The 57,671-nt window shown below is 43.7% G+C and carries 52 protein-coding genes, 4 tRNA genes and 1 riboswitch (1 of these 57 running past the window's edge); of the genes, 44 read left to right on the plus strand and 12 right to left on the minus strand.

The window, feature by feature from the left end; all coding sequences use genetic code 11:
• Window positions 1–18 precede the first annotated feature (18 nt).
• From QNI08_RS20380 to rocF, 5 genes are all read left to right on the plus strand, one after another.
• A tRNA-Tyr gene (locus tag QNI08_RS20380) sits at window positions 19–102 on the plus strand.
• Window positions 103–205: 103 nt separating this feature from the next.
• Window positions 206–280 (plus strand) — tRNA-Gln (locus QNI08_RS20385).
• Between the two features lie 3 nt (window positions 281–283).
• Window positions 284–355, plus strand: a tRNA-Gly gene (locus QNI08_RS20390).
• A 21-nt stretch (window positions 356–376) separates the two neighbouring features.
• A tRNA-Ala gene (locus tag QNI08_RS20395) sits at window positions 377–452 on the plus strand.
• Between the two features lie 161 nt (window positions 453–613).
• Entirely contained in the window at window positions 614–1,516 is a 903-nt protein-coding gene (gene rocF, locus QNI08_RS20400) for an arginase (protein WP_285769191.1), read from the plus strand.
• 138 nt (window positions 1,517–1,654) lie between these two features.
• Here rocF and QNI08_RS20405 read toward each other — a convergent pair whose 3' ends face one another.
• Window positions 1,655–1,837 (minus strand): aspartyl-phosphate phosphatase Spo0E family protein, encoded by a 183-nt coding sequence (locus QNI08_RS20405; RefSeq protein WP_285769192.1) that lies wholly within the window; start codon window positions 1,835–1,837, stop codon window positions 1,655–1,657.
• A 172-nt stretch (window positions 1,838–2,009) separates the two neighbouring features.
• Between QNI08_RS20405 and sigW the strand changes: the two genes are divergently transcribed.
• From sigW to QNI08_RS20440, 7 genes are all read left to right on the plus strand, one after another.
• Window positions 2,010–2,573: an RNA polymerase sigma factor SigW gene (gene sigW, locus QNI08_RS20410; protein ID WP_285769193.1), complete on the plus strand. Its 564-nt coding sequence runs from the start codon at window positions 2,010–2,012 to the stop codon at window positions 2,571–2,573.
• A gap of 16 nt (window positions 2,574–2,589) precedes the next feature.
• On the plus strand, window positions 2,590–3,213 hold the full coding sequence (locus tag QNI08_RS20415) for an anti-sigma factor family protein (RefSeq protein ID WP_285769194.1): 624 nt from the start codon (window positions 2,590–2,592) through the stop codon (window positions 3,211–3,213).
• Between the two features lie 223 nt (window positions 3,214–3,436).
• Window positions 3,437–4,261 (plus strand): diadenylate cyclase CdaA, encoded by an 825-nt coding sequence (gene cdaA / locus QNI08_RS20420; protein ID WP_285769195.1) that lies wholly within the window; start codon window positions 3,437–3,439, stop codon window positions 4,259–4,261.
• On the plus strand, window positions 4,254–5,606 hold the full coding sequence (locus QNI08_RS20425; RefSeq protein ID WP_285769196.1) for a CdaR family protein: 1,353 nt from the start codon (window positions 4,254–4,256) through the stop codon (window positions 5,604–5,606). The genes cdaA and QNI08_RS20425 overlap by 8 nt, the downstream gene beginning before the upstream one ends.
• Window positions 5,607–5,659: 53 nt before the next feature.
• Window positions 5,660–7,009 (plus strand): phosphoglucosamine mutase, encoded by a 1,350-nt coding sequence (glmM, locus tag QNI08_RS20430; protein WP_285769197.1) that lies wholly within the window; start codon window positions 5,660–5,662, stop codon window positions 7,007–7,009.
• Window positions 7,010–7,475: 466 nt separating this feature from the next.
• Window positions 7,476–9,278, plus strand: coding sequence for a glutamine--fructose-6-phosphate transaminase (isomerizing) (glmS, locus tag QNI08_RS20435; RefSeq protein WP_285769198.1), 1,803 nt, complete (start codon window positions 7,476–7,478; stop codon window positions 9,276–9,278).
• Between the two features lie 833 nt (window positions 9,279–10,111).
• Window positions 10,112–10,246 (plus strand): hypothetical protein, encoded by a 135-nt coding sequence (locus QNI08_RS20440; protein WP_257390678.1) that lies wholly within the window; start codon window positions 10,112–10,114, stop codon window positions 10,244–10,246.
• Between the two features lie 82 nt (window positions 10,247–10,328).
• Here QNI08_RS20440 and QNI08_RS20445 read toward each other — a convergent pair whose 3' ends face one another.
• Window positions 10,329–11,054 (minus strand): hypothetical protein, encoded by a 726-nt coding sequence (locus QNI08_RS20445; protein WP_285769199.1) that lies wholly within the window; start codon window positions 11,052–11,054, stop codon window positions 10,329–10,331.
• Window positions 11,055–11,975: 921 nt separating this feature from the next.
• Here QNI08_RS20445 and QNI08_RS20450 point away from each other — a divergent pair.
• Entirely contained in the window at window positions 11,976–12,854 is an 879-nt protein-coding gene (locus QNI08_RS20450) for a CPBP family intramembrane glutamic endopeptidase (RefSeq protein ID WP_285769200.1), read from the plus strand.
• Between the two features lie 16 nt (window positions 12,855–12,870).
• On the plus strand, window positions 12,871–13,365 hold the full coding sequence (locus QNI08_RS20455) for a hypothetical protein (protein ID WP_285769201.1): 495 nt from the start codon (window positions 12,871–12,873) through the stop codon (window positions 13,363–13,365).
• A gap of 42 nt (window positions 13,366–13,407) precedes the next feature.
• On the opposite strand, the gene QNI08_RS20460 is transcribed toward QNI08_RS20455, so the two are convergent.
• Together QNI08_RS20460 and QNI08_RS20465 are read right to left on the minus strand one after the other, a co-directional pair.
• Complete coding sequence (locus tag QNI08_RS20460; RefSeq protein ID WP_285769202.1) at window positions 13,408–14,118, minus strand: Dph6-related ATP pyrophosphatase; 711 nt, start codon at window positions 14,116–14,118, stop codon at window positions 13,408–13,410.
• A gap of 82 nt (window positions 14,119–14,200) precedes the next feature.
• Window positions 14,201–14,743 (minus strand): pyridoxamine 5'-phosphate oxidase family protein, encoded by a 543-nt coding sequence (locus QNI08_RS20465; RefSeq protein ID WP_285769203.1) that lies wholly within the window; start codon window positions 14,741–14,743, stop codon window positions 14,201–14,203.
• A 102-nt stretch (window positions 14,744–14,845) separates the two neighbouring features.
• Between QNI08_RS20465 and pdxR the strand changes: the two genes are divergently transcribed.
• The gene (pdxR, locus tag QNI08_RS20470; protein WP_285769204.1) at window positions 14,846–16,243 is read left to right on the plus strand and encodes a MocR-like pyridoxine biosynthesis transcription factor PdxR; all 1,398 of its coding nucleotides are present in this window, start codon (window positions 14,846–14,848) and stop codon (window positions 16,241–16,243) included.
• Between the two features lie 73 nt (window positions 16,244–16,316).
• Here the strand turns inward: pdxR and QNI08_RS20475 are convergent, their stop codons facing one another.
• Genes QNI08_RS20475 through QNI08_RS20485 form a run of 3 tightly spaced genes read right to left on the minus strand, consistent with a single transcriptional unit; the run spans window position 16,317 to window position 19,783 of the window.
• A complete protein-coding gene (locus QNI08_RS20475) occupies window positions 16,317–17,339 on the minus strand; it encodes a sensor histidine kinase (RefSeq protein WP_285769205.1) in 1,023 nt (340 codons plus the stop codon).
• Window positions 17,336–18,010, minus strand: a complete 675-nt coding sequence (locus QNI08_RS20480) for a response regulator transcription factor (protein ID WP_285769206.1) — start codon at window positions 18,008–18,010, stop codon at window positions 17,336–17,338. The genes QNI08_RS20475 and QNI08_RS20480 overlap by 4 nt, the downstream gene beginning before the upstream one ends.
• A 27-nt stretch (window positions 18,011–18,037) precedes the next feature.
• The gene (locus tag QNI08_RS20485) at window positions 18,038–19,783 is read right to left on the minus strand and encodes an ABC transporter ATP-binding protein (RefSeq protein ID WP_285769207.1); all 1,746 of its coding nucleotides are present in this window, start codon (window positions 19,781–19,783) and stop codon (window positions 18,038–18,040) included.
• A 208-nt stretch (window positions 19,784–19,991) separates the two neighbouring features.
• A riboswitch (cobalamin riboswitch) is annotated at window positions 19,992–20,187 on the plus strand.
• Between the two features lie 218 nt (window positions 20,188–20,405).
• On the opposite strand from QNI08_RS20485, the gene mmgD reads away from it, so the two are divergent.
• From mmgD to QNI08_RS20570, 17 genes are all read left to right on the plus strand, one after another.
• Window positions 20,406–21,533 carry a citrate synthase gene (gene mmgD / locus QNI08_RS20490; RefSeq protein WP_285769208.1) on the plus strand — a complete coding sequence of 376 codons (1,128 nt, stop codon included), beginning with the start codon at window positions 20,406–20,408 and terminating at the stop codon, window positions 21,531–21,533.
• 90 nt (window positions 21,534–21,623) lie between these two features.
• Entirely contained in the window at window positions 21,624–23,060 is a 1,437-nt protein-coding gene (gene prpD, locus QNI08_RS20495; RefSeq protein ID WP_285769209.1) for a 2-methylcitrate dehydratase, read from the plus strand.
• Between the two features lie 13 nt (window positions 23,061–23,073).
• Entirely contained in the window at window positions 23,074–23,982 is a 909-nt protein-coding gene (gene prpB, locus QNI08_RS20500) for a methylisocitrate lyase (RefSeq protein ID WP_285769210.1), read from the plus strand.
• Window positions 23,983–24,248: 266 nt separating this feature from the next.
• A complete protein-coding gene (locus QNI08_RS20505; RefSeq protein ID WP_285769211.1) occupies window positions 24,249–25,418 on the plus strand; it encodes an ATP-grasp domain-containing protein in 1,170 nt (389 codons plus the stop codon).
• A gap of 13 nt (window positions 25,419–25,431) precedes the next feature.
• On the plus strand, window positions 25,432–27,126 hold the full coding sequence (locus QNI08_RS20510) for a methyl-accepting chemotaxis protein (protein WP_285769212.1): 1,695 nt from the start codon (window positions 25,432–25,434) through the stop codon (window positions 27,124–27,126).
• A 323-nt stretch (window positions 27,127–27,449) separates the two neighbouring features.
• Window positions 27,450–27,650: a cold-shock protein gene (locus QNI08_RS20515; protein WP_034304915.1), complete on the plus strand. Its 201-nt coding sequence runs from the start codon at window positions 27,450–27,452 to the stop codon at window positions 27,648–27,650.
• Between the two features lie 427 nt (window positions 27,651–28,077).
• A complete protein-coding gene (locus tag QNI08_RS20520; RefSeq protein WP_285769237.1) occupies window positions 28,078–28,446 on the plus strand; it encodes an ArsR/SmtB family transcription factor in 369 nt (122 codons plus the stop codon).
• On the plus strand, window positions 28,439–30,562 hold the full coding sequence (locus tag QNI08_RS20525) for a heavy metal translocating P-type ATPase (RefSeq protein ID WP_285769213.1): 2,124 nt from the start codon (window positions 28,439–28,441) through the stop codon (window positions 30,560–30,562). Before QNI08_RS20520 ends, QNI08_RS20525 begins: the two co-directional genes overlap by 8 nt.
• A gap of 199 nt (window positions 30,563–30,761) precedes the next feature.
• Window positions 30,762–31,325 (plus strand): RNA polymerase sigma factor, encoded by a 564-nt coding sequence (locus QNI08_RS20530; protein ID WP_285769214.1) that lies wholly within the window; start codon window positions 30,762–30,764, stop codon window positions 31,323–31,325.
• Complete coding sequence (locus QNI08_RS20535; RefSeq protein ID WP_285769215.1) at window positions 31,318–32,049, plus strand: anti-sigma factor; 732 nt, start codon at window positions 31,318–31,320, stop codon at window positions 32,047–32,049. The genes QNI08_RS20530 and QNI08_RS20535 overlap by 8 nt, the downstream gene beginning before the upstream one ends.
• Before the next feature lie 625 nt (window positions 32,050–32,674).
• The gene (gene hflX, locus QNI08_RS20540; protein WP_285769216.1) at window positions 32,675–33,943 is read left to right on the plus strand and encodes a GTPase HflX; all 1,269 of its coding nucleotides are present in this window, start codon (window positions 32,675–32,677) and stop codon (window positions 33,941–33,943) included.
• A gap of 636 nt (window positions 33,944–34,579) precedes the next feature.
• Window positions 34,580–35,938, plus strand: a complete 1,359-nt coding sequence (locus QNI08_RS20545) for an NAD(P)-dependent oxidoreductase (RefSeq protein WP_285769238.1) — start codon at window positions 34,580–34,582, stop codon at window positions 35,936–35,938.
• Window positions 35,939–35,964: 26 nt separating this feature from the next.
• On the plus strand, window positions 35,965–37,251 hold the full coding sequence (gene preA, locus QNI08_RS20550; protein ID WP_285769217.1) for an NAD-dependent dihydropyrimidine dehydrogenase subunit PreA: 1,287 nt from the start codon (window positions 35,965–35,967) through the stop codon (window positions 37,249–37,251).
• 14 nt (window positions 37,252–37,265) lie between these two features.
• Window positions 37,266–38,684 (plus strand): dihydropyrimidinase, encoded by a 1,419-nt coding sequence (gene hydA / locus QNI08_RS20555; RefSeq protein ID WP_285769218.1) that lies wholly within the window; start codon window positions 37,266–37,268, stop codon window positions 38,682–38,684.
• A gap of 40 nt (window positions 38,685–38,724) precedes the next feature.
• Window positions 38,725–40,209, plus strand: a complete 1,485-nt coding sequence (locus QNI08_RS20560; RefSeq protein ID WP_285769219.1) for an NCS1 family transporter — start codon at window positions 38,725–38,727, stop codon at window positions 40,207–40,209.
• 17 nt (window positions 40,210–40,226) lie between these two features.
• Window positions 40,227–40,442, plus strand: coding sequence for a hypothetical protein (locus tag QNI08_RS20565; protein ID WP_285769220.1), 216 nt, complete (start codon window positions 40,227–40,229; stop codon window positions 40,440–40,442).
• A gap of 218 nt (window positions 40,443–40,660) precedes the next feature.
• Window positions 40,661–42,304 carry a PucR family transcriptional regulator gene (locus tag QNI08_RS20570; protein WP_285769221.1) on the plus strand — a complete coding sequence of 548 codons (1,644 nt, stop codon included), beginning with the start codon at window positions 40,661–40,663 and terminating at the stop codon, window positions 42,302–42,304.
• Between the two features lie 133 nt (window positions 42,305–42,437).
• Here QNI08_RS20570 and yhfH (QNI08_RS20575) read toward each other — a convergent pair whose 3' ends face one another.
• The 4 genes from yhfH (QNI08_RS20575) to QNI08_RS20590 are packed head-to-tail and all read right to left on the minus strand — an operon-like array spanning window position 42,438 to window position 43,057.
• Window positions 42,438–42,578, minus strand: a complete 141-nt coding sequence (yhfH, locus tag QNI08_RS20575; protein ID WP_285769222.1) for a protein YhfH — start codon at window positions 42,576–42,578, stop codon at window positions 42,438–42,440.
• A gap of 28 nt (window positions 42,579–42,606) precedes the next feature.
• A complete protein-coding gene (gene yhfH, locus QNI08_RS20580; RefSeq protein WP_285769223.1) occupies window positions 42,607–42,744 on the minus strand; it encodes a protein YhfH in 138 nt (45 codons plus the stop codon).
• 27 nt (window positions 42,745–42,771) lie between these two features.
• Window positions 42,772–42,909, minus strand: a complete 138-nt coding sequence (gene yhfH, locus QNI08_RS20585; RefSeq protein ID WP_285769224.1) for a protein YhfH — start codon at window positions 42,907–42,909, stop codon at window positions 42,772–42,774.
• A gap of 22 nt (window positions 42,910–42,931) precedes the next feature.
• Window positions 42,932–43,057: a YhfH family protein gene (locus tag QNI08_RS20590; protein ID WP_285769239.1), complete on the minus strand. Its 126-nt coding sequence runs from the start codon at window positions 43,055–43,057 to the stop codon at window positions 42,932–42,934.
• A gap of 391 nt (window positions 43,058–43,448) precedes the next feature.
• Between QNI08_RS20590 and QNI08_RS20595 the strand changes: the two genes are divergently transcribed.
• The 10 genes from QNI08_RS20595 to QNI08_RS20640 all read left to right on the plus strand — a co-directional run bounded on the left by QNI08_RS20595 (window position 43,449) and on the right by QNI08_RS20640 (window position 54,561).
• Window positions 43,449–44,339, plus strand: a complete 891-nt coding sequence (locus tag QNI08_RS20595; protein WP_285769225.1) for a diacylglycerol/lipid kinase family protein — start codon at window positions 43,449–43,451, stop codon at window positions 44,337–44,339.
• Between the two features lie 342 nt (window positions 44,340–44,681).
• Entirely contained in the window at window positions 44,682–46,715 is a 2,034-nt protein-coding gene (locus QNI08_RS20600; RefSeq protein WP_285769226.1) for a Na+/H+ antiporter, read from the plus strand.
• A 111-nt stretch (window positions 46,716–46,826) separates the two neighbouring features.
• A complete protein-coding gene (locus tag QNI08_RS20605; protein WP_285769227.1) occupies window positions 46,827–47,345 on the plus strand; it encodes a GNAT family N-acetyltransferase in 519 nt (172 codons plus the stop codon).
• Window positions 47,346–47,513: 168 nt separating this feature from the next.
• Entirely contained in the window at window positions 47,514–48,899 is a 1,386-nt protein-coding gene (locus tag QNI08_RS20610) for a protoporphyrinogen oxidase (protein ID WP_285769228.1), read from the plus strand.
• Window positions 48,900–49,063: 164 nt separating this feature from the next.
• The gene (locus QNI08_RS20615) at window positions 49,064–49,606 is read left to right on the plus strand and encodes a helix-turn-helix domain-containing protein (protein ID WP_285769229.1); all 543 of its coding nucleotides are present in this window, start codon (window positions 49,064–49,066) and stop codon (window positions 49,604–49,606) included.
• A gap of 72 nt (window positions 49,607–49,678) precedes the next feature.
• Window positions 49,679–50,788, plus strand: a complete 1,110-nt coding sequence (locus tag QNI08_RS20620; RefSeq protein WP_285769230.1) for an ABC transporter ATP-binding protein — start codon at window positions 49,679–49,681, stop codon at window positions 50,786–50,788.
• Window positions 50,778–51,581, plus strand: a complete 804-nt coding sequence (locus QNI08_RS20625; RefSeq protein ID WP_100531221.1) for an ABC transporter permease — start codon at window positions 50,778–50,780, stop codon at window positions 51,579–51,581. Before QNI08_RS20620 ends, QNI08_RS20625 begins: the two co-directional genes overlap by 11 nt.
• A 1-nt stretch (window position 51,582) precedes the next feature.
• On the plus strand, window positions 51,583–52,386 hold the full coding sequence (locus QNI08_RS20630; protein ID WP_285769231.1) for an ABC transporter permease: 804 nt from the start codon (window positions 51,583–51,585) through the stop codon (window positions 52,384–52,386).
• Window positions 52,383–53,456, plus strand: a complete 1,074-nt coding sequence (locus QNI08_RS20635) for an ABC transporter substrate-binding protein (protein WP_285769232.1) — start codon at window positions 52,383–52,385, stop codon at window positions 53,454–53,456. The genes QNI08_RS20630 and QNI08_RS20635 overlap by 4 nt, the downstream gene beginning before the upstream one ends.
• Window positions 53,457–53,670: 214 nt before the next feature.
• A complete protein-coding gene (locus QNI08_RS20640; RefSeq protein WP_285769233.1) occupies window positions 53,671–54,561 on the plus strand; it encodes a peptidylprolyl isomerase in 891 nt (296 codons plus the stop codon).
• 259 nt (window positions 54,562–54,820) lie between these two features.
• Here the strand turns inward: QNI08_RS20640 and QNI08_RS20645 are convergent, their stop codons facing one another.
• On the minus strand, window positions 54,821–55,342 hold the full coding sequence (locus tag QNI08_RS20645; RefSeq protein WP_285769234.1) for a YtxH domain-containing protein: 522 nt from the start codon (window positions 55,340–55,342) through the stop codon (window positions 54,821–54,823).
• A gap of 168 nt (window positions 55,343–55,510) precedes the next feature.
• Between QNI08_RS20645 and QNI08_RS20650 the strand changes: the two genes are divergently transcribed.
• Both QNI08_RS20650 and QNI08_RS20655 read left to right on the plus strand, forming a co-directional pair.
• On the plus strand, window positions 55,511–55,972 hold the full coding sequence (locus QNI08_RS20650) for a MarR family winged helix-turn-helix transcriptional regulator (protein WP_285769235.1): 462 nt from the start codon (window positions 55,511–55,513) through the stop codon (window positions 55,970–55,972).
• Window positions 55,973–57,671, plus strand: the 5' portion of a protein-coding gene (locus tag QNI08_RS20655; RefSeq protein WP_285769236.1) for an MMPL family transporter. It continues 1,418 nt past the right edge of the window; the window shows 1,699 of its 3,117 coding nt (coding positions 1–1,699); its start codon is at window positions 55,973–55,975; the stop codon falls past the right edge of the window.

A 57,671-nucleotide genomic window follows, 5' to 3' on the forward strand; every position in this document is an offset into this window, starting at 1 on the left:
TCTACAACCATATATTGCGGAGGGGTAGCGAAGTGGCTAAACGCGGCGGACTGTAAATCCGCTCCTTAGGGTTCGGCAGTTCGAATCTGCCCCCCTCCACCATCTTATTCAAATCCTGTGGATTAGTTATATATTCTCTTTAATGGGGAAATATATGATTACCACCTTTTTACTTTGTTGAATATATTCAATACATAGTATATATTGGGCTATAGCCAAGCGGTAAGGCAACGGATTTTGATTCCGTCATGCGAAGGTTCGATCCCTTCTAGCCCAGCCATTTGCGGAAGTAGTTCAGTGGTAGAATACAACCTTGCCAAGGTTGGGGTCGCGGGTTCGAATCCCGTCTTCCGCTTTATTTATTCCAACCAATCTCGGGGCCTTAGCTCAGCTGGGAGAGCGCCTGCCTTGCACGCAGGAGGTCAGCGGTTCGATCCCGCTAGGCTCCACCATTATCTACATACACCAAAACTTACGTCTTAAGCTTATCCGGCTTAAGGCTTTTTTTGTTTTTTTTGCTTATATCAGCCCGGCGCCTGCATGTTTATACAGGGAAATGTCCGGTTGAACCACAAGGCATTCAAGATATAAAATAATGAAAAGGGGGAGTTGTATGTCTATTCGGAAAATTTCAGTCATTGGATTGCCCATGGACCTTGGTCAAGCAAGGCGCGGTGTGGATATGGGACCTAGTGCAATTCGTTGTGCAGGGATTATCGAGCGTCTTGAGCGATTAAATATTGAAGTGGAAGATTTAGGAGATATAACGGTGGGGCGTCCTGAGGATCCCAACGATCCTGGTACGAATTTAAAAAACCTTTCGCTTGTAGCAGCGAGCAATAGCGAGTTGGCTGCAAGGGTAGATGAAATAATTGAAAGCGACTCATTTCCACTCGTATTGGGCGGGGACCATTCAATCGCGATAGGGACGCTTGCAGGCGTTGCTAAGCACCATGAAAATGTCGGTGTCATTTGGTATGATGCCCATGGTGATTTAAATACCGAGGATACGTCTCCATCAGGGAATATTCATGGAATGCCGCTTGCTGTCAGCTTGGGTCTTGGGCATCCTGACCTAATCAATATCCATGGATCCGTCCCGAAGGTGAAACCGGAAAACATCGTCATCATTGGGGCGAGGTCTTTGGATGAAGGGGAAAGGGAGCTTATACGTAATAAAGGAATTAAAGTCTACACGATGCATGAAATCGACCGCATCGGAATGACGCGTGTCATGGAAGAGAGCATCGAGTATTTAAGAGAAAGAACCGACGGTGTCCACCTTTCACTCGATTTGGATGGGGTTGACCCTGCAGATGCACCAGGTGTAGGGACACCGGTGATTGGCGGCATCAGTTACCGGGAAAGCCATCTGGCAATGGAAATGCTCGCGGAAGCCAATATGATCACTTCTGCGGAATTCGTTGAGGTGAACCCGATCTTGGATGAGCGGAATAAAACGGCCATCGTTGCCGTGGCATTAATGGGTTCGCTATTTGGGGAAAAGCTATTATAAGGGAACAATATAAAAAAACAGTAACCGGCTTGTAATGGGTTACTGTTTTTTATATGCTAGAAGGCGTAAGCTTATTTTCCTTGGTGTATGTAACTGGAACTTTTCCAATCATAAATGGATGCGAGCAATTGTCTAATTTCAAAGGGCACGTCTGTCCTGAAAGCTGCTGCCCTTTGTTAAGTGGAGGTATTGATTGATTAATATATCGAGTTTGCTGCTCACTTCCACCACTTCATTATCCACCATCGAAGAACGGGAAGCCAAAATCATCATTTTTTGTCTGTATTGTTCAATATGGTCCAAAATTTGTTCAGCAGTCATATAGAAATCTACTCCCTTCAATTTTACAATTTCTTACTATATAACCCTGTTTTTTTTTTCTTAAACATTCAATGTAAAACTTTGTTAAAATAAATGTATTAAATTTTTGAAACCTTTTAGCTTACGATTCGTAATAATCGTATAGCCGCATGAGCGGGGGTAATACTGGAAAATGGATGCACTCATTAAAGAGAGAATCAATCAAGTAATAAAGGGAGACCATAATGCATTTGGAGAAATTGTCGAAATCTACAAGGACAAAGTTTTCCAGATTTGTTTCAGGATGCTTGGCAACAAGCAAGAAGCAGAAGATTTGGCACAAGAGGCATTTGTTAGGGCCTTTGTGAATATTCACAGCTTCAATATCGGCATGAAATTTTCTACATGGTTATATCGCATTGCGACGAACCTATGCATTGATCGCCTTCGCAAGAAAAAACCGGACTATTATCTCGATGCAGAAGTGGCCGGAACAGAGGGACTGAATATGTATTCCCAGCTTGCTTCGAATTTGGCAAAGCCCGAGGAAGAGGCCGAATCTTTAGAGCTTCAGGAAACCATCCAAGAAGAAATCATGAAATTGCCCGAGAAATATCGATCGGTCATCGTATTGAAGTATATTGAAGAGTTATCTTTAAAGGAAATCAGTGAAATACTGGATTTGCCAGTCGGCACTGTCAAGACAAGAATACATCGTGGTCGCGAAGCCTTGCGTAAACAACTACGCCATTTATAAAAAGAAGGTGAGAAAAATGAACTGCCATGAAGAAATCATTGAATATATGCATGATTATTTAGACGAGGACATCGAACCGGATCATAAAGAATTATTACGGGAGCACCTCCATGGATGTGCGGAATGCCAGGCTTACTTTAATGAAATGAAAAAGGCGGTAGCCCTGGTGCAAAGCACTTCCCATATCAAGGCGCCGGACGACTTCACAGCAAAGGTCATGGCTCAATTGCCGAAGGAAACGAAAACAACGGGTGCCAAGCGTTGGTTCAAAAGCCATCCCTTCATGACAGCGGCAGCCATGTTCATTGTTTTGATGACAGGGTCTGTTTTTTCCACTTATAATCAGGACGAACATTTTTCGGTCTCAAAGCAGCCCAATTTAGTGGTTGAAGGCGAAACGGTGATTGTGCCTGCCGGTGAAACAATCGAGGGAAACGTAGTGGTTCAAAATGGCAATATTCAAATAGATGGTGAAGTAGAAGGAGATGTCACCGTCATAAACGGGCATAAGTATATGTCCAAGGCAGGGAATGTGACCGGAAGCATCCATGTCATCGACCAAGCCTTCGAATGGATGTGGTATAAGGTCAAGGATACTGCGACCTCACTGATTCCTTCGCACCAGGGGAAGAACGAATAAGAGGTAAAGCTGAGTGGGGGCATCGCGTTTCATAGCCGATGTCTTGCTCAGCTTTTCCTTTTCATGGTGGTAAGGGGCAGGCTTATGCTTGCTTAGAATACGCCAGTAAGTAATTTTTCTCACACTAGTTTTAGAAGTATCATTTAAAAAATGGTATACTATTAAGGTTATTACATAACGATTTTAATTGCTATTTGGAGTAATGCTGACTGGAGGAAACAACATGTCTTTATCCAATTTGAATGTTTGGGACTATGTAGTAAATTTCATTGATATTCTCCTTGTTTGGTTTGTGATATATAAATTGTTAACTATTATTCGAGGCACGAAGGCAATTCAGCTGCTAAAAGGAATTTTTGTGATCGTCATTGTAAAAAGCTTAAGCAACCTGTTTGGTTTCAATACACTTGGATGGTTAATGGCACAAGTCATGAACTGGGGAGTATTGGCAATTCTCGTCATTTTTCAACCTGAACTGAGAAGGGCACTTGAACAACTGGGACGCGGCAAGCTCTTTTCAAGAGGCACCGTACCGGAAGAGAATCAGCAAGAGCGTTTAGTCGAAGAGATCCTGAAGGCGTCCACCTATATGGCGAAAAGGCGGATAGGCGCCTTGATTACAATAGAAAAGGGAACGGAGCTTGGGGATTATGTTGAAACGGGAATTCCTCTAAGATCCTATATTTCTTCGGAGCTGCTCATCAATATTTTCATCCCCAATACGCCGCTTCACGATGGCGCAGTCATCCTGCAGAATAATCAGGTGGCCGCTGCAGCGTGCTACCTACCCTTATCGGAAAGCCCGTTCATCTCCAAGGAACTCGGCACCCGGCATAGGGCTGCGATTGGCATGAGCGAAGTGACTGATAGTCTTACGATTGTCGTTTCAGAAGAAACAGGCGGGATATCGGTTACTAAAAACGGCGAGCTCTACCGGGATTTAAATCAAGAATCCTTCAGGGCCATGCTGACAAGTGAGCTCGTAGTGGAAAACATCAAAACCACTTCCTCAGGCATCTGGAATTGGAGGGGGAAAAAGAATGGATAAATTCACTAATAGTGCGTGGTTTATGAGAATCGTGGCGTTTGCCTTGGCAGCACTTTTGTTCATTTCCATTAACTTTGAGATGGAGTCGGATAAAAAATCCCTTGGACTATCCACTGCCCCTGAAATCAGTACGGAGACCATTGAGAATGTCCCCGTTGAAGTATACTATGACCGTGAAAATCTAGTGGTTAGCGGAGTGCCGGAAACGGTGGATGTCACTTTAAAGGGAGCAAAAAGCCTATTGATCAATGCAAAAAACCAGAGAGGCTTCAAGGTTTATGTAGATTTGTCAGATCCTGAAATCTCTATGGGGAATCGGACGGTCACATTCAAAATCAGTGATTTAAATGAAAAGCTGGTGGCGACCATCGATCCTGAATATGCAGAAGTCAATGTTCAAGAACGAGTGACGAAGGAATTCCCGATAGAGGCCGAGTATAATACATCCTTACTTGAAGATGGATATACCGCTGGGCAGCCGACAGTAAGCCCGAAAACGGTCAAAATAACGGGTGCTAAAAACGTCATTGAGCAAATTTCCTATGTTAAGGCAAACCTTGAAATAAACAAGGATTTGAACGAAACCGTAAACGGAAAAGCAACCGTTAAAGCGCTTGACCGGGACTTGAATAAGTTGGATGTGACGATCGAGCCTGCTTCGGTCGCTGTATCCCTTAAAGTGAGCATCCCTTCAAAAACGGTGTCCATCTCTCCAAAGCAAACAGGGAAGGCAAAGGACGGCATCCGGATTAAGAGCATAAGTGTCGACCCCACAGAGGTCACCTTATTTGGATCAGAGTCGAACCTGGAAAAAATAAGTGAATTGAAGCTTCCTGTAAATATCTCGAAAATCGATGGAGATACAGACCTGGAGCTTGATCTTACAAAACCGGAAAATGTACAAAAAATGTCCTTAGGGAAAGCCAAGGTCAAAATTCGCACGGAAAAAGTCGAAAAAGATCGGGAGACTGCAGATCCAGTCGACGAAGAGGTAGTACAAGAACCGGCAGAAGAACAAGAGCCGGTTGAAAAACCAGTCGAGAAGGATGAACCGGCTGCCATTGATTCCAAGACATTCAATAATGTAAAAATAGAGCCTGTAGGCATACAGGAGGGCCAAGATGCAAGATTGGAAACCGAAGTAACGAGCATCACGCTGCAAGGCGAGGCCGATGATTTGAAGGATATCAAGAAAGACGACATTAATCTTACAGTGGATTTAAGTAATTTAGATGAAGGTACGCATGATGTGGATGTGGCGGTAAATGTGCCTGCAGGATTGGATTGGGATCTGGGATCTAAAACGATCAGGGTCTCCATCACTTCAAAAGACGAAGAGACATGAACTTCCTTTAACATCACTTAATTCAGTAACGATCTAAAGAAGGAGCGATTAAGATGGGTAAATATTTTGGAACAGACGGAGTTAGGGGTATAGCGAATAGCGAATTAACACCGGAGTTGGCATTTAAATTAGGCCGTTTTGGTGGCTACGTCCTTACTAAAAATACAGAAAAACCCAAAGTGCTGATAGGGCGCGATACACGCATCTCGGGTGAAATGCTGGAAGGTGCACTTGTTGCTGGTCTCTTGTCGATCGGGGCAGAGGTGATGCGCCTTGGTGTCATTTCGACACCGGGAGTCGCCTATTTGACAAAGGCCTTGAGTGCCGAAGCGGGCGTCATGATTTCAGCTTCACATAATCCAGTCGCGGATAATGGCATTAAATTCTTTGGACCTGATGGCTTCAAGCTGTCCGATGATCAAGAAGCGGAAATCGAGGCACTGCTGGATATGGAAAAGGATGAACTTCCACGTCCTGTAGGCGGGGATCTAGGCCATTTAAACGATTATTTCGAAGGCGGACAAAAGTATTTGCAGTACTTGAAACAATCGGTCGACGAAGACTTTACAGGCGTTCATGTTGCGCTTGATTGTGCACATGGGGCGACGTCGTCCTTGGCCATGCATTTGTTCGCAGATCTTGATGCGGATATCTCCACAATGGGAGCATCGCCAAATGGCTTGAACATCAATGATAAGGTCGGCTCGACCCACCCTGAAGCACTTGCTGAATTCCTGAAGGAAAAAGGGGCGGATGTTGGTCTTGCTTTCGACGGGGACGGGGACCGTGTCATTGCCATCGATGAAAAAGGAAATATCGTGGATGGCGACCAAATCATGTATATCTGTGCGAAGTACCTGAAAGAAAATAATCGCCTGAAACAAGGAACTGTGGTTTCCACGATCATGAGTAACCTCGGTTTTTATAAAGGTCTTGAAGAGCATGATATCCAAAGTGCCCAAACGGCAGTGGGAGACCGCTATGTGGTTGAGGAAATGAGAAAAGGCGGCTATAACCTTGGCGGGGAACAATCCGGACACATCATATTCCTAGATTACAACACGACAGGTGATGGTTTATTGACGGGCTTACAGCTGGTTAACATCATGAGTGACACGAAAAAAAGCCTATCCGAGCTTGCTGGTGAAATGAAGAAGTATCCACAAACGCTTATCAATGTCAGGGTCACCGATAAACATGCTGTAACGGATAATGAGAAGGTACAGGCAGTCATTAAGGAAGTAGAAACGGAAATGAGCGGCAATGGCCGCATTTTGGTGAGACCATCCGGAACTGAACCGCTTGTCCGTGTGATGGCCGAGGCACCGACTGCCGAGGAATGCACGAATTATGTCGATCGCATCGTCTCCGTCGTAAGAGCGGAAATGGGATTGAACGAATAACCAATCTTATGCATAAAAGGAACGAAAATTCCTTTTATGCATATTTTTATAAAGAATGGTTTTTTTTATGAACCATGATAATAAAGAATTGACCTTTGTCCCTTGTTTAAGGTATGATTATCCTGATTTACAACTGCTTTTCTAAAAAATGGTTGTATCAAGAAGGAGGGTAGGCAAAGAGAAAATGGATTGACAAAAGCGCCTGAACTAAGTCTGTTCGAGAATGGCTTAGTTGACGAGGAGGAGGTTTATCGAATGTTCGGCGGATACCTCCCGGCTGAAGTGCACAGCCGCAGTAATTCCAATTTTAAAACAGTGGGGCAACTTACTGCACAAAGGATTGGAAATGCACAATGGGATGAATGCTTTTGGGCATTTCCTTAACAAAAATATATATCAGAGATGAGGGGGCAGGGATGCCCCCGAGCATTCCTGTTCCCTCGGATCGGTTGGAGGAACGGAAATTATGTGTGGAATTGTTGGATATATCGGACTTAATGATGCGAAGGAAATCCTATTAAAAGGCCTTGAAAAACTTGAATACCGCGGATATGACTCTTCAGGGATTGCCGTGAAGAATGAAGCGGGCGTAACGATTTTTAAGGAAAAGGGACGAATCGCCGACCTGCGTGGAGCCGTGGACGAAAATACGGTTGCACATACGGGAATTGGACATACGCGCTGGGCTACTCATGGTATTCCAAGCCGCGAAAATGCCCATCCTCACCAAAGCAATTCAGGTCGTTTAACATTAGTTCATAATGGGGTCATTGAAAACTATGCGATTCTAAAACGTGAATATTTGCAGGATGTTGCCTTTAAAAGTGAAACGGATACGGAAGTCATCGTTCAACTTATCGAGAAGTTCGTGAATGGTGGCATGGAAGTGGAAGAGGCGTTCCGTCAAACACTCACGTTATTAGAAGGATCATATGCCATTGCCCTTTTGGATGCCGAAAATGATGAAACCATTTTTGTCGCAAAAAATAAAAGCCCGCTGCTGATCGGAGTCGGAAAAGACTTTAACGTTGTCGCTTCAGATGCAATGGCCATGTTGCAAGTCACAGATCAATTCCTTGAACTGATGGATAAGGAAATGGTCATCGTGACGAATGAAAAGGTAACGATCAAGAATCTTTCCAACGAAGAAGTATTGCGTGCACCGTTCACTGCTGAACTGGATGCAAGTGATATTGAAAAGGGTACGTACCCGCACTACATGCTTAAGGAAGTCGACGAGCAGCCAGCTGTCATCCGTAAGATCATTCAAGCTTACCAAAATGAAGAAGGCAAACTTGCCATCGACTATAGCATTACTGAAGCTGTAAGCGAGGCGGACCGCATTTATATCATCGCTTGCGGAACTAGCTATCACGCAGGATTGATCGGGAAGCAATTCATCGAAAAAATGACTGGAATTCCGGTTGAAGTCCATGTGGCATCGGAATTCACTTATAATATGCCGTTATTATCGAAAAAACCGCTTTTCATCTTCATATCGCAAAGCGGGGAAACGGCTGACAGCCGCGCCGTATTGGTTTCGATCAAAGCGCTCGGCCATAAAGCCTTGACCATCACAAACGTGCCAGGCTCCACCTTATCACGTGAAGCGGATTTTACTCTCTTGCTGCATGCCGGCCCTGAAATTGCCGTTGCCTCAACAAAAGCCTATACAGCTCAAGTGGCCGTGTTGGCCATACTGGCAAATGTAACAGGTCATTTCCGTAACCTGGAATATGACTTCGACCTTGTAAAAGAGCTTGGAATCGTAGCGACAGCCATGGAGGCCCTATGTGACTCGAAAGAAGAGATGGAGGCCATCGCCCATGAATACCTGTCCGTTACAAGAAACTGCTTCTTCATCGGCCGTTCCCTTGACTACTATGTTGTCCTGGAAGGGGCGCTCAAGCTGAAGGAGATTTCCTACATCCAGGCGGAAGGCTTTGCCGGCGGCGAGCTTAAACACGGAACGATCGCCTTGATAGAAGAAGGCACGCCCGTCATCGCCCTTGCCACGCAAGCCGGCGTCAACTTAAGCATCCGCGGCAATGTCAAAGAAGTCGTGGCGAGAGGCGCCAACCCTTGCATCATTTCGATGAAGGGGCTTGAAGAAGAGGATGATCGCTTTGTCATCCCGGAAGTGCACGAACTATTAACACCCCTTATCTCTGTTATCCCGATGCAGCTCATCGCCTACTACGCTGCCCTGCACCGCGAATGCGACGTGGATAAACCACGTAACCTTGCGAAAAGTGTAACGGTTGAGTAGGATTGGAATGAGTGCAGCGTATGCTGTAGTTTTAAAATAAGTTTAACCCCTTTAGTTATCATTATCTAAAGGGGTGTTTTTATGTCTAAAAGAAAAAGAACATCTACCATTAAAAAGTGGATTAAGTAAGGCTGTGGGACAGGAATCGGTGCAGATTATCAACGGTGGCTAAAGATTAAAGACGTATCTTCATTAGGTTTGTGGAAATTGCGAAATATATTGGTCTTTAATAAAAAGATAGGAGGAGTCTTAACTAAAATGTGTCCATGAAAATATTTTAACTCCAATGCTTAATATTTCTTCATTACTTTAACAATCAAAATTCTAATAAATAATGCAATAAATAAAACCAAAATAATTAGAGCTATTGTTAAATTTGTCATTGTGCTTTACTCCAAGTTTGGGAAGTTACAGTATAAACATCTCCGATTTAGTAGTTATGGTAGCTTGACTATACATCGATGTATATGTTGGTAGTATCGAATTATATTTTTTCGTCATATCCATCTGTGTAGAACCTAAAGATGAAATTTTAGACATAGTCACATTACCTTGATGAACTCTACCCACGGAAGGATATTTACCTGACCAACCAACGATTCTATATGCTGAATGATAAGTAGTTAATTTCACTTTCTTTAAATCACCTGCACCTTTCTTTATTGTTAAATTCCCTCTAAATGTATATGACCCCATTCCTTGCACAATTTTTGGTGCATTGGGTATTTACAGGGAAATGTGAAAAGTACCTGTAGAATAAGTAGAAAAGGTTTGTGTGGCAAATAACGGAAATGTTAATCTATAAGAAATACGGACTTTTGGAGGAGATTTATTTGTTATTTATAGGTATTCCTATTTTAATTGTTTTGGTTATAGCTACGAGCATAATAGAGAAGAGTTTAAAATCTATTGAAAAACAAAATGCAGTAGTGATAGATCTATTAAAAGAGATAAAAGATAAAAAATGATTAAATATACTTGTAGATTCGCAGTCTGGAAGGCAACAGTTAATGTAACCTTCCAGACTGTCAGATCTAAAAAAGTGAACGTTTAATAGTAATTTAATCTGGCAAAAGTCTTATCTTTCTGGGCATATAAAGTTAAGCTTCTTGAGACTGTATAAAGTCCTAATTTGTGTGTGAACTGATTAGTATATTCAGCCTTTGCAGCAGCACTGCTGGTTTCTTTTGATTTAAGTATTTTGAATTTCTTTTCTGTAACACTGTAAAGCACTGCGTCCACAGCTTGTTTAGAAATAGAAGTAATACTATCATAACCGCCTTGAACACTACTAACTTTAGCATTGAAACGTATATTCCAAATTCCATCATTGTATCTAGCAGTTACATTGCAATTCCTATATCCTGATCCTGATGTGCATGAATTATTTTTAACAGTTCCAGTAGCGTAGTCATACGTGACTATTAGTGGTTCTACATCCTCTTCCTCTAAAGAAAGCTGGATTCTTGAACCATCTTCAAATTCAATGTATTTTTCTTCAAGATCTGTATCAATAGTTAACTCATCCTCGTGTTTGGCTACCTCTGTTTCTTTTTGAGCATCTAAAAGTTCGCCATTAACTACCACCTGTACAAGTTTTTTTGCTGTTTCATCATCAATTCCCAGTTTAATAAAGTTGTCTTTTTGTTGTTGTAGTTCTTCTTTTGTGAATTCAGCTTTTTCACTAGCATGAGAACTAAGAGTACTAAAGAAAAAAAATAAAGAGCTCAAGAATAAGGTTGCGATGATCTTTGATGCAATTTTTGAATTTGTCATATTTAGTAATCCTCCTTTTGGTAAATAAGCTACAGGACCAAGAGTATTGCTCTCAAAAGGTTCTTTTCTACCATATGAGGCTTTAGCTGGAGAACAAACTCCCAGACATAAATTAAATTGCGGATTAAGCTGTAATACAAACTAACTTTTTCATAAAAGCCCGCCCTCTGTATAGTAATCAACATTATAATATTAAATATTTTTATGAATAAAATTTCACTTATGGAATAGGATTGAACATAACTGGGACTATAACTATATAATTTCTATGATAAAATACAAATTTATGATATGAATTATCCGAAAAATAAAGATAGTCATGTATATGCCATTGAGATGTTTTAGGAAAGATTAATGTAAAAGCAGGAGAGAGTTATCTTGAGGGAATCGATATAAGAAAAAATATTAAGGCTTCGAAAACTAATAGAATATAGAGATCCCTTACTTACCTAAGTGCAGTGAACAAATGGGTAGTTCTACAGATCACAGAACAAGGGTGTTTGTTGCCAATTCATGAGGACTACTTTCATAAGTAAATCTCAAAAATGAAACAAGGAGTTCCTAAATTGGAACTCCTTGTTAGTTTGGTTCTTGATAAAATGGAGATATAATCGTTTCTCAATTAGGATTCTCAGAGGCGGTGATGCGTATATGTTTAAATCAACTATAATAATCAGTTTTCTTTTAGTCTCTCTTGTCACTGTCATTTTTCTAATTAAAGGTCAATGGCAAAATGCAATAACTACTTGGGCGTTTTATGGTGGGATTTTATCTGTAGCAGTGTATTTTTCCTTTTTCACAAAAAAGAAAAACAGTTGAACCCTAAATTGTGTGGCCATCCTGAAGTTAGATGTATTGACGTTCAGAAGATATTGAAACTCTAGTTTTAAAGGGGATTAGTCTTTTTACAAAGGGGTAAAAATGAATACTGATATTAAGCAAATTCATCGATTTATATTATATATAACGATTCTAATTATGATTATTTTTCCTTTTTCACAACTTATATTACAAGAACTTTCTTTGCAAATAAGCAAACCATCATTTTTCTTTATAAGTAAACTGATTATTATCTATATGCTTTTTGTTTACTTAAAAAAGAAAAAAATAAGTCTATTCAGCATTAGGCTAAAAAAGGTACATATAAAATATATTCTTCTTGGTATTTTAATGGGCATCATCGCTCACATGCTCACTATGTTTTTTGATAGGACCCAATATTATCTACTAACGGGCGAATGGCTTACTGCGGAAAAGATTGTTGGTACACTTATGGAGAGTAATCAAAACATAAGTTTTTTCAGCATTATCATGATTGGCTTTTCAGTGGCGATTAGTGAAGAAATACTTTTTAGGGGTATATTATTAAAACAATATCAGAAAATGAACATAAAGCCGGCCATAATTTTAAGTGCTCTTATTTTTAGCCTATATCATATGACGGTGGGGAATTTGGTTTTCGCATTTGTCATGGGTATCTCTTTTGCACTCTTAACCATCTATACGGGAAGTATCGTTCCGGCTATCCTTTATCACTTTTTAGTGAATGAAATAATGAGGATCATCATGCATTTCCCGGAAAAGGTTACTGAAACTTATTTTAAAGTAATGGTGTCTCCATTTACCACGATAACCGGTTTAATCCTATTTCTATCTATATCAACTTACTTATTTTTAACGGTAAGAAAAAATAATTCTTTTCATAGTGAAAAAGTTAAATTTTTTGATGGATACATTATCTTGTTTTTTTTGATGTATGTTATTCTCCTAACCATTTATATTATAAAGGCATTAAAATGAATGGGCAGGAACAGAGATGACTGTTAGTGCTCAAGAAAATGCGATTCAAGCAGGGAGCAAAATGCAGTATTATATAATTTTTGGACTAGTCATGTTTAATGTTTTAGTATGCGCTTTTAAAATAGAGTCAATCATTCCATTCATAATACTAGTAGGGCTTTATAAAGGTACTAAAACTGGTTCTGATTTTAAAAAGATATTTAATTTACATAAATTCGATTTCTCTTTAAAAGAATCAAGAACTAGAACTGAATTATTAGGTGCCTTTATGCTCTCAGTCAGTACTGATATACTTTCAATTAAATGCTACTTTCATGATGAAAATTTCATTTATGTAGCAATCCACGTTTTATACTCAGTATTATTTGGATTACTTTTGTTTAGATTTCTATTTCTAAATATGTTTGAAAAAGATGAATCTATGCTTAAGTGGAAAGGATCAAGCCCAAAACATGACGCTTTTGGGCTTGATCCACGGTACAGCATTTTTTTTGATCTTGCCAGCTTATAAATACCGCCCACGGAGATTATGAAGGATTTATTGTTGAATACTTTATACAATCTCCCTATCCGCCGTCTGATCTAGCTCCAAAGGTAAGAAGGCATATTCGCCGTCCCTGAGGATTTCACCTTTGCAAACAGAGATCGGTGTTTGGAAGAGCGGCCCATCGATTACTGTGGTATGAAATTCCCCGCCTTCTCCGCAAGGGTCGATTCCCCGCGCTACAAGCTCATGCACGTATTCATGGGTCAGCGTGCGGCCTAAATCGTCCTCCCGCATTCCAAGTGCAAGATTCACCGTTACAATCATCGTTTCAAATCCTAGGTTTATGAACTCTTCGACAGCTTCGCGGTGGTCCATCTCCCATAAGGGCATCCCGAGCTTCAATCCAGCATTCGCAGCAACTTTATCATTCCAGCAGCCGTGTTCGGGCATATCCAAATCTCCGGTCACCAACACTTCAGCTCCTTGGCTCTTGGCATCCGCTAAAAGGCGCATGAATTCCTTTTCATAATCTGTCCAGCTGGCAGCGGCCGTGTATACCGGCAAGCCTATCGATCTCGCTTGGGCCTGGATGAGTTCCGGCGGCATTCCATGGGATCTGGACCGTTTCCCTTCTTCCTCCAGCATGACGATCAGTCCGACCGCTTCACCGGTCTTCATCGCTTTATGAAGGGCCAGGACACTATCCTTTCCTCCGCTAAAAGAAGCGATGAAATTATATCCGTGGGCACCATTCTTCCAATCCTTCGTTTCTGTCATCCCCATCTTTCCCCCTAAATGTAATCGTTTCATTGTTTGATTTTATCACGAATGGATTAGTATAAAAGAAGTTATTGTATGTTCAATCATGGATCGTTCGCCCAGGATAGTATTCCTTTCGTTCATCTAATCCATTTTCCTTTGCCGTTATCGTGATAGGGGTGATTTTGAATAGGACGGTTTTGCTGCCTAGGGATGAGCGGTATTTATCCAAATGTGTTTTGGATAAGGGAGAGTCATAGTAGTTCGGTACATATTTATCCAGTAAAGCCTGCATGGCATTGGTGGCTTCCTCCAAGTCTTTGAGGATTTCGATGGTTCCTGTCGAAATAACGCTCATATAGGCAGTATCCGTATTAGCCGGGATGGGATCGACCATCGTTCCGTAATTCTCACTTACCGTAAAGCAAGCATGAGGGTTCGTATTCAGGATGTCTATTTTCCTTCCTGCGGCTGCACCATGAAATAAAAAGCTTCCTTCTTTCCAGACGAAGTTCAAGGGAATGACGTAAGGTTCCGAACGATCAACCAATCCTAGGAAGCCAGTCTGGGCCTTTGATAAGAAATCATGGATCTGTGCTTGATTCGTGCAGGTTCTTTGTCGATATCTAATCGATTGTTTCATTGTTATCTCTCCTTACAAATAAGATATAATGAGTGTATTAAACTATTGTCCATCTAAAAAGTGACAGTTTCTTTAAAGCGGATGGGGACAGCTGGAGGTACTATGTTAGAGCTTAATCCTTTACTGAATAAGCAGAATGGCGTATCGATTTATGTTCAGCTGTATCAATACATAAAAAAAGGGATAGAGGAGGGCGATATACCGCAGGGTTCCCGGCTGCCTTCGATTCGTTATTTATCAGCGCAATTAAAGATCAGTAAAAATACGGTGGATAATGCCTATCAGCAATTGATGGCGGAAGGCTATTTGGAAAGCAGGCCAAGAATCGGGCTAACGGTGCTGCCTTTGGAGCAATTGCTTCTGTCACCCTTTCCCCGGGAGAATCCCAAAGAATCTGTCGAGAATGAAACACCTGTTAGGTATGATTTTAAATACGGGGACATCGATATTGAAAGTTTCCCGCTTCAGCTTTGGAAGCGGTGCTTGAATAAAGCATTACTGGATGAGCCAGAGCAGCTATTGCAGTACGGACCAAGGCAAGGGGACGTCGGACTTCGTACGGAATTGGCCAATTATCTTTTTCAGGCAAGGGGTGTACGGTGTTCCATGGAGCAAATCGTGATTTGTTCAGGAACGCAGCATGCGCTTAGCCTTATTCTTCAATTGCTCCATTCCGATAACCGATCTGTCGCCATGGAGAATCCAGGGTATGGAGGTTCACGTTCCGTATTCAGGAATCATGGATGGTCAATTGATCCGATCAGTCTTGAGCACGATGGAATGGACATCGAAAGGCTAAGGGAAAGTACAGCTAGTGTTGCATATATTACGCCTTCCCACCAATTTCCATATGGAATGGTGCTTCCCATCCAGAAACGGTTGTCATTATTGGAGTGGGCCAATCATACTGAAAGCTTCATCATAGAAGATGATTATGATAGTGAATTCCGCTATCAGGGGCGGCCGATCCCATCGTTAAAGGCCTTGGATACGAAGGGGAATGTCATCTATTTAGGGACCTACTCCAAAGCATTTTTACCGGCAGCAAGAATGAGTTATATTGTCTTGCCAAAACGTTTATTGGAGGTATATCATCACAAATGCCGCGATTATAGCCAATCGGTTTCGCCGATCATCCAAAAAGCATTGTATGTATTCATGAATGAAGGCCATTTTACAGGCCATATTCGTAGAATGAGAAAAGTGTATCAGAAGAAGCATCATACACTTATACAGGCGTTAAACAAGTATATGGGCAATCGTGTCGAAATCATCGGGCAAAAGGCAGGTATCCATCTGCTGGTGAAGGTTACAAATATGTCTACAGAAGAATTGGTAAAAAACGCAGGGGCAGCGGGAGTAAAGGTGTATGGGACTTCTTCTTATTGGATGGATGGAAAGGAGACGGAGCCATCATTGGTGATGCTCGGTTTTGGCGGACTTTCTGAAGAAGCAATCGAAAGAGGGGTTGCCGAACTGTACAAAGCTTGGTTTGCTTAAATGTGAAATTCTTGCAGACGTCATGGCAAACGAATAAAAACCAGCTGACAAGTCAGCTGGATTTTGGTGTGCTTCATGTTAGGGGAAGCAGGATCGTGAATGTCGTTCCTTTGCCGAGTTCGCTATTGACGGATATCGACCCACCGTGCATATCAATGATCTTTTTAACGATCGATAGACCTAGGCCGCTGCCGCTTTTTGTGCGTTCCCTTGCGAGGTCTGCTTTGTAGAATCGCTCAAAAATGTGGAACTGATCTAGCTCTGAAATGCCGATGCCCGTATCGGATATCATGATCGAAGCTTGATCCTCCATTTGTTGGAGCCTGATCGTAATTGTGCCATGCTGCTGGGTGAACTTGATGCTATTGTGAATCAAGTTGGTCCATACCTGACTCATTAAATCTTCGTCTGCGAAGATCGAAACCTTTTCCAAGGATATATCCATATCGAGTTCCTTTTCCAGCCAATTCGGTTCACAAGCCAAGATGATGGAACGGATTTGCTGGTCGAGCCGGCAGCTCGTCCTTTCAAATGGGTGATGCTCGGATTCGAGGGAGGTAAGCTTCAGAAGATTATCACTCAATTTGGATAATCTCCTGCTTTCTGTCTCGATGATATGGAGGTAATGGTCGCTTTCCTCTTTTGTCAGCTTATTTGATTGAAGCGCTTGAGCGAATCCTACAATGGAAGTGAGCGGCGATTGGATTTCATGGGAGACGTTGGAGATGAATTCCTGCCTCATTTCCTCCATTTGCTTCAGTTGCTTGGCCATATGGTTGAAATGGCTTATGATTTCCGTCATTTCGTTTCTCTTGTCCGTCTTCAAGTCCAATTGGACATTATAATCGCCATTGGCAATCTTCCTTAATGCATCAATGATTTCCAAGTAGATGTTGACGCGTTTACTGTGGTTGAAAGCGTGAATCAGGTACCCTGTGAGCATCATGATCCCGATGCTGGTCAGGATCGTCAGTAAATACTGGACATAATCGGATAGTCTCATAGGCAATAGCTGTATGATATAGTAACCAGCTGAAAAACAAACTGAGATGTATGTCAAGAAGCCAAGCATTCGTTTGAAAAAGTGGACATTCATTCCGTTAGCTCCAAACGGTAGCCCAATCCCCAGATTGTCCGGATCCGAAAGGGGAACTCCGGTTCAGGAAACCGTTCCCTCACTCTTTTAATATGGACATCGACCGTTCGCTCATCACCTTCATAGTCATAGCCCCATATGTCTTCAATCAGTTCTTCCCTTGAAAAAGTTTTTCCAGGATAGCTTGCCAATTTAAACAACACTTCAAATTCCTTGAGTGGAATCGTATATTCCGCTCCTCTGAATGACAGTTGATACGTGTTGCGGTTCATCTGTAAATCATTGATATTCAAGGTTTGGGAAGTGGTGATTTTATAGCGTTTCAAAAGAGCCTTTATCCTGATGACCAATTCAATTGGTTCAAATGGTTTAACGAGGTAGTCATCCGCACCGAGTTCGAATCCTTTCACCTTCTGCGCCGTTTCGCCCTTGGCCGTCAGCATTAAAATCGGGATATCACTGAATTCACGCAATTCCTTGCATAATTGCCAGCCGTCCATGTTAGGCATCATGATATCGATGATGGCTAAATTGATTTTCACCTTCTCCATTACATTCAACGCTTGGAGTCCGTCATGGGCGACATACAAATCGAATCCTTCTTTCCTTAACAAGAGCTGGATCAGTTCGCGGATATGGGCATCATCATCGACGATCAATATCTTTGTCATCCTTCATCTTTCCTTTCGGTGAATGAATTAAGCAAGCTCAAGCTTGTGTAACTGCTGCTGTGCGAATTCACGATATAATGCATGCGTTTCATATAGTTCTTTATGTGTTCCGCTGCCTGTAATTTTCCCTTTTTCGAGGAAAATGATTTGGTCTGAACCAATGACGGTCGATAAGCGATGGGCGATGACGATCGTTGTCCGTCCTTTCATCAAATCATTCAAAGCTTGCTGGACGACATGCTCCGATTTACTGTCCAGACTGGAGGTAGCTTCATCGAGCATCAGGATTTTAGGATTTCTCAGAAAGGCACGGGCGATAGCGATCCGTTGCCTTTGGCCTCCGGATAGTTTCATCCCTCTCTCCCCAACTTCCGTATCATAGCCATTTGGAAGGTCGGAAATGAACTGGTCTGCATAGGCCATTTTAGCGACTTGATTTAACTCCTCATCCGTTACATCGCGTTCGATTCCATAGCATATATTATCGCGAATGGTACCGGATACGATCGGACTTTCCTGCGAAACGTAGCCAATCTGGCTTCTCCATGAATGGAGCGTGAAATCGTTTATCGACGTCCCGCCTATCGATATGGAGCCCTGCTGTGGTTTATAGAAGCGCTCAAACAATGAGAAAAGGGTCGTTTTCCCGCTGCCGCTTGGTCCGACAATCGCGGTGACCTTGCCCGCTTCAACCGTGAAGCTGATATCTTTTAGCACTTGTTCACCATCATTATAACGATAATCGAGGTGATCGACCGTGATGGATTGGCTTGAATTCTGAATCTTGAGCGTTGCATCTTCTTCCACTTCAGAATCCAAAATGGAAATGATACGTTCCGTGGCACCGGTCGCTTTTTGGAATTGCGTAAAGAAAGCTGCCAATTGCGCCATCGGCATGATGATTTGGAAAAGATACATGATGAAGGCAACTAAAGCTCCTGCTGACAGCGCCCCTGAAGAAACACGCATCCCCCCATACCCTAAAATCAATACGAGTAAGGCCATCATGACTAGACTCATCAACGGTCCGATCAGCGCTTGGATTTTTGCTTCCTTTAAACCGAATTGGAATAATTGGGTGATTCCTTTTTTCCCATTTTCATATTCGAATGTTTCTGCATTCGATGCTTTAACAAGCCGGATTTCCGTAAGCACCTGCTGGAGGACAGCGGTGAAGCTTGCCGTCTCATCCTGCATCCCTTTCGAAATGCGGTGCATTTTCTTCCCGAGTGGCAGTAATATCATAACAGAGAGCGGGATGGCTATGAACATCAACAGCGACATTTTCCAGTCAAGCAAAAATAACACGATCATGGCACCGACGATGGAGATGATTCCGGTAACGAAATTGGATAGGTGCTCCGAAATCAAGCCCTTCACTACCGTTGTATCATTGGTCATCCGACTGACCGTTTCTCCCGATGGATGTTCATCGAAGTAATTCACGGGTAACACGAGCAACTTTTTCCAAAGTTGATCGCGGATGCCGGCAACTACGGATTGACCGATCTTGTTCAATAAATAGATGGAAAACCCGCTCGCCAATGCTTGAACGATGATGGCAAGCACAAGAAGTGTGACCCTTTCCGCATTTAGTGAACTAAGGGAAAAATCATTGATAAGATTTTTTGTGAATAATGGGACCAATAAACTTACGCCTGTTGTGCTTAAGCTTAATAGTAATGCAATCCCGATCATTATTTTGGAAGGCTTCGTTTGTTGCACCAATCGGATGAACTGACTCCAGCCTTTTTGTTTTTTTTCTTGTTTCATGTAGTGACATCCTTTCTTGATCTTCATTATAAACGGTAGTATACATAGAAGTTATGAATTGAATATGAACTATCAATAAAGTTTTAGGGGAAGATTCATCTTGCTACCTTTAATGTGGACAGGCGGGCGCCGTCGCAAACATGATCAGGATGATGAAAAAAAGATAATTGTAATATTTGGAACATTTTGTTATATTTAAGTAGAAAATTAAATAATGAAATTAATAGGTGCAGATAAATTTTTCGTTTATCTGCTTAAAAGGGAAGTCGGTTAGATTCCGACGCTGTCCCGCAACTGTATTTGGGAGCGATTCGAAAAAAGCCACTGTTTCTGCACTGGAAATGGGAAGGGTTCGAAGAGCGAAGATCATAAGCCAGGAGACCTGCCTAATTAATGTGCATCAAGTACCTACGAGGATAGGGGGTGTTAATTGCGGACTTTTTGGCATGAAAAATTTTTATGATTTCTCATGTTTATTTGAGTATTCTTCGTAAATTAACAGCTTCCTATGGAAGTTGTTTTTTTTATGTCAGTTTAATGGGGAAATCGAAAAATTACAAGAGATTCCGACAAATTTTGATAGCGCTTTCAACGAATCGCCTATTCAGAGGAGGAATGAAAGATGAAGGAACAAGTAAATTATTCTCCCGGTCTCGATGGAATTATAGCGGCTGAAACAACGTTATCTTTCCTGGATACAGTTCAAAGTGAAATTGTCATTCGAGGATATGATCTTATCGAGTTATCTGGAAAAATGGGATATTTGGAGATTGTCAATCTGTTGCTACACGATACGTTCCCGGACGAGGGGGAAAAGGCACGGCTTGAACAGGAATTGAAGGATGAATATGAAATCCCCGAGGATATCCTGAATATATTGAAGCTATTGCCGGAGAAAACACATCCGATGGATGCACTGCGGACAGGGATTTCAGCACTGGCTGGATATGATGCAAACATTGACGACCGTTCCTCCTTGGTCAATCGAGAGCGAGCCTACAGGTTATTGGGCAAGGTTCCGGCCATCGTTGCAAACAGTTATCGAATCCTGAATAGGCAAGAGGTTGTTCTTCCGAATAAGGACCTGTCTTATAGCTCGAATTTTTACTACATGATCACGGGCAAGGTGCCCTCGGCAATGGAAGAAAAAATCTTTGACCAATCATTATTATTGTATAGCGAACACGAGATGCCCAATTCCACTTTCACGGCCAGGGTAATCGCCTCGACGCTTTCGGATTTATATGGGGCTTTGACGGGAGCTGTAGCTTCGCTGAAGGGCAACCTGCATGGAGGTGCCAATGAAGCGGTCATGTACATGCTGCTGGAGGCGGGTACCGTCGAGAAATTCGAGCGATTGCTTGAGGGGAAATTGGCAAATAAAGAAAAAATCATGGGATTTGGTCACCGTGTCTATATGAAGAAAATGGATCCAAGGGCATTAATCATGAAGCAAGCATTAAAAAAGCTTTGTGAAGCCAAAGGGGACAGCCGGCTTTATGAAATGTGCGAAGCGGGGGAAGCGATCATGGAAAGGGAAAAAGGACTTTATCCGAATCTGGATTACTATGCAGCGCCGGTTTATTATATGCTCGGCCTTCCGATTTCCATCTATACACCGATTTTCTTCAGTGCGAGAACAGTGGGCTTATGTGCCCACGTGATTGAGCAGCACGCAAACAACCGTCTATTCCGACCTCGTGTGAGTTATATAGGCGAGCGTCATAACCGCAATGTCATTTCCAACTAAGGAAATGTAGATTATTAGCCCGCCCGATGGACGTTCTGACCAACGTCCATCATTATAATAAACAAATTTGCCACGAAAGGGAAGATGAGAATGCTAAAAACGAATGGCATCAAGCAAACGGATGTGTTATTGGAAGACATTGCGGATTATGTATTGAACAAGGAAATCCTGAGCGAAGAAGCGTATGAAACGGCTCGTTACGTTCTCCTTGATACGATCGGCTGCGGGATTTTAGCGCTTTCCTATCCTGAATGCACCAAATTATTGGGCCCTGTCGTCCCCGGCACGGTCGTTCCAAACGGGACCCGCGTTCCAGGCACTTCCTATGTACTCGACCCAGTCAAGGGGGCATTCAATATTGGCTGCATGATTCGCTGGCTGGATTATAACGATACATGGCTGGCCGCCGAATGGGGGCATCCTTCTGATAACTTGGGCGGCATTTTGGCAGTAGCCGATTACGTAAGCCGCGTGAATGTTGCAGAGGGGAGAGAAGCATTGTCTGTAAAAGCCGTTTTGGAAATGATGATTAAAGCACATGAGATTCAAGGCGTACTGGCGCTGGAAAATAGCTTGAACCGCGTTGGCCTGGACCACGTCTTGTTTGTAAAAGTAGCCACGACGGCGGTCGTCACAAAAGCGCTGGGCGGTACGAGAGAAGAAATCATCCATGCTTTATCCAATGCGTGGATCGATAATTCAAGCTTGCGTACGTATCGACACGCTCCCAATACCGGATCGCGAAAATCTTGGGCAGCTGGCGATGCCACGAGCAGGGCCGTACAGTTGGCCATGATGGCGCTCAAAGGAGAAATGGGATACCCAACAGCCCTTTCGGCACCAGGCTGGGGATTCCAGGATGTATTATTCAATAAGAAAGAATTGAAGCTTTCCCGTAAGCTCGATTCCTATGTAATGGAAAATGTCTTATTCAAAGTATCATATCCAGCGGAGTTCCATGCGCAAACGGCAGCGGAATGTGCCGTGAAATTGCATCCGGAAGTGAAGGACCGCCTTGATGAGATAGATAAAATCAAAATCACCACACATGAATCTGCCATTCGCATCATCGATAAAGAAGGACCATTGAACAATCCAGCAGATCGCGATCATTGTATCCAATATATCACGGCTGTCGGTTTGATCCACGGGGACGTGACGGCAGACCACTATGAGGATGAAGCGGCAGCTGACGAAAGAATAGACTTCTTGAGGAATAAAATGCAGATTGTTGAAAATCAGCAATACACAATGGACTATATGGACCCGAGCAAGCGCTCGATCGCCAATGCGATCCAAATTTATTATAAGGACGGCTCGGTATCGGAGTTTGTCGAATGCGAGTATCCGCTTGGACACCGCTTTAGAAGAGATGAGGCAATCCCGAAAATAATCCAAAAATTCATTGAGAACATTAGCACGCACTATTCGCAAAAACAGCAAAACCGCATTCACGAGGCTTGCTTGGAGCCTGATGCTCTTTCGAACTTGAAGGTAAACGAGTTTATCGACTTATTCATCATATAAGGGGGACTGCCGCATGACTTGGATCGTAGATCAACAGTCGGGACAAGCTGAATTGGCCGCGCGTTTCCGGAGGCAAATGGAAGAACCGGGCATCTTACAAATTCCGGGCACCCACGATGCGATGGCTGGCCTTATCGCGAAGAAGATAGGCTTTAATGCACTTTACCTTTCAGGTGCAGCATACACGGCAAGCAGGGGCCTGCCCGATTTAGGGATTGTCACATCCTCAGAGGTAGCTGAGCGGGCCAGGGATATCATCCGGGCTACCGACTTGCCTGTCCTTGTAGACATTGATACGGGATTTGGCGGTGTCCTGAATGTGGCACGTACAGCTAGGGAAATGCAGGAAGCGGGCATAGCGGCTGTACAAATGGAAGACCAAGACCTGCCAAAAAAATGTGGCCATTTGAATGGCAAGAAGCTTATAGCGATTAATGATATGACGCAAAAAATAAAAATGATCAAGCAGGCCGCTCCTTCGCTGGTGATAGTGGCGCGTACGGATGCAAGGGCCGTGGAGGGGATAGAGGCAGCAATTGAAAGAGCCGAAGCCTATATCGAAGCGGGGGCTGATGCCATATTCCCTGAAGCGCTGCAAACGGAAGCGGAGTTCCGCCAGTTTGCCCAGCGTGTTACTGTGCCGTTGCTGGCAAATATGACTGAATTCGGTAAGACTCCTTATTATAAGGCTAAAGAATTTGAAGAAATGGGATATCAAATGGTGATATATCCCGTCACTTCCCTTAGAGTGGCCGCAAAGGCATATGAGAAGGTCTTTGAACAGATCCTTCAGCATGGAACACAGGCAGGGGCCCTGCAGGACATGCAAACACGAAGTGAATTATACGGAACGATTTCCTATCATGACTTTGAAGCCCTGGATCAAGAAATTGCAAAAACCGTATTGACCAAGGAACAATAGTTTCTGTTAAAATATAGAAAGTTAGCCCGGAGCCCTAGCTCCGGGCTTTCCTATGTGCCAAAAATAAGGTATCAAGTCTGGTTCTTATTGACTGTTTTCAAAGAGATTATAATGGAAGTGAAGAGGTGTAATGATGTGGGATTCGAAGTGAATATACTATTTCAAAACAATAAATAGGTATAAAAGGCTGATTCGGACTTTAAAAATGGTTCTTTTAGCCGATTAAATATGGGGATACAAAAAACAGTATAAGTTAGGTGGAAAACATGATTATTTTGAATGAGTCCATTGTGTCACCGGTTCTTCTAAAGGTGTTAGTGGAGCAGCAAATCCCAGTATTGGAACAGGGACAATGGGGAGACACGATAATATCCGAAAAGTTAAATATTCGAAACGCTACAGAATTTTTCAAGTCCATGGGAATGGAACAAAGAATTCTTACAAACTCTGAAAATGGCATCACTATATTAGGCCATTTCCAACCAGATAGCAATGAATACATATGGTCCAAGTTATTGAAGGATAAGAGCGAGGTTCGTAAGTTAACGAAATCATTATATCCGGCTTTCCATTTCCAAGATATTGATTTATCGATGATAGATGATCTGGATAAAGACCAAATACCGTTTCCGGTCGTCATCAAGCCAAATATCGGCTATTCCAGTGTTGGCGTACATAAAGTCAAGAATGAGCAGGACTGGGATGTAGCCGTGGCCCAGCTTAAAGAAGACCTGCTTCACTCGGATGGACTGTATGATTCCGAAGTGGTCGGTTCCCAAACCGTTTTGATAGAAGAGTGGATACAGGGGGAGGAATTTGCCATCGATGGGTATTACGATCAAGCTGGCGAGCCAGTGATTTTGAATGTATTCAAGCGATTATTCAAGGATGATTACGATACTTCCGACCGAATTTACTATACTTCGAAGGCAGCCATTAATGAAATCTATGAAGATGCATTAAGGTTCATGAAGAATATTCAAACGGTCCTTCCGCTACGGAACTACGCTGTACACTTTGAAATCCGCAAAAAAGGGGACCGGGTGATACCGATTGAAATCAATCCACTTCGTTTTGCCGGTGCGGGTACAACCGATTTAGGCTATCATGCATACGGGATGAACATGTATCAACACTATTTCTTAGGTACAAAACCAGATTGGAATTCGATTTTGGATCAGATGGACGATGCGATTTACAGCTTTTTCTTTGCAGAGGTTCCGCTGGAAATAAATCTGGAGGAAGTTGGGCATATCGATCATGATGGTCTGCAACATGAATTCGAACAGATATTGGAATATAGGCAGCTTCCTTTTGAAAACGATCGGAGCATGTCGATCATTTTTTATAGAAGCGAGAATTTGGACAAGAATCGTCAATTGCTTCACTTGGACTTACTTCCGTACTTGACGATAAAACAACTGGCTTTAACCTAAGGGGGTCATGAGATTGAGATTTTCAAAACTGAATCCTAAACATTCACTAATGGCAAAACTATTCTTATTTTATATCATTCCATTCGTGCTTTTTGCAGGAGCGATGGGACTTTGCTTTTCCTATATAACGAATAAAATGATCAATGAGAATGTCCTGCCGCAATTCGATGAACGCCTTTCCGAAAACGCCCATAGTTTGGCAGCAAGCCTCAACCCGACCATGATCAACAATGGTTCAGAACGGGGAGAAGATATCAGGCGGAAATTGGATGCCTTCGTTGAAGATAAAAAGGGCATTGAATACGTGTATGTGCTGAAGCGGGAGAACGATGCCGATACGATCGTAGCCTTGAATGGCAGCGAAGATTACATGGTGCAATCGCCCTTCACGCCGGAGCAGGCCAAATCGATAAATGGACAAGAAGATGTATTAAGTGAAATATATAAAGATAAATGGGGTACGCACAAATCATTCTTTACGCCAATCAATGGGACGGACGCCATTATAGGAATTGATATGGATGCGAAGTTCATTGATGAATTGAAAAGCAGAATGATATTCTATAATATTTTATTTCTTGCAAGTGCCATAATATTAGGTGTACTGTGTGCCGTTGTCATCGGGAGGAAGATCTCGGGTCCCGTCAATGAACTTGTTGGCTACACGAATGAAATGGCGGCAGGGGATTTAAGTAAAGCGATTCCGGTTGGCAGGCAAGATGAGATTGGTGATCTGTCCAGTGGTTTTGAGGACATGAGATTAAGCTTGTCCCATATCATCGATAATGTCCGTGAACACGCGCAAGCAATGAATCAAACCACCGTTTCCATCCATCAATCCTTTGAAGAGATGGTGGAGTCCTATGGCCAGATCGTCACGGGAACAACGGAAGAAGCGAAGGCCTCGGAAGAACGCGCTCATCATATTGATAGGATTTCCAACATGATCAGTGACCTTACGGAGACAATCCGCTTGATGAATGAGCAAACGAATAAGATGAATGAATTTACGGTGCATGCAAACACACTTGCTGAGCAAGGCAGTAAACAAGTTCAGGATGTAACGAGTCAAATGGGTAAAATCATGGAAAACGGCCAAGCGAATAAAGCCAACTTGGTGAGCCTTGAAGAGGATGTAGTGAAGATAAATGAAGTGATCGGTTTAATAAGAGTCATCGCTTCACAAACGAACCTGCTATCCTTGAATGCTTCCATTGAAGCGGCGCGGGCTGGTGATGCCGGCAGAGGCTTTGCGGTGGTTGCCCAAGAAGTGCAAAAGCTGGCCGTGCAAACGGATGAATCGATCGATATCATTTCCGAATCGATTACGCGGATCAATGAGCAGACAGCCAAGGTCATTCAAAACAACGATGAAAGTTTTGAGGATATATTGAAGGGTGTCTCCTTAGTGGAAAATAACGGGGAGATCTTCAATAACATTTTCGATTCCGTAGAGAAGCTGTTGAAAGGCACGGAGCAATTGGCCAAACACTCGAAGAATATCAATGAATCGTCTGATGAAAGTTTAGCATCAATCCAGGAAATTGCAGCGATTTCGGAAGAGGGGGTCGCAACCACTGAGCAAATTTCCGCAGCAGCCATTCAACAAAGTACGATCATGAATGGACTGAAGGAACAAAATGAAGAGTTAGCCAAAAATTCGGCCATCTTGGAAGAAATGGTTGAAAAATTCACCACCGAAAAATAAAGGATCATAGGCTTGCTGAACGGGCTGCAGACAAACTTGATTGGAGTATGTCTGCAGTTTTTTTTGTGCAATCCACGCTGCGTTAATCGGTGGTAGGTCTTGGGTGGGTTTGGTTTATCTTGTCAGAGAATTTAGAGAGTATTAAAAATTGCTTGAATAAAGTTTGGGGAAACCATTTGCAATCGCTGCCATTTAATGTTATGCTTAGTCTTAATTATTTTTGTTCGGTACTAAGGATACTAAAAGTACTACTTTTCGTTTTCGATGATGACTTAGAGCAAGGATAGTAATACAATGTGCAAATGCACTAGGAGGCAACAACAATGGAACAAGGTAAAGTTAAATGGTTTAACGCAGAAAAAGGTTTTGGATTCATCGAACGCGAAAACGGAGACGACGTATTCGTACATTTCTCAGCTATCCAAAGCGAAGGTTTCAAATCTTTAGACGAAGGCCAAGAAGTTACTTTTGAAGTAGAACAAGGTCAACGTGGACCACAAGCTTCTAACGTTCAAAAAGCATAATTTCAAACAAAAAAAGGCAGATCCCATTTCGGGGTCTGCCTTTTTTCGTTAACTCGAAAATAAAAAAACCTGCTCGGCATCGAGCAGGGAAAAAGGCACAAGTAAAGTAAATTGCTTAAAAAGGTTTGACTAAGTATATCACAGTTTTCCAAGAAAATAATAAATTAAATATAATTTGCGTCAGAAGGAATATATAGGAATTTTAAATCGAGTCCCCTTGGCCTTTCTTTTTTCCATATTTGTGAGAATCGGCCCAATGACAGACAGCCGATGAAAGCGAAACAAAAACCGATAGGCTACATATAAAGACATATAGTCCGCTTTCAAGACGAGGGGGAAGTAATCATTCAAATATAGGTTTGAATAATTAACAATTCGTGGTATATTTTAATCAAATGAAGATTTGAATGAAGGGTGTGGGAGGATGATGGAACAAAAAGACGTTTGTGATGTCCATCTGCATGATCAGGTAAAGGTCAATCGCATTCAGGAAGAAATGAGCCAGGTCGATATATCCAGCATATCTAAGATGTTTAAGGTGATAGGAGATGAAAATAGGGCGAAAATAGCTTATGCGCTCTGTGAGGACGAGGAATTATGCGTGTGTGATCTGGCCCACATCATCGGTGCTTCGATGGCGACAACATCACACCATCTGCGCACCCTCTATAAGCATGCCATCGTTAAATATCGGAAAGAAGGAAAGTTAGCTTTTTATTCATTGGATGATCATCATATCAAGCAATTGATCCTCATTGCATCAGAACACCAGCAGGAGGTGAGGATCAATGGCTGAATCGACCTCGAAAACGTACCGGATCCAAGGCCTGTCCTGCACCAATTGTGCTGCTAAGTTTGAAAACAATGTACGTAGTCTGGAAGGTGTGAAGGACGCTAAAATCAATTTTGGCGCTTCAAAGATTTCGGTGCAGGGAACCGCGTCGATGGAAGAAATCGAAAAAGCAGGAGCCTTCGACAACCTGAGGATCCGGGGGGATCAGGAACAGGTATCACAGAAGGAGCCGTTTTGGAAACAAAAAGAAAATATCAAGGTAGTTTTATCGGCCATCCTGCTGCTGATCAGCTGGATGTTGGATAACCAATATGGGGAAGGAAGCATCCTGCCGGTAATCGGATATGCGGCGGCCATCATAATCGGGGGTTATTCATTATTCCTCAATGGCTTGAAGAATCTTTTCAGACTTCGCTTTGACATGCACACCTTGATGACGGTTGCCATCATCGGGGCGGCGGTGCTCGGTGAATGGGGCGAAGGGGCGACTGTCGTCATCTTATTTGCCATCAGTGAAGCACTTGAGAAATATTCGATGGATAAAGCCCGGAATTCGATCGAATCCTTGATGAATATCGCACCTAAAGAAGCCTTGATCCTTAGAGGGCATCATGAAATGATGGTCCCAGTCGATGAGATCGAGGTCGGCGACACGATGATTGTGAAACCAGGTCAGAAGCTAGCTATGGACGGCAGGATCATGAAGGGTGCCTCGACACTTAATCAAGCGGCCATTACAGGGGAATCGGAGCCGGTTTATAAAACGGTTGATGGCGAGGTTTTTGCAGGAACCTTGAATGGCGAAGGACTGCTGGAAGTGGAAGTCACGAAGCGGGTCGAGGATACGACAATCGCAAAAATCATCCATCTAGTTGAAGAAGCCCAGGCTGAAAAGGCGCCTTCTCAGGCCTTCGTGGATAAATTCGCTAAGTTCTATACTCCGGCCATCATGCTGATTGCCTTGGCGATTGCGGTCTTGCCGCCGCTTGCTGTGAATGGGGATTGGGCTGAGTGGATATACAGGGGGTTGGCAGTGCTGGTTGTCGGCTGTCCGTGTGCCTTGGTCATATCCACGCCTATTGCCATCGTCACAGCTATTGGTAATGCAGCGAAAAATGGCGTCTTGATCAAGGGCGGAATCCATCTGGAAGAAGCGGGAGCCTTAAAGGCGATTGCGTTTGATAAGACCGGTACGCTAACAAAGGGAATCCCTGTCGTAACTGATTTCAAACTGTTGGCTGAAGGATTCAACACAGAGGAAGCGCTGAGTATTGCCGCTGCTTTGGAAAGCAGAACACAGCACCCTCTTGCTACAGCGGTGCTTCAAAGAGCGGAGGAGCAAGGTGCAGGGTATCGGTCTTTAGTTGTTGAGGATTTCAGCGCCATCACTGGCAAAGGGATAAAAGGCAACATCAATAGAGAAACCTATTACATTGGCAAACCGCATCTGTTTGAAGAGGTGGCAGGGGTGGTTTTCCCTGATGCTGTTCTTGAGCAAGTCAGCGATTTTCAAAATGAAGGGAAAACGGTGATGCTGCTTGGCGATCGAATGAAGCTACTGGCGCTTATTGCAGTCGCTGATGAAATAAGGGAGAGCAGCAAGGAAGCGATTCGCAAACTGCATGCGCTAGGTATTGAAAAAACAATCATGCTGACGGGCGACAATAGCGGAACGGCAAAAGCGATCGGAGCAGCGGCAGGCGTTGATGAAATTGAGGCGGAGCTATTGCCGGAGAATAAATTGACGATCATCAAGCAATGGAAGCAAAAATATGGCCGGGTGGCCATGGTCGGCGATGGTGTCAACGATGCCCCGGCATTGGCAGCTTCCACTGTAGGGATTGCAATGGGGGGCGCGGGCACTGATACTGCTCTTGAAACAGCCGATATTGCCCTGATGGGTGATGATTTATCGAGGCTCCCCTATACGATTCGCTTAAGCCGTAAAACATTGAAAATCATTAAACAGAACATCACGTTTTCCTTGGTGATCAAAATCGTCGCCTTATTATTGATTGCCCCTGGCTGGTTAACTTTATGGATGGCGGTTTTTGCAGACATGGGTGCTACCTTATTGGTTACCTTGAACAGTCTTAGATTATTGAGAATAAAAGAATAGAAGCTTAATAGGAGCTCCCCAGCGGTCATGTAAGGCGCGGGGAGCATTTCTTATTGGTCAATGCCCATTGTTTCATGTGAAACTATAAAATGATGCATCCATTTCCCTTTTTAAAACGTACATAGATTAGAACACAGAAAATGTTAAGGATGCTCCAAATATTGCTATAATAAGGAATTATGGTAGGAAGGGGACTTCAATGAACGATATAGATGTAGAGCTTTATGAGAAAGTTCATTCGGGGGATAAGTTGGCCCTCGAAAAAATATATGATCGATACGAAAAGCTCTTATATTCCCTGGCTTTTAAAGTTACTGGACAGAAGGAATTGGCTGAGGAAGCCGTACAGGAAGTGTTCATAAAAATCTGGACGAAAAAGGGAACGTATCAAGCATCCAAAGGGAAGTTTTCCAGCTGGATCATGACGATGACCAGAAATGCAAGTATCGACCTGTTAAGAAAAAGAAGAGATATACCCTCCGATTTTGAATATGAACAGATTCCGAGTGAAAATCCCAGCGTTGAAAATCTCATCGAGTGGAAGGAAGAGGGTGCCATGCTGAGGCAGGCCGTTTCGGAATTAAGCGAGGAACAGCAAAAAATGATTCATCTATTTTATTTTAAAGGCCTGTCACAACAGAGCATCGCCTCGGAGTTTGAAATTCCACTGGGAACCGTAAAAGGGAGAGTCCGATTGGCGCTAAAGCATTTACGAAAGATTATCCCGCAAAAGTTAAGTAAAGGGGGAGAGCTTGATGAATAATAATCCATGTGAATGGCTGTTAGATTACTTCAATGGACAATTGGATGAAGTCCCTCGGAGAAAGTTTGAAAATCACCTCGCGGAATGTCAAAGCTGCCGGGAGGAATTAGATGAACTAGCCATGCTGACGAAAGACTTGGCCTATACAGTTACACCGGTTGACCCGCCAAGTGATATGAAGCAGCGGATATTGGGAAATGTATTTGAAACGGAGAAACAAGAACAGCAGCCTGCAGTACAACAAACCTCAGAAAAAAGAAAGGGAAATAGTTGGGTGAAGCCCTTGCTGGCGGCTGTCTTATTCGCCTCATTGCTCGGAAATGCCTATACGCTGCTTTCTAAGGATGAAGCGGAAAACAACGCTGGGGAAAACCGGGAAACCATTGATAGGCTTCAGACAAGTGTCGCCTTGAAGCCGGGTGAAGGCGCTCCCTTCAATGGCAAGGCGACAATGATCGAGAAAAATGATAAAACGGAAATGATCATTCAAACGGAAAATCTTGAACCGCCACAAGGCTCACAGGTGTACCAGGTTTGGCTTTTGGAAAAGGGTAAGCCTTATAGGGCCGGTACATTCGTGCCGAATGGCGACGGCCAAGGCGCAGTGACCTACCACCTGGATGAAGCTGGTGAGCATGAATGGGACACCATTGCGATTACCCTTGAGCCTTCGGGGGACAGCAAGATTCCTAAAGGAGATATTATCTTGAGCAGTGAATTATAGCTCCCGCTTCAAAAAGGTTTCGGAATGGCCTTCCCTCCGAAACCTTTTTGATTTTTTTTACGATTGACACTTCTCTGAGATTCCGGCTCACAATGGAACTGGCGAGTAGAGCAATAATTAGAGATGCAAACATGAAAAATGAAATAAACACTAATTTCAGCCTCTAATCCGAATTCGCGAGTAAAGGATGGAAATTGGCGAGTAAAACGCTGAAACTTGCGAGTAAAGTCCCTGAATTGGCGAGTAAAACGCCCGAATTCGCGAGTGAATCGCCAAAATTGAGATAGAATCATGAAAAATGAATAAAAAAAGCACCAATTTTGGTCTCTAATCCGATTTAGCGAGTAAAGTATAGAAATTGGCGAGTAAATCGCCAAAACACGAGATGCAAACATGAAAAATAAATAAAAAAAGCACCAATTTTGTCCCCTGCTCCGAATTGGCTAGTAATTCACCCCTATTTCGCGTGAAAAGGGTGTAAATCTTCCAGTTTATTGCTGGATATCTAACCATGCATAAAGGATAGGGAGATGGCTGGGAAAATTTTTGCACGGATTGGTTAATGTGCTACAATGTTGCAGACATTTAGCTTGGCTGAAGTGATGCATAGAAGGGATTTGAAGGGATGGAAATGAAGCAGAGGGCAATCCTTGTTGGCGTTAATCTCAATGGCCAGAGGGATTTTGAGTATTCGATGGAAGAGCTGGCCAACCTTACGGAAGCTTGTGAGGTGGAAGTTGTCGGTTCCATCACCCAGAATTTGCATCGGGTGAACGCGTCGCATATGATCGGTACCGGAAAAATCGAGGAAGTGAAAACTCTCGTGGAATATAAAGAAGCGAACGTCGTGATCTTTAATGATCAGCTGTCTCCTTCTCAATTGCGCAATTTGGAAAGAGATATGGATTGCAAGGTGATTGATCGGACGATCTTAATTTTGGATATTTTTGCGCACCGGGCGAAAACGAAGGAAGCCCAGCTTCAGGTAGAGGTGGCGAAGCTTCAGTATATGCTTCCTCGTCTTGTTGGCCTAAGGGAGTCATTAGGCCGCCAGAGTGGAGGGGTCGGCACGAACAAAGGGTCCGGGGAGAAGCAGTTGGAGCTTGACCGCAGGAGAATCGAGGAAAATATAAGCGTATTGAATAAAGAGCTTGAACTCCTTGTGGCCCACCGACAAACGCAGAGGAAGCAGCGCAAAAAGAATGCCATCCCTGTCGTTTCATTGGTCGGGTATACGAATGCAGGGAAGTCTTCAATCATGAATGCTTTAATCGATATGTTCCATCCGGCTGCAGGAAAGCAGGTTTTGGAAAAAGATATGCTTTTCGCTACGCTTGAGACATCGGTACGAAACATTTCATTACCCGATAAGAAGGAATTCCTGCTGACCGATACCGTAGGCTTTGTTTCAAAATTACCCCATCATCTTGTGAAGGCATTTCGGTCGACACTGGAAGAGGTAGCGGAAGCGGATCTATTGATTCATGTTGTCGATTTTTCCAATCCTGATCATGAGCAGCAGATGGAGATAACGGATCAGACTTTAACTGAGATAGGGATTAAAGGGATACCGACGATTTTTGCCTATAATAAGGCAGACCTTACCGATTTGGAGATTCCGCAGGTGAATCGAGGCTCTGTATATATGTCAGCAAAAATGAAAGCAGGTCTTGGGGAACTGATCGAACAAATTCGCGAGCAAATTTTTAAGGATTACATTCGCTGTGAAATGCTGATTCCCTATGATCAAGGACAGCTCGTATCTTTCTTCAATGAGAATGGTCATATAACCGAAACGGACTATGAGGAAGGCGGGTATCGAATCAAGCTGGAGTGCAAGAAAGCGGATTATGAAAAATATAATCGGTATGTCATTCAGCCGGAAGATTGTTGATAAGTTGTTTATCGTTTGTTGATAAGTGGAAAACCATTTATATTTTTGTGGATAACCACTGGGAAATGCTTTCGTTTCGCCAAATACCAGAACAGAAAATGCTTTTGGTTGTGTATAAGTTGTGGATAAATTGAAAAAGCCCGATAAAACCTTGAATAAGGTTTTTGGGCTTTTTTTATGTGGACAAAATGTTGATAAGTTGGCTGCATGAATATACAGCTATATTTGGAGGGAATCATGGGGTTGATTGTAGAAAAATGACGATGTATAGCGTTTGTTGTTAGGAAATATAACATGATTATTACACATTGCACAGCTGCTAACTGGTAATACTTTACACTTTGTATAATGTATCTTCCTTTTTATCGTTATAAAATAAAGAATACTCAACTATCAGGTTCATAATCTGTTTTTGAGTTTTTTTTGTTAGGGGGGGCTATTAACAGCCGGAGGAAACAGGGACCTCGGCTTGAGCCAATCGAGAGAATGATCGAAATGAATAGACGGATTGAAGGGTCTAAAAAACCGATGCGCTGCGAATAATCCACACATGTAAACAGGAAACATGAAGTGAAAGCAATTCCTCCCTTTTTTATTTTTGCAAATAAATGATTGGAAGGAGAATGGTGGATGAGTATGACAAGTCCGTTAAAAGATGAACTTGAGCTGAATTTTCAGGAAGCGGAGAGGGGGTTGTCCCAGAGGGAAGCGCTGGAAGAAGCGAATCGATGTTTGTACTGCTACGATGCCCCATGCATTCAGGCCTGTCCTACGGGGATAGATATTCCAACCTTCATCAAGAAAATTGCATCAGGCAATTATAAGGGGTCGGCAAGGACTATCATGACTGCCAATCCCGTCGGTGCCAGCTGTGCCCGGGTATGTCCGACCGAAGAGTTATGTGAGGGCGCATGTGTCCTCAACCATTCTACCAAGCCAATCATGATTGGCAATCTCCAGCGTTATTCCACAGATTGGGCCATCCAAAATAAACAAGCCCTGTTCAAGGCCGGAAAAAAGAATGGCAAAAAAGTTGCCATTGTAGGCAGCGGTCCGGCGGGCTTATCTGCAGCAAGGGAATTAGCCTTGCTTGGCTACAGTGTGACCATTTTTGAAGCGGAAAAAAATCCAGGCGGATTGAATACTTACGGAATTGTATCCTTCCGGCTGCCACAGCGCATTTCCTATTGGGAAGTCGAACAAGTGAAAAGCCTGGATGTTGAGATCAAAACGAATACACGTGTCGGCTTGGATGTTTCCGCGGATCAGCTGATTGGCGAGTTCGATGCGGTCATTTTAGCTATCGGGATGTCGAGTGTTCCGAAGCTTGGGATCGAAGGAGAGGATTTGGCTGGGGTCTACGATGCAATCGATTTCGTTAAGGCGACGAAAACGGGGGCCATCAGCGACGAATTCATCGGGAAGAAGATGGCGGTGATCGGGGCCGGGAACACAGCGATTGATGCAGCGACCTGTTCGGTCCGGCTCGGCGCCGAACAAGTGGCGATCATTTATCGTCGTACCCAGAAGGAAATGACAGCCTATGATTTTGAATTCGAGTTTGCCAAACAAGAAGGGGTAGGGTTTCACTGGCTGACCGCACCCTCAAGGATCTTAGCGGATGAAAGCGGTCATGTAACGGGAATCGAATGTATGAAGATGGTACTCAGCGAACCAGGGGAAGATGGTCGCAGCCGGCCCGTCCCGATATCCGGTTCGGAGTTCGTGATCCCGGTCGATGGAGTCATCCGTGCCATAGGACAATCCAGGTACATTGGGTTGATCGAACAATTTGGGATCAAGCATGATGATGGCGTGGTCATGTTGGAAGCAGACTCCTATAAAACGTCGAATGAAAAAGTGTTTGCCTGCGGAGACGTGATTTTCGGAAAAGGTCAAGGTGAGGCGATGGTCGTTTCGGCTGCCCAGCAAGGAAAGGATACGGCTTATGAAATAGACCTGACCATAATGGGCGAGGCAGTTGATATCGCGTAATAATAATGAAAATTAGGAGGCATATCATGGCTGATTTATCGATAAATCTTGCAGGTATCAAATCACCCAATCCTTTTTGGCTTGCGTCCGCACCGCCCACCAATTCAGGTTACCAAGTCCAGCGGGCATTCGAGGCTGGATGGGGGGGAGCCGTTTGGAAAACGCTGGGCGACCCCATCCTGAATGTATCATCTCGCTTTGCCGCAGTTAGTTTTAATGGACAGAGGGTGGCCGGCTTCAACAACATAGAATTGATTACCGACCGGCCCCTCGAAGTGAATTTAAAAGAAATATATGAAACGAAAAAGAGGTTTCCCGATCATGCGATCATAGCCTCGGTTATGGTGGAGCCGCAACAGGAAAAGTGGCATGAAATCATCAAGCGCATAGAAGCTGTAGGGGTCGATGGGTACGAGTTGAACTTTGGATGTCCGCACGGTATGGCGGAACGGGGAATGGGCGCTGCTTCGGGACAGGTTCCTGAGCTTGTGGAAAAGCAAACCTATTGGGCTAAGGAAGCTGCTTCGAAACCGGTCATCGTCAAGCTTACTCCGAATATAACGGATATTACGGTCACGGCCGAAGCGGCGGTTCGCGGGGGAGCCGATGCAATCAGCATGATCAACACAATCAACTCGTTGGCGGGTGTGGATATCCATTCATGGAATACGATTCCCCATGTTGGCGGTAAGGGAGCACATGGAGGATACTGTGGTCCGGCGGTGAAGCCCATCGCTTTGAACATGGTGGCAGAGTGTGCAAGGAATCCAAGGATCGGTCTTCCCATATCCGGCATCGGGGGGATTTCCAATTGGCAGGATGCCGTGGAATTTTTATTGATGGGTTCGACGGGGGTGCAAATATGTACGGCTGCGATGCATCATGGTTTTAGGATAGTCGAGGACATGATCGAAGGTTTGTCCAATTATCTTGATGAAAAAGGGATAGCCTCAGTGATGGATATTGTCGGTAAATCGGTACCGAGATATTCCGATTGGGGAAATTTGGACCTCAATTATAAAGTGGTGGCCCGCATCAATAATGATATATGCATCAACTGCAATAAATGCCATATTGCGTGTGAAGACACCTCACACCAGTGTATAGATATGTTAAAGGATGAATCAGGGATTTCCTTCCTGAGAGTGCGTGAAGAAGATTGCGTAGGCTGTAATCTATGTTCGATCGTGTGCCCGGCCGATGGGGCAATCGATATGATCGAACTGACCAATGAATTACCGCCGATGACTTGGAATGAACGCCAAGCATACCTTGGCGGCATAGAAAATGAAAGTGTTGATTTCGCAAAATGATGGAGGGGAAAAGAATGAAAAAAATCATTAAAAATGGAACGATTGCAACCGCTGCAGATACGTATCAAGCCGATATATTAATCGAGAATGAGACGATTGCGATGATTGGCAAGGATTTGAATGCAGAAGGAGCCGAGATCATTGATGCTAAAGGCGCTTATATTTTTCCGGGGGGCATAGACCCCCATACCCATCTTGATATGCCGTTTGGCGGGACGACGACAAAGGATGATTATGAAACAGGTACCATTGCTGCTGCCTATGGAGGCACGACGACGATCATAGACTTTTGCTTGACCGAAAAAGGGGCACCGTTAAAGGAAGCGATCGATACATGGCACAAAAAGGCTTATGGAAAGGCCGCGATAGATTATGGCTTCCATTTAATGATCAGCGAAATCAATGATGAGGTTCTTGCGGAATTGCCGGGTGTCATCATGGAAGAAGGCATTTCCTCGTTTAAGGTCTTCATGGCGTACAAGAATGTGTTTCAAGCCGATGATGCCACGCTATACCGCACTTTGCTGCAGGCGAAAGAGCTTGGTGCGCTTGTGATGGTACATGCTGAAAATGGCGATGTCATCGATTATCTTACAAAGCAGGCTCTAGAAAAAGGCAATACGGATCCAATCTATCATGCGCTGACAAGGCCGCCGGAGCTTGAGGGGGAAGCGACTGGACGGGCAGCCAAATTGACGGAAATGGCGAATGGACAGCTCTATGTCGTGCATGTCACCTGTGAAGATGCAGTTGAAAAGATTGCCGAGGCAAGGAATAAAGGTGTTGATGTTTGGGGGGAAACTTGTCCGCAATATTTGGTTTTGGACCAGTCTTATCTTGAAAAGCCGCATTTCGAGGGATCGAAATATGTGTGGTCACCGCCGTTAAGGGATAAGCGGAACCAGGAAGTGCTGTGGAATGCCTTAAAAATGGGTCATTTGCAAACGGTTGGTTCCGATCAATGCTCCTTCGATTTCAAAGGTCAAAAGGATTTGGGAAGGGACGATTTTACGAAAATACCGAATGGCGGCCCCACGATTGAAGACCGCATGAGTATCCTGTTTTCCGAAGGTGTCAAGAAAGGCCGCATTTCCTTGAATCAATTCGTCGACGTTACTTCTACCCGTGCAGCCAAGCTTTTTGGGTTATTCCCAAAAAAAGGGACAATCGCTGTAGGTTCCGATGCCGATATTGTCATTTTTGATCCGGCGGTGGAAAGGACCCTATCCGTCGATACGCATCATATGGCGGTGGATTACAATGCGTTCGAAGGCATGGAGATTACAGGAGAACCAATTTCAGTCCTTTCTAGAGGGGCGTTTGTCATTAGAGATAAACAGTTTGTCGGTGAGGCAGGAAAAGGGCAGTTCCTGAAAAGGTCGAAATACAATGCAGAGATGAAATCCGCTACAGGAAAAACGCTTCCGGTTTAAGCTATTAAGATGAAGGCAAATGGATAGAGGGGGATTTTCCGTGAGTGAGAAGAAAGATTATCTAAAGTCACCCGATTTGCTGCCCATACCTCATGAGCAAAAAAACATAAGCGCAGCCGGATTTGGGTTCATTTGGGTGGGGATGGCAGTGGTGTTGGCTGCCTTCGCGATCGGCGGGAATGGTGTTCAAAGTTTATCCTTGGGCTGGGTCGTGCTTGCAACGGTCATCGCCTGTGTGGTGCTCGGATTTTTGATGACAATGACAGGGGATATTGGCGTGGAGCATGGCATATCCTTCCCGGTCTATATGAGGGCGCCCTTCGGTACGATTGGCACCCATATTCCCTCGGTGGTGCGGGGCTTTGTCGCTTCATGCTGGTTTGGCCTTAACACGTACTTTGGGGCAACTGCAATGAATGCCATTTTTGCAACGCTCTTTGAATTTGATAATTGGTTCATCTGCTTCCTCATTTTTGCCGTTTTACAATTGGTGAACACGGCGATGGGAATCAAGTCGATCGAGCGGTTTGCCGACCTGGCAGCGCCTGTCATCATTTTGATTTCCGGCTGGATGTACTTCACTCTATCCGATCAAGCCATAGCCCAAGGCAGGGATGTTTGGACCTGGATCGAAAGCCCGGTAAGCGGCGGGGCCGCGGGGACGGCGTTCATGGTCGTCATCATGGCCAATATGGGGTTTTGGGGAACGCTGACTGCTGATATGCCAACACTTTCCCGCTTCATAAAGGCACCGAAAAATGAAAAAAACTGGTTCAAGCGCAATAAGGGGCAAATCATTGGGAATATTATCACCTATCCCCTCACACAAACGTTCATGGTCATCATCGGTGCTGTTTCATATATGGCCGTTTCCAATTATGACCCTGTTGCAGCCATACAGGGCTCGGCAAGCGGTATAGCACTCGGGGTCCTTTTGATCATGATCGTATTTGCGCAATGGTCGACAAATACGACAGCCAATGTCATTCCAGCAGCTACGATTTTTTCGAATGTCTTGGGTCCGAGGATGCCATTTTGGGCTGGTGTCGTTGTCTCGGGGGTTATCGGGATAGTTGTTCAGCCATGGAGCCTGTTCGGTATCATAATAGAGGTTTTATTGATCATCGGCGGAATCCTCGCGGCCATTGTCGGTATCCTTGTAGCCGATTATTATTTCCTCCGCAAACGGCGGGTGCATGTACAAGATCTCTATGAGCCTGATGGTCAGTATAGGTACTTGAACGGCGTGAATTGGGCAGGCATCATTTCATGGGCGGTCGGCGGAATCGGTGCCACGATTTATTCGAATTATTCTTTTGTCATCGGCTTTGTACTTGGCGGTGCAAGCTATTATATCTTGGCCAAGTTCTGGTGGTTCAATAAATATGAACAAGCTGAAATCATTGATCCGAGTGATGAAAAATATTTAGGTATATCAGTAGGCCGGGATTGGAAAATCAAAAACGATTTGGAACCTGAAGAGGACATGGTCATTACGGCTGCAAACGGCGGGGAGAACGTTTAAATAAAGGGGGAAGGAAAATGTCCGAATATCATGAGTATCGCCTGGAAAGGGAGCAAATCGATTTCTTGCTTGAAAGAGGATATCGAATCACCCGGGTTTCGGAAAATTTAAGTGGGGCATTCCTGGATTTTGAATTGATCGAGGGGACGAAACAGGAATGGAAGCAGCTGAACATCAAAACTCCGGAAGGAAGAAAATACTTCTCTACGTTGCTTTTCAGGAAGTCGAATTGAAAACGAAATAATCATTGCCCGGGCCTATTCCTTGATGAATGGGTCCTTTTTTTGTCCCAGGTTTTCTTGAATGAATAGTAGAGATAGGAAAAAAAATTAATGTATAAACTGGAATTTTTTGTTGATTTTTGACGTTAGATTTTCTGACAAGTACTGGAGATTTGAGGGATGTCCGTTTATAATAGATTTTAAGCAATTTTATAAAAGGATGTGAATGGATGAATACGTCGATTACGTCGATTACGATCGAGGAAATCCTGATGCGCAAGTATTTCAACCTGACCGATATAATTGCAGGCAGCAGTGGGATAAAGCGGCAGGTGAAGTGGGTCCACTGTATGGAAGTCACACAAATCAGCCATTTGTTAAATGGAAATGAATTGATTCTGACCACCGGCTTGGGCTGGAAAAATTGCAATGACACATTTCTAGACTATCTAGAGCAATTGATTGAATGCAACGCTGCCGGACTTTGTATAGAAATCGGACCCAACATGCTTGCGGTCCCGCAAAGTGCCATCGATCTTGCGAATGAACAGCAATTCCCTATCATCCTATTTCATGAAGAAGTCCCTTTTGTGGAAATCACGCAGGATATCCATGCCTTAATCATCAATAAACAATACCAGATGATCTCCAACTTAGAAAACTACTCCCAGCAGTTAAATAAAAATCTCCTCGAAATGGACCATTATGAACCAATTCTAAAATTTCTCCATAGCTATTTACATGTACAGGTCATTCTGATCTTGAATGAAAGTGACATAGCCACCATTCCAAGAACCAAGAAAAAGGTAACCTACCAAATGGTAGCTGACCATTATGAAGAAAAAACGAAGCTGAACAAATCGATGCTTAAACAGGAGATTCAAGTCCTTGGCGAGAATTATGCGGAACTGTATATATACAGTGATCATAGGGAGCTGACGGACTTTGATTCGCTTATTTTGGATAGGACGGCAACAGCGCTGGCACAGCATCTATTAAGGGAATTATATATAGAAGAGAAGAAAATGTCGGATGAGAGTAAATGGCTGACCAACTGGATCGAAGGGGAGTTCAGCGATGAAGCGATCCGGGAGAGGCTTTCCTATATCGATCCGAAGATGCAGCTCGATGGCGGAGTGGTGTGCATTTGCAAACAGCATTCAAGGTACAATAAAAGTGCGGCCAAATTGGATGGAACCTACCTGAAGATCATGTTTCGGACGGTTTTTGAACAGTATGGCTTTCAGATCTTTTCCATGGAAATCCACCAGCATCTTGTATTCATATTAGGAGATAATCGTTCATCTGAAGATTGGAAATCGAGGGTGACAAGTGCTGTGGATCGCATGATGAAAATGGATGTGGGCAGCCGGAACCGCATGGGCCAGCTTTCGATGGGATTTGGAAGGCATGTACAAAGATTAAGTGAGATTTATAAAAGCTATGAAACGGCACGCGAGACCCTGCTGCTCCAAGATAGTTTACCAGAGGAGAGAAGGAGCATCTTTTATCAGGACCTACATATGCATCGCATGATTTCGCTTTTGAATAAACATGGCAATCTGGAGGAAACGGTGCACGAGTATTTAGGTCCTGTCATTGAATATGACAAGCAAAACAACGGCGAATTAATGCCTACACTTAAGACATATCTTGCATGTAATGGATCTAAGCAAGAAACTTCCAAGCAATTATTCATTGTCAGGCAAACACTATATCATAGGCTCGAAAAGCTGGAGAAGCTGTTAGGCTCAGATTTCATGCGTTCGGATAAGCGCCTAGGCCTGGAATTCATGATTTTTGCATTGGACTTCCTTCAGTACAGCAGCAGGAACATCACAGGGAATTATAAGAATAAATATATGGGTAAGTGAAATATTATCAGGGGTGTCCATTGGACATCCTTTTTGGCATGGTAAATGAAAAGGGATTTCATATACGGATCAATGGAGGGGAAATGCTGACATCGAAGTGGTGTATATGACAATGGGATGTCAGCATCCTTTTTCAATATTCATCTTTTTTGGAGAGGCAATGATCACATTCCAAGAGGTATGATTCAGCTTGCTCGGTGATGGGGGTGCCGCATTCCGTACATTGTTTAGGTGGCAGATTCCTGAAGAACTCCATAGGATTTTTAGTTTGCATCGTGATTCCTCCTCATGTTTTAGTTTAATCAGTCTTCGCGTTTGGAAAGGCAATGATCACATTCCAAAAGGTATGATTCAGCTTGCTCGATGATAGGGGTTCCACACTCCGTGCATTGCTTAGGCGGCAGATTCCTGAAAAATTCCATAGGGTTTTTAGTTTGCATCGTGATTCCTCCTCATGTTTGGTTGGCTCAGTCTTCGCGTTTGGAGAGGCAGCGGTCGCATTCCATTAAGTTGGATTCTGCATGTTCAATGATGTGTTCGCCGCACTCGGGGCAATGTTTTGCAGGGATCGTGTTAAAAAATTCGATTGATTTATTCATTTGCATGTTGATTTCCTCCTTTTATAGATCATTCCTCACGCTTGGAAAGGCAGCGGTCGCATTCCAATAGATAGGAAGCTGAATGTTCGACATGTGTTTCCCCACACTCAGGGCATCGTGTACCGGCATCGATCATGAATGAGTTTACTTGCATGTATTGACCCCCCCTTGTAGTACAGTTTTAATTATTTGTCTGTTGTTATAATACAGTATATACCCATATTTGGAAATTGTATAGGTATTTTACAGAAAATTTAAAATTTATTTTAAAGGAAAGAGAAAAACCTTTGATGACAAGGGTTCGCTACCTTTGTGAATCTTTCCTTAGATCGGGATTTATCAAGTGAATACATGTCCCGTGTGAAAATCCCAAGTGTAAATTCCGGTTATGGATGCATTTATCCCAACAGTACTGTAACAGATGGAACAAGGTATGGATCTGCAATGAAGACAAAAAATAGGCATTCGAAATATGGCCATTGTGGTTTTAGTAGTTCAGGAAAGAGGTAACTTGCTAATAGAAGAGCATGAATGGGAGGTAGCTTATGTCGAAAGTGATGATTATCATGAATCCATCTTCAGGTAAGGAAAAGGCAGAAAAGATTTTGCCGAAAGCAGAAAAGGTGCTTGGCGAAATGTATGAGAAGGTGACGGTCTGTAAAACGAAGGGAGAGGGAGATGCTACGGCTTTTGCCAAGGAGGCCTGTGCCAATAGGTTTGATGCTGTCATCTCCATGGGCGGGGACGGCACGGTCAATGAGATCGTAAATGGGCTGGCGGAACAGGAACATCGCCCGGTTTTTGGAATTATACCGCTTGGTACCGTAAATGATTTCGCTAGATCCTTAGGTATCCCCCTGAACGCCGAAGCGGCTATAGACATCATAAAGGATAGGGAAGTAAAAAAAACCGACATCGGCAAAATCAATGATCGTTACTTCATGAATGTACTGGCGGTCGGGCCGATTGCGGAGGCTACCTATAATGTATCTGTCGAACAGAAAACCCGCCTCGGCTCCATTGCTTATTTCATTGAAGGAGCAAAAGCAGTCATCAAGAAGGATCCACTTCCATTAACGGTTGAACACGATCAGGGGAGATGGATCGGTAATGCCCATTTACTGATTGCCACGATGACAAACTCTGTCGGCGGCTTCGAGCAGCTTGCCCCAGAGGCTGAAGTGAATGATGGAAAGCTGCACACCTTCATCATTAAAGACTTATCCTTTCCCCTGCTCCTTACGATCATCCCTAGTCTAATGAAGGGGGAAATCAAGGAACATGAGGAAGTCGAATACATTCAAACATCCAAGCTTCATTTATCGACCACCGAAGACATTAAAGTCAACATTGATGGTGATGAAGGCTTCCTTCTTCCCTTTCAGGCAAATGTCCTGCCTAAACATCTTCGTCTGTTTGTCCCGGGAACGGCATGATTTGAAGGGACAGTCCGTCTGCCATGTTGGTTATCATAAACCCGAATCAAGAACATTGGAAAAGCTGATGGAGCAGTTGCTGCCCCATCAGCTTTTTTCGACCCGGCTTTCCTTTAATTGGACCTGAATCTACATAATTGGTCCCGCACAGACCAAAAACTGGGTTTAGCCGGTGTGCGGGACGTTCTTTCCCTAAGGTTGCCAAACGATTGATCAAGGGGGAAAAAGGCATCTTTATTCAGGCTGATTCTAGGTAAGAATAGTAAATGCATGAATGAATCGTTCTAAATATGTTACGCTTATAGTTATGAAAATAGATAAGAGAGGAAGTTAGATGTTTTTATGGAGTTTTTTCTTATTATATTGGCCCTTCTAATCTTAATTGGAATGTCTAATGTAATTAACCATTTTATACCCTTTATACCTGTACCATTAATTCAAATTACATTGGGAGTTTTACTGGAGATCTTCCTAGCCATCCATGTCGAGTTGGAAACGGACCTATTTTTATTGCTGTTCATCGCACCCCTTTTATTCAATGATGGGAAGAACGTGCCGCGTACAGCGCTTTGGAAGCTTAGGGCTCCCATTCTCATGCTTGCATTGGGCCTCGTGTTCCTGACGGTTTGGTCCGGCGGTTATTTAATTAACTGGTTGATCCCTTCCATCCCATTGCCGGCTGCATTTGCTCTAGCGGCGATATTGTCCCCTACAGATGTAGTGGCGGTCAGCGCCATGGCAAGCCGTGTCAAGCTGCCGAAAAGCATCTTGCATCTTCTTGAAGGCGAAGGGCTAATGAATGATGCTTCGGGTCTTGTGGCATTTAAATTCGCTGTTGCAGCTACAGTCACTGGTGTTTTCTCCTTGGTCGATGCAACGTTTAGTTTCATTTGGATTGCGATCGGCGGTTTTGTAGGCGGTGCTCTCATTGCCTTCATCATCATCAGACTGCGTGTGTTCCTTCGTCGTTTAGGCATGGAGGATGTTACGATGCACATGCTGATTCAAATCCTGACTCCTTTTATTATTTTCCTCGCTGTGGAGCATTTTCACCTTTCTGGAATTTTAGCAGTTGTCGCTGGGGGAATCGTCCATGCCATTGAACGGGATCGGGAAATATCACCGACAGTGGAGCTGCAGGTAGTTTCCAAAAGCACATGGTCTGTCATCTTATATGTGCTGAATGGACTTGTTTTCGTATTACTGGGCCTGCAAATCCCAGATGTGGCGCAAACCATATTCGAAGATCCGGCTTTCAATAATGGACAGGTGATTGTTTATATCGTGATCATTACCCTTTTCCTTTTCGTTTTACGGTTCATTTGGCTCATGGCTGCCTGGTCAATCGGCTGGTTCACGAAAAAAGCAGGCGCCCAAAAACCGGATATGAAGGCGGCTGGGATCATTACCATTTCCGGAGTTCGTGGAGCTGTAACGTTAGCCGGTTCATTTTCCATTCCGTATGTATTGGCAGATGGCGGTCCTTTCCCGGAACGTTCGCTGATCATCTTCATTGCGGCAGGGGTCATCTTGCTGACATTGGTTGTCGCTAGTGTGTTCCTGCCAATCGTAGCACGGACGGATGAAGAGGAAGTCGTCGATAAGCAGGCTGACAAAACGAAAGCGGCTGCGATTCACACTCATCAAGCGGCCATTAAAGTTTTGGAATCGCAAATGACGGATGAAAACAGGGAAGCGGCGTTATCGATCATTTCAAGGTATCGTACGAAAATCAATGCCCTTTCCTACGTGGAACAAGAGAAAGAGCCCGCCGCAGTAAGAGAAGAAGAAAAGGCGCTTCGCTTCAAGGCACTCGAAGCAGAGGAGAGGTTCCTGGATAAGCTTATCAAGGATGAAAAAGTGGATAAAGAAACGGCATTCATATGCAAGGAATACATCCAGCGGATGGAGGGTGCTGTCACTAACCTGATGAAATTCCGCCTGTTGAGATCTGTAACACTATTTAAAAGAAGTATGTTGAGAATCTTTAAATTATTTTTCCCAAACAAAACTGAAATAAGAAGAATCAATCTCGAGCGGCTTGAGAAGGTCAGGGACCTAAAAATCAGGATGTATAAAGCAGCCATTCAAGATATACAAGCTGGGATTACTGCCGAAAACCATGAGACCTCCTCGATGATCATTGAAGAATATAAAGTGCAGATTCTGAAATGCAAACGGGAAAATGGGGGCCGGATTCCTAGCAAAATGGTTGAATATGAAAGGGAGCTATTTTATAAGGCGATTCAGGCAGAACGCGATGAAGTGCAGGAAATGTTTGAAACAAGAGAAATTTCCCGTGAATTGGCCAATATACTCCGCCAGCAAATCAATTTGCGTGAAGCAATGACGATCAACGAAAATACCCATTCATAGAACGTAAAGAGCGCTGCCAATTTCCTCGGCGGCGCTTCTTTCGTTCATGGAGGAATTGCTGCCGGATGCATCGAATGAATAAAGTAACCAAAATGGAGGAGTGTGCTTTCAATGAAACAGGATCAGAAAATCGGGCCCATCACATTAACCCCTTATGTACAGGAGCATCATCACCTTTTGTCCCAGTTTTACTTGCCGGATACACAAACCCCTTTTTCCGCGCTGCCAGAAGAATCATTGAAATACTGCCAAGTAGATGGAGATAGGCATCCCTTCGTTATAGTGGCAGGTGGAATACTTGTAGGCTTTTTCGTTTTACATGTCGGCGATAACATTAGCCCTTTCACCACTGATAAGAAAGCGATATTGCTGCGAGGATTGCTTATTGATCGAAGATACCAAGGAAGGGGGATTGCGATGAAAGCTTTGCGAATCCTTCCGCCATTCGCAAAAGGAATTTTTCCGGATAAGGAATCGCTTATTTTGGCAGTGGACGAAATGAATGTGATGGCGAAAACCCTTTATTTGAAATCGGGATATCGGAATACAGGGGTCCAAAAGGAAGGCAGAAGCGGCTGGATGCAGATCATGGAGTATCGGTTGAGTGGGTTGGATACAGATTTGGAATAAGGAATGAACTTGAATTTACCGAAAACGGGGAAGGTCATTTTTCTTTGTCTAAATTGTTACATGACTTCTTAGAAAAATGACCGCTTTGAGTGGCTGTTTTTAATTATTCGCCTCCACTATGGTACACTTTACTTAATGTGAATTTCGTTAATCGAGGTGTAGTCCTAAATGAAAACAGTCGTAGTCGTAGGTGGAGGCATTACCGGTCTATCAACGATGTATCATTTACAGCAAGCAAATAAATCGGCCAATCAAACCGTACGTTTGATATTAATAGAAGGTAATGAAAAATTGGGCGGTAAAATCAGGACAGTTCATGATGGTCCATTTAAAATAGAGGCCGGGGCTGATTCCATAGTAACGAGGAAGCAGAATGTAAAGCCATTTCTGAAGGAGCTGGGCCTGGAAGATCAAGTGGTCTACAATGCGACAGGGAAATCATTCATCCATACAGATGGCATGCTTAAGAATATCCCTGAAGATGCTTTATTTGGCATTCCCATGAGCTTGGAGTCTTTGGCGAACAGTGAACTGGTCTCTGCACAAGGAAAGGTAGATGCCTTAAAGGATTTCTATACAAAAAATGAGAAGTTTACGAAAAATGACTCAATCGGCTTATTTCTTGAAAGCTTCTTAGGCAAGGAATTGGTGCAAAAGCAGATTTCCCCCGTCTTATCCGGTGTGTATTCCGGGAAATTGAATGAATTGACCATTGCGAAAACCCTACCGGAAATGCTTGATTATAAAAATGAATATGGCAGCATCATCCGCGGCCTATCTGAAAATAAGGCTAAATACCAAAGCAAGGGAAATAAGAAATTCCTTTCCTTCAAAAACGGCCTGTCGGTCCTGATTGATCGCATGGAGGAATGCCTTGATAAGGTGGAAGTCATGAAAGGCGTCAAAGCGGAAAAAATAAGCAAGGATGGACGAGGATATATCATCGCCTTGGAAAATGGAGAAACGCTCGAAGCGGACATCATCGTATTGAGTACGCCGCATACGGTTGCCCGGAAATTATTGAGTAATATGGAGCTGGATCAAGATTTTGCTGGCTTGATCGATAGTTCGATGATCAGCATTTATCTCGGATTCGATATCCCAGATAGCATGCTCCCTAAAGATGGTACGGGCTTCATTGCAGGTGATAATAGTGACTTGATATGCAATGCCTGTACTTGGACGAGCCGGAAATGGGAACATACGTCTGAAAACAATCAACTTTTGGTAAGGCTTTTCTATAAAAGCTCAAGTCCTGACTATGAAAGGTTACGTTCCCTTACGAAACCTGAGTTAATCGGGGTGGCCTTGCAGGACATTAAGAATAGCTTGGGGATATCGGGCACGCCGATAACGAGTGAAGTGACCATATGGCATGAAAATATGCCGAACTATCATATCAAGCATCCTCAGATCGTTCAATCCTTGGAGGCGAAAATGGCCAAGGAATATCCGAACGTTTTGCTTGCGGGCTGTTCATACAATGGTGTCGGTATACCGGACTGTATTGCAGATGGGGAAAAGAAGGCGCGGGAAATTTATGAGAAGTTGTAAAGGGAGGTCTGCTAGCATGCAGGCCTTTTTTTTAGGCTGAATTTTCAATTGAAGTTTCTTATATTTCCTGTATAATGAAACTCGTTAAATTAAACTGAAAGTTTACTTATATCAAACTTAAATGACGCAGGTTTACTATAAGTAAACCGATTGAGGGTAATACAATGCAAATCGGAAAGAAAATAAAGAACCTCCGCCTGAAGAAAGGGTTGACCCAGGAGGAGCTGGGTGAAAGAACAGACCTAAGCAAAGGCTATATTTCGCAATTGGAAAGAGATCTAAGTTCCCCGTCAATAGAAACCCTTTTCAATATTTTGGAAGTTCTTGGCTGCAAGCCGACGCAGTTCTTCGATGAAGAGGAACAGTTTCAAAAAGTGGTGTATGAAGAAGAAGCCCAAACATTTTTTATCGATGAGGAACGAGGCTGCCAGATTCAGTGGCTCGTCCCCGAATCAAATGAGAAGGAAATGGAACCGATTCGTCTCACGCTTCAGGAAAAAAGCGAATTCAAACAATTCGAGCCGTCCTTATCGGAGACGTTCGGTTATGTATTAAGCGGAAGAGTCGTTGTAAGACTTGGCGCACATAAGTATTTAGCCCATGCGGGGGAATCGATTTATTTTCACGCTTCTGACGAACATCAAATCATCAACGATTTCAATGGTCCCTCCGAATTACTGCTCGTGGTGACGAAATCATATTTATAGACTTTTAAACAAATGCAACCGCCCGTTTAGGGTAAAGATAGTTAAGTAGGTATCGGAAAGAGGGGAGTAGCTATGGCAAATGAGAATATAATCCGCTTCGAGCAGGTTACGAAGCAATTCGATGATGATACGATAGTTCTCGATAACGTGAGCTTTGAAATCGAGAGAGGGAAGTTCTATACACTTTTGGGCCCTTCCGGATGCGGGAAGACAACGATCCTAAGATTGATTGCCGGTTTTACGGAGGCATCAAAAGGCGACATATATTTCGAAGGAAAAAAGATCAATAATGTACCCGCCAATAAGAGGCAGGTCAATACGGTTTTTCAAGATTATGCCCTTTTCCCCCATTTGAATGTGTTTGAAAATGTAGCCTTCGGTTTGAGGATCAAAAAAATGAAGAACACGGAAGTGGAAAAAAAGGTGAAGGAAGCTCTCAGTTTTGTTAATTTGGATGGCTATGAAAAACGGGAGATCAGGGAAATGTCCGGCGGTCAGCGGCAGCGTGTCGCGATTGCCAGGGCGATTGTCAATGAACCTGAGGTCATCCTCCTGGATGAGCCGCTATCTGCCCTCGATTTGAAGCTGCGCACGGAAATGCAATATGAATTGCGTGAGCTCCAGCAGAGACTTGGTATTACGTTCATCTTCGTTACGCATGACCAGGAAGAGGCGTTGGCGATGTCTGACGAGATCTTTGTCCTTAATAAAGGGAAAATCCAGCAAAGCGGGACTCCTACGGATATCTATGATGAACCGCTGAATCGATTCGTTGCCGATTTCATCGGTGAGTCGAATATCGTGAAAGGGAAAATGATCCAGGATTACCTCGTGGAATTCGTCGGAAGGCAGTTCGAATGTGTAGACCAGGGATTGAATAGTAATGAAGCTGTCGATATTGTCATTCGCCCGGAGGATTTAGAAATCACCTCCATCGATCGCGGGAAACTTCAAGTCCGGGTCGATTCCCAGCTATTCCGCGGTGTTCATTATGAAATCAGCTGCTATGACCATGATGGAAACGAATGGCTTGTCCAATCGACCAAAAAGGCGACGGTTGGCGATGAAATAGGTTTATACTTCGATCCGGAAGCCATTCATGTCATGAGATTGGGAGAAACCGAAGAGGAATTCGATAAGCGTCTGGAAGCGTATCATGATGAGGAAAGCCATGCAGAATAAACTATCGAAGAATATATTCTTCATACCCTATGTCTTATGGATCGCCTTATTCGTAATCGCACCGATTCTGTTGATCCTTTACTATTCCTTTTTTGACATCGAAGGAAATCTATCCTTGGTTAACTATCAGAAGTTCTTTACACCCGTATATTTAAAAATGACACTGAGTTCATTTTGGTATGCCTTCCTGATTACGGCCATATCACTTTTGGTCGCGTACCCGACCGCTTTATTGTTAACGAAAACGAAGCATAAGCAGCTGTGGCTGTTGCTGATCATCGTTCCTTCCTGGATCAACTTACTCTTGAAGGCTTATGCCTTCATTGGAATTTTTGGCACATATGGTGTGGCGAATGGTTTTCTCGAGGTAATCGGAATCGGCAGTCAGCAAATTCTCTTTACTGATTTCAGCTTCATCTTCGTTTCGGTTTATATCTTCATCCCGTTCATGATCCTGCCGATATTCAATGCGCTGGATGAACTGAATCCCACTCTTTTGGATGCAGCCAATGACCTTGGCGCTTCAAGGTGGATGACCTTTCGTCGCGTCATTTTCCCATTGACGCTTGATGGTGTAAAGACGGGGTGCCAGGTCGTCTTCATCCCGGCGCTTTCATTGTTCATGCTTACAAGGCTGATTGCCGGGAACCGTGTCATCACGCTAGGTACTGCGATTGAACAGCATTTTCTCGTGACCCAGGATTGGGGAATGGGCTCGACGATTGCTGTGTTTTTGATTATTATCATGTTCCTGATTATGTTTGTAACGGGTAACCGAAAGCAGGGTGTGTAAAATGAGCAATAAATTATCGCCATTATCCAAGGCGTTTCTCGTTTTAATTTTTCTCATACTCTATGCACCGATTTTCTTTTTAGTGTTTTACTCGTTCAACAGCGGCGGAACGATGTATGACTTTAAAGGATTCACCATGGAGTGGTACAGGGAGCTGTTCAATGATACAAGGCTGCTGATCATCGTATTGAATACCCTTGTCATCGCGTTATTATCCGCTCTCATCGCTACGATCATAGGGGTGATTGGTGCGATCGGGATTCGTTCCTTTACGAGCAGCAAGGCAAAGAACACGGTATTGTCATTGAATAACGTATTGATTGTCAGTCCTGATGTTATCATCGGCGCTTCCTTCCTGATTCTATTCACGATGGCAGGGATCAAGCTTGGATTCTACTCGGTGCTGCTTTCACATATTGCCTTCAGCATCCCGATCGTCGTGCTGCTTGTCCTGCCGAAGCTACAGGAGATGAGCCCAACCCTGATCGATGCGGCCCGTGATTTAGGGGCAAGCCGGTGGGATGTGTTGACGAAGGTTGTCCTTCCGTACATCTTGCCAGGCATTTTTGCGGGGTTTTTCATGGCACTCACCTATTCACTTGATGATTTTGCGGTGACGTTTTTCGTGACCGGCAATGGATTCTCCACTCTTTCCGTGGAAATCTATTCACTGGCCCGCCGCGGAATTTCATTGAATATCAATGCATTATCGACTCTGCTGTTTGTCGTGACATTGCTGCTGGTTATCGTGTATTACTTCATCACCCAGCGCGTTAGGCAGACGGGAATGGGGGGGAAACGATGAAAAAGCTTATCCAACTGTTTTTGGTCATTGCCCTTGTTTCCGCTTTGCTATTATATACGATATCGAAATTGAATTCTTCGCAAGGATTTACGAGCAGCAATACACTCACCATTTATAATTGGGGCGATTACATCGATACGGACCTGATCGACCGTTTTGAAGAGGAAACGGGCATCAAGGTCATTTACGAAACGTTCGATTCCAATGAGGCGATGATGACGAAAATCGAACAGGGCGGTACGACTTATGATATTGCCATTCCATCTGAATATATGATTGATAAAATGAGGCAGGAAAACTTATTGGTTCCCTTGGATCATTCCAAGCTGCCGAATTTGAAAAATATTGACAAGCGCTTCATCGATCTGCCATTCGATCCGGGGAATAAATATTCCGTCCCTTATTTCTGGGGGACAGTCGGGATTGTTTACAATTCCAAGATGCTCGGCGGGAAAAAGATCACGGGCTGGGCAGACCTCTGGGATAAGGACTTAAAAAATCAGATCCTCTTGACGGATGGCGCCAGGGAAGTCATGGGCATGGGCCTGAACTCCTTGAACTATTCATTGAATGATACCGATGAAGCTCACCTTCAAGAGGCGAAGACCAAGCTCGATGCGCTCACTCCCAATGTCAAGGCGATCGTCGGGGATGAAAGCCGCATGCTATTGGAGGCCCAGGAGGCGGCGATTGGCCTTGTGTGGTCTGGCGTTGCTTCGGAAATCATGGCTGAAAATGAAGATCTCGAATACGTCGTTCCAAAAGAGGGATCGAATCTTTGGTTTGATAATATGGTCATTCCGAGGACGACGAAAAATGTCGATGCTGCCCACCAGTTCATCAACTTCATGCTTGACCCTGAAGTGGCCGCGCAGAATGCTGAATATGTAAGCTATTCGACACCCAATAAAGAAGCTTTGAGATATATGCCAAAAGAGGTGGTGGAGGATGAACGTTTTTATCCATCACCAGAACTGACGGAGAAGCTTGAGGTGTATGAAAACCTCGGGAAGAAAAACTTGGCACGCTACAATGAACTTTTTCTGGAATTCAAAATGCATCGCAAATAACAAATGAAAAAGCATGGTGTAATGGAGTATCCCATCACGCCATGCTTTTTTCCGTATGCTTACCGGGGAAATCCGCAAGGCACAAAAATTTCAGCGAGGATATAAGTATGGTAGTATGATGACTGGTTGGTTCAATTAGCCGCGGTCAGTTCAATCTTAAGGATTAATTAATATTTAAGCACTATCATTACAGAAAAAATAAGGGAGATTATTCATGAAACTTTTTAGAAGCACGAAGGCATATGTTTGGGCAGGGTCTATATTGATCATTGCCGGTATCATGGCATTTGCGATGGTATCGTCGATGGGGAAAACAGTAGCGAGCATAGACGGCGAGAAAATCAATGAGGATGAGCTGCATGATGCGCTCGTTGCGGGATATGGAGCAGATACATTAGACCTTTTGATCACGAATAAGTTGATCGAAATGGAAGCGAAAAAAGCTGGGATTAAAATAAAGGATGAAGAAATTCAGAAGGAAATCGATAACATGGCTGCCTCCTACGGCGATGAAAAGGGCCTCAAGGAGCAGTTGGAAGCAAGCGGGTCATCCATGGAAGCTTTGAAAAAGGACGTGGTTGTTTATCTTCAAACGAGAAAGCTGGTAGAACCGAGAATTACCGTGACGGATGATGAAATCAGCACCTATTTTGAAGACAATAAAGATACCTTTGCACAGGCGGAGCAAGTCGAGGCTAGCCATATTTTAGTCGAAGACGAAAAAACGGCTAAAAAAGTAGCTAAAGAAATTGCGGATGGCGGAGATTTTGCCAAACTGGCCGCCGAATATTCTACCGATACGCAAACGGCGAGTAAAGGCGGCAGCTTAGGGTATTTTGGGAAAGGTGATATGGCCGCCGAATTCGAGGATGCTGCCTTTGATCTTGACATAGACAAAGTCAGCGAACCGGTCAAAACCGAATATGGCTACCATATCATTAAAGTCACTGGTAAGAAGGAAGCAAAAAAAGCGAACCTGGAAGATAGTAAAGAGGCGATCAAAGAAACGCTTATCACGGAGCGATTGCAGGAGGAATATCCTGCTTGGGTGGCAGAAGTGAAAAAAGAACATGATATAACGAATACCTTAACGGAGACTGAATGAGGCTCGGAAGGCTTCGGGATGCTAGAGCATCCCGATGCCTTTTTTTTGGACCTAAATTAGCCAGGATCGTCTCCCGGCAAGCACTCGCTTATCGAGCAAGGATTTTCTCGATACCTGGCCACTTTGCTAACACCTACAGTCTAGTTTAAAGAAGATGTCCATGCGAAAGCACCCCAAAAAACCAAAAAAACCCGCAGGGCAAACCCCCATCATCGAGTTTGTCTGCGGATTGAAAGCTGAGGTGTTCCCCCAGCCATGGTTAGAAGTTCGATGAAATCGATTTTTGATTGGATAACTCAGACTTCGTTACGATTTCATCACTTTCTTTTTCACCTTTTTTATTTGATTTCAATGATTGAGATGGCGTTTCTTTCAGCTGTTTACCGGCAACGACCACTTTTGAGCTGATGTCTTTTAATTCGCTTGTTGCTTCCTTGGCTGTACCAAGGGCATCGGTTGAGATATCCTTCACTTCAGAAACTTTACCCACCACGTCTTCATTGACGGTTTCATATAAGGTTTCCACATCACTGATGGCCTCTTTGATTGTTTCGGTAGCCCCTTTGACGCCAGATATCATCTGTTCCTTCACTTCACCTGGATTTTCCTTCACCTTTTCAATCATATTCGCGGAGTTGTCTTTTAAAAGGACGGCAGAACGCTTCACTTTATTTCTTGTCGTGGAGTCAAGCAAGGTCAAGGCGCCGCCTACCAATCCTCCAATGAGAATGCCTTTTAATAGTTTGCTATTCGATTGGGTTTCAGTCGTCGATTGAGTCATTAGTATTTCCTCCTTAAGAATAGTAGATTGTTTGCTTACTTTGGGTTTTCCCTTATTTACCATAAATTAAACTAGAAAAAATAAACTGTCATAGGATTGACATAATAAATAAATCGGTAGTAAGCTACATATAGTTAAGTGATTGAACTAATTTAGAGAGGTGTTTGAATGACAACCGAAACAATTTCTTTATTGATTGACCGTTATATGAAAGTTTCCTTTCATGTCAATAAGCTGGGGGAGCTATTGATAAAAGATCAAATATGTGATGTGCTGACGAACGAGCAATACTACACATTACGGTTCATTGAACAACAAAGATTATGTACCTCGACGGAAATCAGCGAGGCTTTCTATATCAATAAGAGTGCCGTCACCGCCAATATCAACAGGCTAGAGAGTAAAGGGCTGATCGAAAGGGAGCAGGACCAATATGACCGGAGAGTCTTTCTCTTGAAGCTTTCCGAAGAAGGAGCGGCATTGTTGCACAAAACGGAACATAAAATTCATAAGCTGGTCGAGGGCATCATGACGAAATTCGAATATGAAGAGATTGTTACATTCCTTGATACATATGAGAAGCTTTCAAGAATCTTGATAGAAATGAAAAATGGGCAGGAGGAACTGTAAATGAGGAGGATAATAAAGGCAAGGTGGTTTGTCCTGATCATCTGGGTGGCCATTACAGCATGTTTACTGTTTGCGGCTCCGAATATTGCAAACCTTGTGAGGGATAAAGGCCAGCTTGATGTACCCGTAGAGTATTCCTCTGGAAAAGCCACTGAACTCATGAAAGAGATACAAGCTGAAGATGAGTCCCAAGTAGCTCTCGTATTCCATGGTGATAAGAAGCTGACATCCTCGGAATTGGAGGAAATCAAGCTAGCCGTCGAAAAGCTGGAAAAGGATAAATCAGAGCTTGGCATCACTGAAATCATGACTCATTTCAAAGAGAAATCGCTTAAGGAACAGCTGGTGTCGGAGGATGGTTCGACAGTTTTGACATCGATCACGATGACATTGGGAGACAGGGAAGCCAAGGAAGTGATGGATGCCCTTTATAAGGAACTGGAACATGTCGATGTCGAGCATTACTACACTAGCAGCTGGATGGTCGATGAAGATCTTAATACCAATTCCCAAGAAGGGCTGAAAAAAACCGAAGGCATTACGGTTGTCTTCATTTTGGCCGTATTGCTGATCGTTTTCCGGTCAGTGGTGACACCGATCATTCCGTTGATCACTGTAGGTTTCACGTATTTATGTTCACAATCCATCGTTTCGTTCCTGGTGGATCGATGGGACTTCCCGATTTCATCATATACGCAAATATTCCTTGTCGGCATTTTATTTGGAATCGGCACGGATTATTGCATCTTGCTGCTTAGTCGCTTCAAGGAGGAGCTGTCATCACAGGAGTCACTGGTTGAAGCCATCGTGGAGACATATCGAACAGCCGGCAAAACGGTCTTTTTCAGCGGGCTGACCGTAATGATTGGCTTCGCTGCAATTGGGTTTTCCACTTTTAAGCTCTATCAATCTGCTGCAGCCGTTGCGATTGGGGTTTTCATCTTGATGCTTGCGCTTTATACGATCGTTCCATTTTTCATGGCGGTTCTAGGCAAAAGATTATTCTGGCCTGCAAAAGGGAAGCTTGGGCATAGTGAAAGCAAATTGTGGGGGATTCTTGGGAGTTTTTCTTTGAATCGTCCCGTATTGGCGCTAGTGATCGTTGCAGTCATTTGCGCACCATTTTTGTTCATATATGATGGGGACATTTCCTACAACTCCCTTGAAGAAGCGGGAGACGATGTTCCTTCAATCATGGCTTTTAATATCATTTCCGATGAATTCGGTCCGGGGCAATCGATGCCAACACAGATCGTCATAAAAAATGACGAACGGATGGACTCGGAGGAATATGTCGCACTCGCAGAAAAAATCGGTCAGGAAGTCGCCAAGGTCGATGAAGTAGATTTAGTTCGGTCCATGACCCGCCCGGCAGGTGAGCCCATCAAGGATCTATTTGTCTCTAACCAAGCAGAAACGCTTGAAAAAGGAATCGGGGATGGGAATGAAGGGATCAAACAAATCAGTGACGGGTTAAAAACGGCAGGCAGTGAGCTTTCCGAATCCGGGCCGCGTTTGAAGCAAGCGACGGACGGAATCGGGGGCCTCATTTCCGGCACTGATGAGTTAAAGAGTGGCGTGGGTCAGGTAGAAAAAGCGTTAACGAGCATCGAAGCAGGAATTCGAGACGGATCATCGGGAACAGGTGACATAAAGGCAGGGCTGAATGATGTGAAGGTGAACTTGGAGAAGCTGGCTG

Source organism: Peribacillus folii, assembly GCF_030271255.1.
Classification (GTDB): Bacteria; Bacillota; Bacilli; order Bacillales; family DSM-1321; genus Peribacillus.

What these genes read in the sequence shown, in the direction of transcription:
- rocF (WP_285769191.1), top strand. Translation starts at nt 614, where the DNA reads ATGTCTATTCGGAAAATTTCAGTCATTGGATTGCCCATGGACCTTGGT.
- QNI08_RS20405 (WP_285769192.1), bottom strand. Translation starts at nt 1,837, where the DNA reads ATGACTGCTGAACAAATTTTGGACCATATTGAACAATACAGACAAAAA.
- sigW (WP_285769193.1), top strand. Translation starts at nt 2,010, where the DNA reads ATGGATGCACTCATTAAAGAGAGAATCAATCAAGTAATAAAGGGAGAC.
- QNI08_RS20415 (WP_285769194.1), top strand. Translation starts at nt 2,590, where the DNA reads ATGAACTGCCATGAAGAAATCATTGAATATATGCATGATTATTTAGAC.
- cdaA (WP_285769195.1), top strand. Translation starts at nt 3,437, where the DNA reads ATGTCTTTATCCAATTTGAATGTTTGGGACTATGTAGTAAATTTCATT.
- QNI08_RS20425 (WP_285769196.1), top strand. Translation starts at nt 4,254, where the DNA reads ATGGATAAATTCACTAATAGTGCGTGGTTTATGAGAATCGTGGCGTTT.
- glmM (WP_285769197.1), top strand. Translation starts at nt 5,660, where the DNA reads ATGGGTAAATATTTTGGAACAGACGGAGTTAGGGGTATAGCGAATAGC.
- glmS (WP_285769198.1), top strand. Translation starts at nt 7,476, where the DNA reads ATGTGTGGAATTGTTGGATATATCGGACTTAATGATGCGAAGGAAATC.
- QNI08_RS20445 (WP_285769199.1), bottom strand. Translation starts at nt 11,054, where the DNA reads ATGACAAATTCAAAAATTGCATCAAAGATCATCGCAACCTTATTCTTG.
- QNI08_RS20450 (WP_285769200.1), top strand. Translation starts at nt 11,976, where the DNA reads ATGAATACTGATATTAAGCAAATTCATCGATTTATATTATATATAACG.
- QNI08_RS20455 (WP_285769201.1), top strand. Translation starts at nt 12,871, where the DNA reads ATGACTGTTAGTGCTCAAGAAAATGCGATTCAAGCAGGGAGCAAAATG.
- QNI08_RS20460 (WP_285769202.1), bottom strand. Translation starts at nt 14,118, where the DNA reads ATGACAGAAACGAAGGATTGGAAGAATGGTGCCCACGGATATAATTTC.
- QNI08_RS20465 (WP_285769203.1), bottom strand. Translation starts at nt 14,743, where the DNA reads ATGAAACAATCGATTAGATATCGACAAAGAACCTGCACGAATCAAGCA.
- pdxR (WP_285769204.1), top strand. Translation starts at nt 14,846, where the DNA reads ATGTTAGAGCTTAATCCTTTACTGAATAAGCAGAATGGCGTATCGATT.
- QNI08_RS20475 (WP_285769205.1), bottom strand. Translation starts at nt 17,339, where the DNA reads ATGAATGTCCACTTTTTCAAACGAATGCTTGGCTTCTTGACATACATC.
- QNI08_RS20480 (WP_285769206.1), bottom strand. Translation starts at nt 18,010, where the DNA reads ATGACAAAGATATTGATCGTCGATGATGATGCCCATATCCGCGAACTG.
- QNI08_RS20485 (WP_285769207.1), bottom strand. Translation starts at nt 19,783, where the DNA reads ATGAAACAAGAAAAAAAACAAAAAGGCTGGAGTCAGTTCATCCGATTG.
- mmgD (WP_285769208.1), top strand. Translation starts at nt 20,406, where the DNA reads ATGAAGGAACAAGTAAATTATTCTCCCGGTCTCGATGGAATTATAGCG.
- prpD (WP_285769209.1), top strand. Translation starts at nt 21,624, where the DNA reads ATGCTAAAAACGAATGGCATCAAGCAAACGGATGTGTTATTGGAAGAC.
- prpB (WP_285769210.1), top strand. Translation starts at nt 23,074, where the DNA reads ATGACTTGGATCGTAGATCAACAGTCGGGACAAGCTGAATTGGCCGCG.
- QNI08_RS20505 (WP_285769211.1), top strand. Translation starts at nt 24,249, where the DNA reads ATGATTATTTTGAATGAGTCCATTGTGTCACCGGTTCTTCTAAAGGTG.
- QNI08_RS20515 (WP_034304915.1), top strand. Translation starts at nt 27,450, where the DNA reads ATGGAACAAGGTAAAGTTAAATGGTTTAACGCAGAAAAAGGTTTTGGA.
- QNI08_RS20520 (WP_285769237.1), top strand. Translation starts at nt 28,078, where the DNA reads ATGGAACAAAAAGACGTTTGTGATGTCCATCTGCATGATCAGGTAAAG.
- QNI08_RS20525 (WP_285769213.1), top strand. Translation starts at nt 28,439, where the DNA reads ATGGCTGAATCGACCTCGAAAACGTACCGGATCCAAGGCCTGTCCTGC.
- QNI08_RS20530 (WP_285769214.1), top strand. Translation starts at nt 30,762, where the DNA reads ATGAACGATATAGATGTAGAGCTTTATGAGAAAGTTCATTCGGGGGAT.
- QNI08_RS20535 (WP_285769215.1), top strand. Translation starts at nt 31,318, where the DNA reads ATGAATAATAATCCATGTGAATGGCTGTTAGATTACTTCAATGGACAA.
- hflX (WP_285769216.1), top strand. Translation starts at nt 32,675, where the DNA reads ATGGAAATGAAGCAGAGGGCAATCCTTGTTGGCGTTAATCTCAATGGC.
- QNI08_RS20545 (WP_285769238.1), top strand. Translation starts at nt 34,580, where the DNA reads ATGACAAGTCCGTTAAAAGATGAACTTGAGCTGAATTTTCAGGAAGCG.
- preA (WP_285769217.1), top strand. Translation starts at nt 35,965, where the DNA reads ATGGCTGATTTATCGATAAATCTTGCAGGTATCAAATCACCCAATCCT.
- hydA (WP_285769218.1), top strand. Translation starts at nt 37,266, where the DNA reads ATGAAAAAAATCATTAAAAATGGAACGATTGCAACCGCTGCAGATACG.
- QNI08_RS20565 (WP_285769220.1), top strand. Translation starts at nt 40,227, where the DNA reads ATGTCCGAATATCATGAGTATCGCCTGGAAAGGGAGCAAATCGATTTC.
- QNI08_RS20570 (WP_285769221.1), top strand. Translation starts at nt 40,661, where the DNA reads ATGAATACGTCGATTACGTCGATTACGATCGAGGAAATCCTGATGCGC.
- yhfH (WP_285769222.1), bottom strand. Translation starts at nt 42,578, where the DNA reads ATGCAAACTAAAAATCCTATGGAGTTCTTCAGGAATCTGCCACCTAAA.
- yhfH (WP_285769223.1), bottom strand. Translation starts at nt 42,744, where the DNA reads ATGCAAACTAAAAACCCTATGGAATTTTTCAGGAATCTGCCGCCTAAG.
- yhfH (WP_285769224.1), bottom strand. Translation starts at nt 42,909, where the DNA reads ATGCAAATGAATAAATCAATCGAATTTTTTAACACGATCCCTGCAAAA.
- QNI08_RS20590 (WP_285769239.1), bottom strand. Translation starts at nt 43,057, where the DNA reads ATGCAAGTAAACTCATTCATGATCGATGCCGGTACACGATGCCCTGAG.
- QNI08_RS20595 (WP_285769225.1), top strand. Translation starts at nt 43,449, where the DNA reads ATGTCGAAAGTGATGATTATCATGAATCCATCTTCAGGTAAGGAAAAG.
- QNI08_RS20600 (WP_285769226.1), top strand. Translation starts at nt 44,682, where the DNA reads ATGGAGTTTTTTCTTATTATATTGGCCCTTCTAATCTTAATTGGAATG.
- QNI08_RS20605 (WP_285769227.1), top strand. Translation starts at nt 46,827, where the DNA reads ATGAAACAGGATCAGAAAATCGGGCCCATCACATTAACCCCTTATGTA.
- QNI08_RS20610 (WP_285769228.1), top strand. Translation starts at nt 47,514, where the DNA reads ATGAAAACAGTCGTAGTCGTAGGTGGAGGCATTACCGGTCTATCAACG.
- QNI08_RS20615 (WP_285769229.1), top strand. Translation starts at nt 49,064, where the DNA reads ATGCAAATCGGAAAGAAAATAAAGAACCTCCGCCTGAAGAAAGGGTTG.
- QNI08_RS20620 (WP_285769230.1), top strand. Translation starts at nt 49,679, where the DNA reads ATGGCAAATGAGAATATAATCCGCTTCGAGCAGGTTACGAAGCAATTC.
- QNI08_RS20625 (WP_100531221.1), top strand. Translation starts at nt 50,778, where the DNA reads ATGCAGAATAAACTATCGAAGAATATATTCTTCATACCCTATGTCTTA.
- QNI08_RS20630 (WP_285769231.1), top strand. Translation starts at nt 51,583, where the DNA reads ATGAGCAATAAATTATCGCCATTATCCAAGGCGTTTCTCGTTTTAATT.
- QNI08_RS20635 (WP_285769232.1), top strand. Translation starts at nt 52,383, where the DNA reads ATGAAAAAGCTTATCCAACTGTTTTTGGTCATTGCCCTTGTTTCCGCT.
- QNI08_RS20640 (WP_285769233.1), top strand. Translation starts at nt 53,671, where the DNA reads ATGAAACTTTTTAGAAGCACGAAGGCATATGTTTGGGCAGGGTCTATA.
- QNI08_RS20645 (WP_285769234.1), bottom strand. Translation starts at nt 55,342, where the DNA reads ATGACTCAATCGACGACTGAAACCCAATCGAATAGCAAACTATTAAAA.
- QNI08_RS20650 (WP_285769235.1), top strand. Translation starts at nt 55,511, where the DNA reads ATGACAACCGAAACAATTTCTTTATTGATTGACCGTTATATGAAAGTT.